We start from the raw sequence: 57,064 nt of genomic DNA on the forward strand, positions 1-57,064 counted from the left end.
CCACGGCCACGCCCGGTGTCGCCGCACCGCCGGACCGCGGCTGCACCGGACCGATCAAGACCGCGGCGATCATGACCGTCCAGCCGTGCGACGGCATGGACCGCGTCCTGGCCAAGGCCGCCGCCGTCGTGCCACGGCCCGGCCAGCTCGCCTGGCAGCAGCGGCCCGTCACCGCGTTCACGCACTTCGGCATGAACACCTTCACCGACCGCGAATGGGGTTCGGGCGCCGAGAAGGAGTCGACGTTCGCGCCACCGGCCGTGGACACCGACCAGTGGATGCGCTCGCTCAAGGCCGCCGGCGTCACGCAGGTGATGCTCACCGCCAAGCACCACGACGGTTTCGTGCTCTACCCGACCCGCTACACCGACCACTCCGTCGTCGCCAGCCCGTGGTGGCTCGGCGCGGCTTGCACCGACCCGAAGGCCGACGCCGCACGCCAAACTGCGCAGGCCACGCGCTCGCAGGACCCGTCCGCCTTCTGGCAGGCGCGCGACGCGGGCTGCACCAACCCGCGCGGCGACATCCTGCGCGACTACGTGGATTCCGCGCGCAAGGCCGGCCTCAAGGTCGGCGTCTACCTCTCGCCCGCCGACGGCGCCGAGCTGCCCGCGACCTTCTTCGCCGACGAGGTCAAGCGGATCGAGGCGAAGGTCGCCGCCGGCCAGTCGCTGTCCATCGAGGAACAGGCCACCTACGACGACCGCGCGAGCGCCCCGCAGGGCCAGGGCCGCTACGGCACCGGCAGCGCCGTGACCGAACGGACCATCCCCACGCTGGTGGCGCACGACGACCGAGCCGCCGCGCTGGCCGCCGGGAAGCTGCCGCGCTTCACCGTGGACGAGGACGACTACAACACCTACTACCTCAACCAGCTCTACGAACTGTTCACCCAGTACGGCCCGATCGACGAGCTGTGGCTCGACGGCGCCAACCCGTGGCGCGACCGCGGCGTCAGCGAGAACTACGACTTCACCACCTGGTTCTCGATGATCCACGCGCTCTCGCCGAACACCGTCACGTTCGCCGGTCCGGCCGGCGTGCGCTGGGTCGGCAACGAGGCCGGCCAGGCGCGGACCACGGAGTGGAGCCCGCTGCCGACGACCGGCGACCCGAACACCGCGCACAACGAGGAGCTGTTCCTCGGCGGCGCGACGGCCACCGACCTCGGCTCGCGCCAGGTGCTGGCCGACCCGTCCGTGCGCTTCCTGCAGTGGGCGCCGGCCGAATCCGACGTCTCGATCCGCCCCGGCTGGTTCTTCCACACGGGAGAGCAGCCGAAAACCGCCGCGCAACTCGTCGACATCTACCGGCGCACGGTCGGGCGCAACTCCTCGCTGCTGCTGAACGTGCCGCCCGGCCCGGACGGCGAGTTCGCCCCCGCGGACGTCGCGGCTTTGGCCGCCTTCGGGCAATCCGTCGCCGCCACGCAGGTGAACCAGGCCCACGCTTGGCCCGGCGACAAGGCAGGCGCCGCGGTCACCGACGGTTCGCTGACCACGTCGTGGACCCCACCGCACGGTGCGCTCGCGGGAACACTCGACGTGCCGCTCGCCCGGCCCGCGACGTTCGACCAGATCCGTCTGGGCGAGGACATCAGCCGCGGCCAGCACGTGGAGGGCGCGACCGTGCAGGCCGAGGTCAACGGCGCGTGGCAGACGCTCGGCACCGTCACCACCATCGGCTACACCCGCCTGGTCACGCTCTCCGCACCCGTGACGACCAGCCACCTGCGCGTGGTGATCACCCAGGCGCGGGACACGCCGTACCTCTCGACCTTCGCCCTGTACCGCACCGTGGCGCCGGCCGCCTGACCCGAGGGATCCCCTTCATGACTTCACGAAAGCGCCACCTGGCCGCCGTGCTCGCGGCCGGGGTTTCGCTCGCCGCACTCGTCACGCAGCCGGCCACGGCCGCGCCCGCCCAGCACCAGCCACTGCCTGTCGTCACGCCCACGCCGCAGTCGTTCGCCCGCGACTCGGCCGACCTCGCCGTGCCCGACGAGGTCGTGCTCGTCACCGACGGCACCACCGACGCCGCCGCGAAAGACCTCGTCACCACGCTGTTCCGGCAGCACGGTGCGCGCAAGGTCACCACGGTAACCCGGGAACCCCGTCAGGGCCACGCGCTGGTTGTCCGCCTCGGCGCCGGCACCACCGCACCGGCCCAGGCCGAGGGCTACTCGCTCACCACCACGCGCGGCGAGATCGTGATCGCCGGGCGCGACGGCTCGGGCCAGTACTACGGCGCGCAGACGTTGCGGCAGCTGTTCGTCCGGTCCGGTCACGGCTGGGCCATCAGCGGCGTGGCCGTGCGCGACTGGCCGAACATGGCGTTGCGCGGGTCGATCGAGGGCTTCTACGGCCCGCCGTGGAGCACCGCCGACCGGCTGCGGCAGATCGCGTTCCTCGGCGAGGTCAAGGCCAACACCTACGTCTACAGCGCCAAGGACGACGCCTACCTGCGCGCGCAGTGGCGCGATCCGTACCCCGCCGACGAGCTGGCCACGCTCGGGCAGCTGGTGCGGTCGGCGACCGCGCACCACGTCGACTTCACCTACGCGCTCTCGCCCGGCGTGTCGATCTGCTTCTCCTCGCCCGACGATCTCGCCGCGGTGAAGGCGAAGCTGCAGTCGGTGTACGACCTCGGCGTGCGGTCGTTCTCGATCCCGTTCGACGACATCTCCTACACCAAGTGGAACTGCGCCGCCGACCAGACGGCGTTCGGCGCGCCCGGCCAGGCCGCGGCGGGCACGGCCCAGGTGTCGCTGCTCAACGCGATCACGAGTGGCTTCGTCGAGACCCACGACGGTGCCCGTCCACTGCAGACGGTGCCCACCGAGTACAGCGACCTCAAGGACTCGCCGTACAAGACCGAGCTGCGCGAGAACCTCGACCCGTCGGTGGTCGTGCAGTGGACCGGCACGGACGTGGTGCCGCCGAGCGTCACCACCGACGAGGCGCAGCAGGTGTCCACTGTGTACGGCCGCAAGGTGTTCCTCTGGGACAACTACCCCGTGAACGACTACGAGCAGTCCGCCGGCCGGCTGCTGCTCGCGCCCTACGCCCAGCGCGAGGCCGGGCTTTCGCAGTACCTCAACGGGATCGTCGCCAACCCGATGAACCAGGAGGCGGCCAGCGAGGTCGCCGAGTTCGGCGCCACGGACTTCGCGTGGAACGACGCGGGGTACTCGCCGGAGCGCTCGTGGCCGCAAGCGCTTGCGCGGCTCGCGGGCGGCGACGCCCGGGCGACGGCCGCGTTGCAGGTGTTCGCCGACCTCGAGCACCTGGCCCCGACGTTCGGCCCGACGCCGTGGCAGCCGCAGGCCCCGGTGCTGGCGGCGAAGACGAAGGCGTTCTGGCAGCGGTGGAACGCGGGTGATCACCGGGTGGCCGACCTGCGGGCGTACGCGGTGCAGATCCGCGATGCCGCGAAGGTCATCCGCGGCGGCCGGGTGGAGAGCGCGTTCGTCGACGAGGCTTCACCGTGGCTCGATGCGACGGCTCTGTGGGGTGGCGCGATGGTCGACCAGCTCGACGCCCTCGCGGCGGCCGGGCGTGGTGACACCAAGGCGGCGCAGCGGCTCACCGCGTCCGCCGACGATCTCGTCGCCCGGGCCCAGGCCGTGAAGACGGGCGACACCAACCGGTGGGGGGTGCGGCAGGCACTCGTCGGCGACGGGGTCCTCGACGCGTTCATCACCCAGGCCCGAGCCGCGACGCTCGGCTGACCCCGAAGGACGGAGAGCTTCGTGAATGCAGTGAGCAGGAGGAGTTTCCTCGGCGGGGTCGCCGGGCTGGCCGCGGCGAGCACGGTGTTCGCCGGGCCCGCCGACGCGGCGGGTCGTGGGGGACTGACCGTGTCCGGTGAGCAGTTCCTGTTGGACGGCAAGCCGTTCCAGATCATCTCGGGTGCCGTGCACTATTTCCGCATCCACCCCGACCAGTGGCGCGACCGACTGGAGCGGTTGCGGGCGCTCGGCCTGAACACGGTCGAGACGTACGTGGCGTGGAACTTCCACCAGCCGAAGCCGGGCCCGCCGGACTTCAGCGGCCGCCATGACCTGCCGAAGTTCATCCGCACCGCCGGCGAGGTGGGGCTGCGGGTGATCGTGCGGCCGAGCCCGTACATCTGCGCGGAGTGGGAGTTCGGCGGCCTGCCCGCGTGGCTGCTCGCCGACCGCGACCTCGAACTGCGGTGCGCCGATCCGAAGTACCTCAAGGCCGTGGACGCCTGGTACGACCACCTCGTGCCGCGCCTGGCCGCGCTGGAGGCGCACCGCGGCGGGCCGGTGATCGCCGTGCAGATCGAGAACGAATACGGCAGTTACGGCAACGACACCTCGTACCTGGCGCACCTGCGCGACAGCCTGCGTTCGCGGGGGTGCACGAGCCTGCTGTTCGCGGCCGACGGCGCGTCCGACTTCTTCATGCGCTTCGGCTCGCTGCCGGGCACGCTCGAAGTCGGCACGGGCGACGGCAATCCGGTGCCGAGTCTCGAAGCACTGAAGAAGTTCCAGCCCGGCAAGCCGGTGATGATGGCGGAGTTCTGGGACGGCTGGTTCGACCACTGGGGCGAGCAGCACAACACGCGCGACCCCCAGCAGATGGCGGGCTACATCGACACGGTGCTCGCCTCCGGCGCGTCGGTGAACCTGTACATGGCTTGCGGCGGCACGAACTTCGGCTTCACGAGCGGGGCCAACACCTCCGGCACGACCTACCAGCCCACCGTCACGAGCTACGACTACGACTCGCCGGTGGGGGAGGCGGGCGACCTCGGCGCGAAGTTCACGGCGCTGCGGGAGGTGATCGGCAAGTACACGAAGCTGCCCGACGGGCCGATCCCCGGCCGTTCACCGCGGCTGGCGCCGCAGACGGTGAAGCCGGACGCGACGGCGTCGCTGCTGGAGTCGCTGCCCGCGTTGTCGAAGGTGGTTCGCTCGCCGCAGCCGTTGCCGATGGAGAAGCTCGGCCAGGCCACGGGGCTCATCCACTACCGGACGAAGGTGCAGGGCCCGCACAACGGCACCCTGAGCATCCACGGCCTCGCCGACCGCGCGCTGGTCTTCGCCGGTGGAAAGCAGGTCGGCGTCCTCGACCGCAACACCCCCGACGCCACGGTGGACCTCGTGTTCGAGGAGGCGGAGAACCAGCTCGACATCCTCGTGGACACGATGGGCCGGATCAACTACGGCCCCTACCTCGCCGACCGCAAGGGCATCGACGGGTGGGTCGCCATGAACACCCAGCAGAAGCTCTTCGGCTGGGAGATCCGGCCGTTGCCGCTCGACGATCTGTCCACAGTGCACTTCACACCGGGTGCCCCGGGCGTCGGTCCGGCCTTTCACCGGGCCGCGGTGACGATCGGGGCGCCCGCCGACGGGTTCGTCGCGCTGCCGGGCTGGGAGAAGGGCATCGTCTGGCTCAACGGCTTCAACCTGGGCCGCTACTGGAGCCGCGGTCCACAACGGACTCTCTACGCCCCGGCGCCGCTCTGGCGGCGGGGGCGCAACGAGCTCGTCGTGCTGGAGCTGCACCAGCCGGGGGAGACGCTCGAGATCCGCGCGGAGGCCGACTTGGGGTGAGACGCAGGTCACATTTGCCGGTGTCACAACTTCGCGAGCCCACCCGTCAAGAGTGCGTAACCAGTGGAAAAGGGCGAAGGAGCAGACCAGTGGACGCACGACTCAACCTCTTCGAGAACGCGGTCGCCGGCAAGTTCATGAAGTACCTCAACGCGGCGAACAAGCCGATCTCGGACTCGGGCCTTCCCGCTGCGACGCAGGAGCTCGTGAAGCTGCGCGCCAGCCAGATCAACGGCTGCGGCTTCTGCACCGACATGCACTACAAGGAAGCCGTGGCCGCGGGCGAAGAGCCCACTCGCCTCAACCTCGTCGCGGCCTGGCGCGAAGCCACGGTCTTCACCGACGCCGAGCGCGCGGCCCTCGAGCTGGCCGAAGAGGGCACCCGCATCGCCGACGCCGCGGGAGGTGTCAGCGACGAGGTCTGGCAGCAGGCCGCGAAGCACTACGACGAGGACCAGCTCACCGGCCTCACCATGCTCATCGCGCTCATCAACACCTACAACCGCATGAACGTGATCACCCAGCAGCCGGCGGGCCACTACGAGGTGGGCATGTTCGGCTGATCCCGGGTCACCGCCGCTCCCATCGCTACGACGCCCCAGGCACCGGACCTCCGGAGCCTGGGGCGTTGTGCTGTCCGCGGCCGGATTTCTCGCGGTTGTCCCTCATGCCCGGTTCAGGCGAACCCTCCCGCCCTGCCGCCGTCCCATCATTCGGGCCAGTGAGTCTCCGGCCACCCTCACTTGTCAGGACGGCCACCCGTCCCGCACCCTCCCACCTGCACGGATTCCACGGGAAACGGCTCGCGCTGTGCTCACGAGGCGCTGCTCACCATGATCCCCAACGAAATCGTCCCCACAATCTTGTACGAGATTGTTAACAATCGTGTATGGTCCCCGTCTGCGGGAGCGCGCGGGCTCCGAGCCGGGTCGCCGAGGATCCGGTGCTGCGCCGAACCCCCGGTTCACAGGAGGTCACATGGACACCATCGACTCGCACACCCACGTCATCTCCCCGGACGCGGGCCAGTACCCAGTCGACCCCATCGGCGGGAAGCAGAGCGAGTGGTCGAAGGCGCACCCGGTGGACATCGACGGCCTCGTACGGGCCCTCGACACGGCGGGCATCGCGCAGGCCGTGGTCGTGCAGGCGTCCACGGTGTACGGCCACGACAACCGCTACGTCGCCGAAGCGCTGCGCCGCCACCCCGACCGCTTCGCGGGCGTCTACTCGATCGACGCGATGGCTCCCGACGCCGTCGAGAAGATCGACCACTGGCAGGGCCTCGGCCTCTCGGGCTTCCGCCTGTTCACCACCGGCACGACCATGCCCGGCCAGGCCGACTGGCTCGGCCACGAGGACTCGTTCCCCGCCTGGGCCCACGCCGAGAAGCACGACATCCCGGTGTGCCTGCAGATGACGATCCAGGGTCTGCCGAAGCTGCGCGAGATCCTCGACCGTTTCCCGCGCGTGCGCGTGCTGCTCGACCACTGCGCGCGCCCCGACCTGTCGGACGGGCGCCCGTACCGCCTGGCCAAGGACCTGTTCGACCTGGCCGCCTACCCCGGTGTGCACCTCAAGCTCACCCACCGCGCGCTGGCCGCGTCGGCGAAGGGCGCGTCCACGACCGAGGACTTCCTCACCGACCTGGTCGCGGCCTACGGCGCCGCCCGCATCGCGTGGGGCTCCAACTTCCCCGCGGCCGACGGCGTGCTGCCCGACCTGCTGGCCGAGGCCCGCGAGACGGTCTCCGTGCTGCCCGAAGCCGACCTCGACCAGATCTTCGGCGGGACCGCCGCCGCCTTCTACCCGTCGCTGAAGGGTGCGAGCCGTGCCTGAACCCACGATCCTGCGGACCGTCCTCGCGGACTACCCGCACACCAAGCCGCTCAAGAACGGCGAGGTCACCAGCCCGTCGGTCGAGCTCGACTTCACCGCGGTGTCGCCGGTGCACAAGGCGTTCGCCCCGATGGTGCGCGACGAGGCCTATGACCTGAGCGAGCTGGCCATCGTCACGGCACTGCAGGCGATCGCGTACGGCCGCCCTGTGGTGCTGCTGCCGGCCGTGGTCGCGTCGCGGTTCCAGCGCGGCTGCCTCATCGCCCACGCGGCGCGCCCGGTGGACCCGGCCGAGCTCAAGGGCAAGCGCATCGGCGTGCGCGCCTTCACCCAGACCACCGGCATGTGGGTGCGGGCGCACCTCACCGAGGACTTCGGCCTCGCCTCGCGCGACATCCACTGGCTCACCCGCGACGGCGCCCACGTCGCCGAGTACGAGGACCCGGACTTCGTCGAGCACGGCGTCGGCGAAGCGAGCCTGCCCGACCTCCTGCGCGAAGGCCGCATCGACGCCACCATCCTCGGCAACGACCTGCCCGAGGGCGACGAGTTCGTGCGGGTGATCCCCGACGCCGCCGCGCGCGACGAGCAGTGGTGGCGCGAGCACGGCTTCATGCCGATCAACCACATGGTCGTCGCGGGGGAGTCCGTGAGCCGCCGCGACCCCGGTGCGGTCCGCGAGGCGTACGAGCTGCTGCGCCGCGCCGACGCGACCGTCGAGCGGCCCGACGGCGCGCCGGTCCCCACGGTGTTCGGCTTCGAGCGGCTGAGCGGGCCGATCGAGCTGATCGTCGAGGCGTGCCTCGAACAAGGCCTGCTCCCACGCCGCCTCGACGCCGACGAGGTGTTCGCGCCGGCGCGCCGGATCCTCGGCTAGCCGCCAGCTTTCCCCACCGGAGATTCAACGGAGAAACCGGAAGACGATGAGCGAAACCACGTCCACGGGCGCCCCCGGGCAGACCCGCAAGCGCAAGCCGTTCTACCAGGACCTGACCTTCCAGGTCCTCGCCGGCGTCGTCGTCGGCGTGCTCGTGGGCGCGCTCGCGCCCTCGGTCGGCCACCACGTCGACTTCCTCGGCGACATCTTCATCCACCTCATCCAGATGGTCGTCGGCCTGATCATCTTCTGCACGGTCACGCACGGCATCGCCAGCGTGCGAGACCTCGGCAAGGTCGGCCGCATCGCGGTGAAGTCCATTGTGTACTTCGAGGTGATCACCACGATCGCACTGGTGATCGGCCTCGTGGTGGTCAACGTGCTGAAGCCCGGCGTCGGCATGAACATCGACCCGTCGTCGCTGCACGCGCCGGCTTCGGCGGCGCCGGCCAAGTCGGAGGGTTTCGACGACTTCCTCGTGAGCCTCGTGCCCACGTCGGCCGTCGACGCGTTCGCCAAGGGCGAGATCCTGCAGGTCCTGGTGTTCTCGGTCCTGTTCGCCTGCGGTCTCGCCGCGCTGGGCGAAAAGGCGCAGCCGGTGCTGAACATCGTCGGCACCGTGCAGCAGTCGCTGTTCTGGATCATCAAGAAGGTCATGCGGCTCGCGCCGTTCGCCGCGTTCGGGGCCATCGCGTTCACGGTGTCGAAGTACGGGCTGAGCACGCTGTTGCCGTTGGGCAAGCTGGTCGGGGTGTTCTACCTGATCGTGGTGCTGTTCTTCGTGCTCGTGCTGTGGCCGGTCTCGCACTACGCCGGGGTCAGCCTGTGGAAGGTGCTGCGGTACTTCCGCGCGGAGCTGGTGCTGGTGCTCGGCACAAGCTCGTCGGAAAGCGTGTTTCCGCAGCTCACGGCGAAGCTCGAAAAGCTGGGCGTGGACGAGCCGGTGGTGGGGCTCGTGCTGCCCACCGCGTACAGCTTCAACCACGACGGCACGTGCCTCTACTTCGCCGCGGTGAGCGTGTTCCTGGCGCAGGCCACCGGCACGGACCTGAGCTGGCAGGCGCAGCTGGGCCTGCTGTTCGTGCTGCTGCTGACGTCCAAGGGCGGCGCGGGTGTGTCGGGTTCGGCCATCGCAGTGCTGGCGCTGACGTTGGCGGCCACGCACACGATCCCGGTCAGCAGCATCGCGCTGGTGCTGGGTGTCCACAGTGTCCTGTCGGCCGCGTTCGTGTTCACGAACATCGCGGGCAACTGCGTGGCCACACTCGTCGTGGGCAAGTGGGAGAAGGCGATCGACCGCGTGACACTCCATCGGGAGCTCGACGCCGGTTACGTCGCGGCGTGACGAATCCGGGGCGGGGCCTGCGCGCAGTGCCCCGCCCCGGATTCAGGCGTCGAACGAACCGTGGCGGCCGGCGCCGCGGGCGAAGCGGGTGGCGCCGGCGACGGTGTCGCTCGACAGGGAGACCAGACCGTGGCTGAACTCGTTGGCCATGGCGGATTCTTCGGTGGCGCCGTGTTGTTCGAGCACCGACGCGCGGTCTTCGCGCAGGCAGGTCTGCGGGAACGCGGCGAGGCTGTTCGCGAGCTCGACCGCCGCGTCGAGTGCCTGCCCGGCGGGGACGACGCGGTTGGCCAGGCCGATCCGCAACGCTTCGTCGGCCTCGACCGGGCGCCCGGTGAGGATGAGGTCCAGCGCGTGGCTCTGGCCGATCAGGCGCGGCAGCCGCACGGTGCCGCCGTCGATGAGCGGCACGCCCCAGCGCCGGCAGAACACGCCGAACACAGCGGTTTCGTCGGCCACGCGCAGGTCGCACCAGATCGCCACTTCCAGCCCGCCCGCCACGGCGTGGCCGCTGACCGCGGCGATGACCGGTTTGGTCAGGCGCAGCCGCGTCGGTCCCATCGGCCCGTCGCCCGAGGGTTCGGTGCGGTTGCCCCGGCCCTCGCTGACGGCTTTGAGGTCGGCGCCCGCGCAGAACGTGCCGCCGGCGCCCTGCAACACGGCGACGGAGGCGTCCTCGTCGGCGTCGAACGCGCGGAACGCGCCGGCGAGCGCTTCGGCCGTGGCGCGGTCGACGGCGTTGCGCCGTTCGGGCCGGTCGATCGTCACGATCGTGACGGGGCCGCGCTTCTCGACCAGGACGTTCATCGGTCCTCCCACAGGGGATCACGCAGGGCGCGGCGCAGGATCTTGCCCACCGCCGACTTCGGGATCGCATCGACCACGTGCACGCTCTTGGGCACCTTGTACCCGGCGAGCCGGCCGCGCACGTGCGTGCGCAAGTCCTCTTCGGACACTGTGGCGCCGGGGCGCAGGGAGACGAACGCCGTCACAGCCTCGACCCACGTCGGATCGGGCGCACCGACCACGGCGGACTCGGCCACGGCCGGGTGCGCGGCCAGCGCGTCCTCGACCTCGCGGGGGTAGACGTTGTAGCCGCCGGTCACGATCATGTCGCTCGCGCGGTCGACCAGGTAGAGGTAGCCGCGCTCGTCGGCGCGGGCCAGGTCGCGCGTGCGGATCCAGCCGTCCACGAGCGTTTCCGCGGTGAGCTCGGGCGCGTCGAGGTATCCGCTCATCGTGAACGGCGCGCGCACGCGGATCTCGCCGATCTCCCCGCGTGGCACGGGATACCCGTCGGGATCGGTCAGCAGGAGCTCCGCGTCGACGGCCGGGTGACCGCACGAGCCGAGCAGGTCACTCTGCAGGTGGTCGGCCTTGCCGAGCACCGTCTGGCACAACGGAGCCTCGGTTTGGCCGTAGTACTGCACGAACTTCGGCCCGAAGCGGTCCAGCGCTTCGTGGATCAGCGGCTTCGGCATGGGGCTGGCGCCGTAGACGATGGTGTCGAGCGTGGCCGCCGAGTCCATAGTCGACCCGGCGAGCAGCAGGCCGAGCATCGTCGGCACGAGGTTGATGTCGGTGACGCGGTGCCGGGTGATCGAGTCCGGATAGGACTCGGGGTCGAAGCCGGGCAGCACGACCGCGCGGCCGCCGCGGATCCAGTACGGCAGCACGAAAGTCCCGCTGGCGTGGATGAGCGACGCGGCGTGCAGCATCGCCGAGTCGCGGCCGGGGGAGAGGAGGTTGGCGAGGATGTTGGCGGTGATCGCGGCGTAGCCGGCCTGGGTGTGCTGCGCGGCCTTGAGCGTGCCTGTGGTGCCGGACGTGTAGAGGGCGAGCATGACGTCGTCCGGGGCGACGGGGACGCGCGGGTCGGCGGCCGGAACGCGGTCCAGTTCGGCGACGAGGTCGAGGTCCTGGGCGCGTTGCCGGTCACCGAGTCCCGCCAGCCTCAGGCCGTCGAGGGCTTCGGCGAGTGTCGCGGCCCGTTCGGCCAGGGGCATGCTGTACACGAGCAGGGCCACGCCGGATTCGGCGAGCATCCGGGTCTGCTCGGCCACGGCGAGGCGGGCGTTGAGCGGCACCCTGGTCACGCCGGCCTTGAGACACGCGAAGTCGAGCGGGATGGACCACTCGCCGTTGTCGACCAGCAGCCCCACTCTCGTGCCGCGGCCCGCGCCCGCGGCGAGCAGGGCGTTGGCGAGGCGGCTGGCGCGCTCGTCGACTTCGGCGAAGGAGAACTCCCGGTCGCCGACGACCACGGCCGTGCGATCCGCGAAGCGCCGGGCACCCCGGCGCACCAACTCCACAGCGAGCATGCCCGGAGGTTTTCACAGTCCGTCTGGACTGTCAACGAGAACGGTAGGCTGCCCGGGTGACCCGCAGCGAACAACGAGCGCGTACCCACCAGACCCTGCTGGACGCCACCGTCGGGTGCCTGGTGGAGTTCGGTTACGCCGGCACGACGACGCAGCGCGTGCAGGAGCGGGCGGGGGTGTCGCGGGGTGCGCTGCTGCACCACTTCGGGTCGAAGGCAGACCTGTTCGTCGCGGCGATCCACTACATCGCCGAGCAGCAGCTGGCGCAGGTGCGGCTCGCCGGCGCGGATTCGCGGCGGCACTTGGTGACGGCGTTGCGGGAGGCGATGTCGGGGCCGTTGTTCCTGGCGGGGCTGGAACTCTGGCTGGGCGCGCGGACCGACCCGGCGTTGCGGGCGGCGTTGCTGCCCGCGGAACGCGAGCTGGGGCGGGAGCTGCGGAAGGCGTTCGAGTCCACAGGAGACGATCGGGTCGGCTACGAATCGCTGCTGATGATGTTGCGAGGCCTCGCGCTCACCAGCATCCTGCGCGACGACACCACGGTCGCCGACGCCGTCGTGGACCGGTGGTTCGACCGCCTGGGCTGAGTTTCAGCGTGACCGCAGGTGGTCCCGCATCGTGCGGGCGACCCTGGCCATCAGGATCTCCGCCTCGGGCTGGATCGCCGCCGGCACCCGCGACTCGGTGAGCGCGGCCACCGCGAACACCTGCCCGTCGGCGTGCTCGGCCACGCCGACCTCGTGCCGCAGGTTCAGCAGCGTGCCGGTCTTGGCGGACCATTTCGTCGAGTCGGACGCGAAATCCGGCGTGAGCCGCTGGCGCAGCAGGTTGTGGGCCATGAGGTCCCGCGTGCGTGCCGCCACCTCGGTGTCTACTTTGGACGGCCGCCACAACGCCTCCAGCAGCGCGACATACGCCCGCGCCGAACCGGCACTGGCCCGGCTGACGTCCAGCTGCGACACCGGGTGCCCCCGCCCGGCCGTGCCCGCGCGAATGGCCAGCGCGTGCGCGAGGTGCACCTCGCCCGGCTCGAACCGTTCCGCGGGGGTGTCGGCCAGCTCCGCCGTCGCGTGCCGCACGGAGACGCCGTCGATGCCCCACTCGCGCAGCATCCGCGTGACCTCGGCCGGCGGCGTGAGCTCGAACAACGCGTCGGCCGCGGTGCCGTCGCTGACCGCCACGCTCAGGTAGAGCAGATCGTCGATCGCCACGCGCGCCGGGTGGCGGAAGCGCGCCAGCCCGGCCGGCCCGGCCGTGGTGACCCGCCCGGGCTCGACCTCCAGCTGTGTCGCGCCGTCGAGCTCACCTCGCCGGATGCGCTCCAACGTCGCCGCGGCGAGCGGCACCTTGACCAGCGAGGCGCTGGGGAACTCCAGGTCCGCGTCGAGGCCGATCTCCTGGCCGGTGTTGAGGTCGCGGACGAGGAACGAACCGCGCAGGCCGCCGTCGTCGAGGTCCTCGCGGAGGTCGCGGAGCAGGGATTCGGTGTTCACACGTTCTCCTGATCGGGGGCGCCGAGGCAGCGGGCGATGCCGGGGCGCAGGCGGGTGCGCAAGTGGTGGGCGTCTTCGCCGAGGGCGGCGGCGACGTCGAAGCCGCGGGCGAGGGGGCCGTCGCCCAGGGGGCGCCAGCCCAGGCCGAGCTCGGTGGCCTGCGTGGGGGAGCACAGGAGCAGGTCGGCGGAACCGTAGACGGCGGCCGCGGCGGCCGTCAGGGAATCGGCGACGGAGACCTGTGCGGGTCGCAGTCCCACGGCGTCGCGGACGCGGAACACGCGGTCGCGGATGTGGGGGACGTCGTCTTCGGGCTGGATCCACACGCGGCGGCGCTCGGCGTTCGTGGCGCGCCCGGCGCGCAGCGTTTCGAGGTGGACCACGGGTGGCAGCTGCTGGCGTTCCGTGGCGGCGACGCCGAGCGGCACCGTCCACACGGCATCGGTCTCGGGCACGGCGACGAGGGCGGCGCGCACCTCCTGCGTGCGCACGAGCTCGGCGCGCTCGCCGGGCGGCGCCGGGCGGAACTCGAGGAAGATGCCGAGCGCGCGGGCCTCGGCGTCGAGCTCGGCGAGGTCGCGGGTCGGGCAGGTGTCGGGCACGGCGAGACGCAGGGGACGCAGTTTGGCGCGCTTGGCGTCGTGCTCCATGGCGTCGGCCAGGTGGACGAGGCGCCGCGCGGACGGCAGCATGTCGCGGCCGAAGGGCGTGAGCTGGGCCCGCCGCGTCGCGCGGTCGAAGAGTCGCTCGCCGAGGTGGCGTTCGAGCGCGGCGATCCGGCGGCTCGCCACGGGCTGGGGGATGCCGGCCACCGCCGCTCCCGCCGTGAAGCTCCCGGTTTCGCTCACGCCGACGAACGCGCGGCAGCTTCCGATCAGGTCCACGACCACACTGTATGCCCATTGCGCATGGAAGTGGCCACTTCTGTCTTGGACAGCATGAGCAGCCTTGGTGAGACTGCGGATGTCGATCACTTCCGAAGGGGGAACCCGGTGTTCAGCAAGTCTGCGGTGGCGGTGGCGGCAGTGGCTGTGGTGGCGTTGGCGGGATGTGGCGCGCCGCCGGCTCCGCAGGCTCTGCCGCCCGCCGCACCGCCCGCCACCTCCGCTTCGCCGACGGTCTCGAACCACGACTTCGAAGACCTCGAGCGTTCTTTCGGCGCCCGGCTCGGCGTGTACGTCGTGGACACCGGCTCGGGCCACGAAGTCGCCTACCGCGCCGACGAGCGCTTCGCCTACGCGTCGACGCACAAGGTGTTCAGTGCCGCGGCCGTGCTGCAGAAGGTGGGGATGGCGGGGCTCGACCGCGTGATCAAGTACGGCCCGGCCGACGTCGTCGCGGATTCGCCGATCACCCAGAAACACGCGGGCGCCGGCATGACGCTGAGCGCGATCATGGACGCCGCCCTGCGCTACAGCGACAACACCGGCGGCAACATGCTCTTCCGCGAGCTCGGCGGGCCGGCCGCGCTGAGCACGTGGCTGCGCTCGATCGGCGACACCACCACCCACGTCGACCGCATCGAACCCACCCTCAACGAAACCGCCCCCGGCGACCTGCGCGACACGACCACCCCGCGTGCCTGGGCCCGGTCGCTGCGCACGGTGGTCCTCGGCGACACCCTGCCCGCGCCCCTGCGCACCGTCCTGACGAACACCATGCGCGCCAGCACCACCGGCACCCACCTCGTCCGTGCGGGCGTCCCCGCCGGCTGGCAGGTCGCCGACAAATCCGGCACCGCCGACCACGGCACCCGCAACGACATCGCGATCGCCTGGCCTCTGGGCCGCGCGCCGATCGTGTTCGTGGTGTTCTCCGACCGTCCCGCCGCCGACGCCCCCACGGACGACGCCCTCGTCGCCCGCGCCGCGGCGGCCGCGGTGAAGGCGCTGGGATGAGACGTTCTCCTGGGGGAGTCATGCGGCTTTGCCTGTCCACTTCGGACCGCGCGGGCCGGCGGCGCGACGTCGGCTACCGGGTGATCACCCGTCTGCTCGCCTTCGTGTTGTGGCCACTGGCCTCCCTGGTGGCTCCGGGCCTCGGGCGATCCGTCGCCTGCTCCTGGGCGCTCAGGGTCCGGTTCCCGTCCGAGGACCTCACCGGCCTGTCGCCTGGCACCCACGCGGCTTTCGTCGCGGCCCGCACCACCGCCCTCTGGCGTCACGGCACCCTCCTCGGCCTCACCTCCGGCCACCGCGACGCCGGCACCCAGGACCGCCTCTTCACCGCGGAGGTCCGCCGCACCGGCTCGGTGGCCCGGGCCCGCAGACGCGCCCTGCCCCCGGCGAACTCCCGCCACGTCACCGGCACCGCCCTCGACATCCGCCCCCGCGACGGCGCCCACTGGCTCGAACTCCACGGCGCGGCCCACCACCTGTACCGCGTCTACGACAACGAATGGTGGCACTTCGAATACCACCCCGAAGGCCGCCCACGCCGAGTCCCGCATCCGGGATTTTCTTTGGCGGATGCGGAAACATGAGCACGACAGCCCCGACAACGCCGGGTCGCTTACTGCCCCTCCGCCCCGCCAGACAGACCCCCGCCCTCCCAAAGCAGGGTTGCGGCAAAGTCGTTGTGGTGTTTAGGGCTGGATAGCGAGCGAGGTGAGGGCTCGGGTGGGGTAGGTGACGTGCCTCTACCCTGCGCTGACTCAGCTCCAGCGTGAGCGGAAGTCGTCGAGCACCCGGCGTTCCCGTTTCGTCGGACGGCCCGCGCCGCGCTCGCGGTGCGCCACCGGGATCGCGGCCTCCGGGGGCGGCTTCGGAGTGCGGTCGATGATGCATTTCGCGGCTTCGGGTGCGCCGACGCGTTTCTGGATGACCTGGACGACCTCGACGACGCGGGTGGTCTGGCCGATGCGGGCGCGGACCTCGTCGCCGGGGACCACGGTGGTGGCGGGTTTGGCCGGGCGGTCGTTCACGCGCACGTGCCCGCCCCGGCACGCGGCGGCCGCGTCCGAGCGCGTTTTCGCCAGCCGTACGGCCCACAGCCAGCGGTCCACCCTGGTCGACTCCACGGGTCCATCATGCCCCAGCCGCCGGTCAGCCGCGGCGCATAGGCCGCGCCGCCGACGTGCCCAGCACGCGCCCGACCACCCAGGCCAGCGCGTCGGCCGTGCGGGCGGGCGTGTCGGACGGCTGCATCACGTGGCTGAGCACGGTGCGCACCACGAGGTCGATCACCACGGCGATCTGCTCGTCGTCCAGCGGCGGCCCGTACGTGCGCACGCGCTCGACCAGCATCGTCTTCGCCTCGGTGAGCAGCGAGCCCGCACGCGTGGTGAGCAGGGGCAGCAGTTCCGTGTCCGTGCCGTGGGTCGCCGACGCGATGGCGCGCAGCAGCGTGTTGTCGTCGGCGAGGTCGAGCACCGCGCGGATGGCCTCGTAGATCGCCTCGACCAGGTCGTCGGGGTGCCGGTCGAACGCGGTGCGCACCACGGCGAGGAAGCGGGCCAGCTCGTGGGAGATCATCACCTCGGCCAGCGCGGCCTTGGAGCCGATCTCGTTGTACACGGTCTGGCGACTCACGCCAGCGGCCTCGGCCAGCCGCGCCATGGTGACCGCCGACCAGCCCTCGGTCGCGGTCAGCTCGATGGCCGCGGTGACGATCGGCTGCCGGTGCTGGCCGCCCTCGGGCGGTGCGGCCCGGAGTGCCTCGCTCATGATCGTCATCCTAGGCCGCCTCCCGTGTGGTCCCGGCGAGCTGGAGAACGCATCTTCAGTCCCGCACCTTCAGCGCGAGCACCGGGCACGCGTCGGCCGCGGCCGTCACGTCCAGGCGGTGCTGCTCGGCGGGACTCTCCTCCAGGAGCACCACCGTGCCGTCGTCACCGACCTCGAAGAAGTCCGGCGCCATCGCCTCGCACATGCCGAACCCCGCGCACAGCTCGCGGTTCGCCTCGATCCGCATCACGCACCCACCCTTCCTGGAGCCACGAAATCGACCTTCTCGCGCACGCCGCAGTCGGGGCAGCACCACGAGTCCGGGATCGCCGACCACGGCGTGCCGGCCGGGAAACCCTCGCGCGGATCGCCGCGCTGTTCGTCGTAGACATAGCCGCACCCGGGGCACATCCCGCCTTCGGCCGCGTCGCCGCGGGTGTCGGCGGTGGTCGGCTGTTCGGCCGTCACGCGGGTGCCGTACCGGGCCAGGACCTTGCCGCGTTTGCGCGGCTGGATGTTGGCGCGGGAGATGTCGCCGTCGAAGTGGGCCAGCACGCGCGGGTCCATCACGCGCCGCCACAGCGGCGGCACCAGCGCCAGCACGATCATCCCGGCGTACCCGGTGGGCAGCGCCGGCGATTCGGCGAAGTCCCGCAGCGTCTGGTAACGGCGCGTGGGGTTGGCGTGGTGGTCGCTGTGGCGCTGCAAGTGGTAGAGCAGGACGTTGGTGGCGATGTTGTTGGAGTTCCAGCTGTGGCTCGGGTCCACGCGCTCGTGGCGGCGGCGATCCGGCGGGCCCACGCGCCGGCGCAGCATCCCGTAGTGCTCCATGTAGTTCACGACTTCCAGCAGCGAGAAGCCCACCACGGCCTGGATCAGCAGGTACGGCAGGATCCCGACCCCGAGCCACACCAGCATCGCCGCCCACAGCACGGCCGACATCAGCCACGCGTTGAGCACGTCGTTGCCGATGCGGAACGGGTGCTTCGCACGCCGGGCGTAGCGCTTGCGCTCCAGCCGCCACGCCGACTTCAGCGAGCCGCCGACCGTGCGCGGCCAGAAGCGGTAGAAGCTCTCGCCGACGCGGCTCGAAGCGGGGTCCTCGGGCGTGGCCACGCGGACGTGGTGGCCGCGGTTGTGCTCGATGTAGAAGTGGCCGTAGAAGCTCTGCGCCAGCGCGATCTTCGACAGCCAGCGCTCGTGGCTCTCCTTCTTGTGCCCCAGCTCGTGGGCGGTGTTGATGCCGATCCCGCCGATGCACCCGATGGACGCGGCCAGCCCGATCTTGTCCACCACGCTGAGGTCGCCGCGCCCGATCAGCCAGAACGCCGCCACGAACCCGACGTACTGGATCGGCAGGAAGAGGTAGGTGATCCAGCGGTAGTAGCGGTCGTTTTCCAGCCGTTCGAGCACGTCGTCGGGCGGGTTGCTGCGGTCGAGCCCCGCGACGAGGTCGATCACGGGCACGATCACGAGGATCACGATCGGCCCGATCCAGAACCACACGCCCCAGCCGGTGGCCGCGTGCAGCCCGATCGCCAGGAACGCGAGTGAGGGCACCACGAGCCCGATCAGCCACAGGTATCGCTTGTGGTCCGTCCACGACTCGGTCGAACCGGCGGGCACCGTCCCCGCGACTTCGCTCATCTCGTCCTCCTCCGTCAACGACGCTGTCCGACGTGGTTGACAAGACGGTAGGTGATGTACACCCAGATTGACAAGTCGAAGCAAAATGTAAAGACGCGAGCGTGGCCCGCTGCCGGGTTGTGACCGCCCTGTCCGCCCCGGGTGTACCGCGTCCACTGCGACCCGTCATCCGTTCGAGGTGAAATTCTCCGCGGCCCGTTCCGGTGCACCTGGGCTGAGTGCTCATTCGCGAGTATTTCGCCGTGTGGTTCCGGTGAATTGCCTCCGAACGCGTCAGTCCGGTTCTCGAATGTCGTAATTCGGCTTCGGTGGTGGCTCGGCCTCTTCGCGAGTGACCCGCATGGTCTATCGCCTGATTTGATTTTTCGCCGTCTAATCATTCAGCCACATCCTTGAGGGAATGAGGTTTCATGTTTCGAAGAATTGTTGTCGCGGTTGCAGTTCTGGTCCTCACCGGGCTTGCTGTGACTCCTGCGTCGGCGCGGCCTGTGGCTCAACCGCCGGTGGCTGCCGGCACGAGCAGTTGTGCCGCGATCCGCGCCCTGCTGCCGATCGCGGGCGACGGGAACTATGTGCTGAACACCGGATCCCACCTCGTTCCCGTCTATTGTCACGACATGGCCGGGACGCCGCGGGAATACATCACGCTCACCGCCCCCAACTTCTCGCAATACACAGTCGGTGGCGTGGCACAGGGCACGAATGTCCGCACCACGTTCACCCGGGTGCGGATCGACCCGGCGACCCTGCTGGTCGACATCAACGACGTCACGTTCGCCACCAGCACCGGATCGGCCGTGCAGCCGGGGCCCTTCGTCATCGAGTCCATGCCTTACGCGGTGGCCGGGTCGTGTGACCACGCGGCCAGTGGTGTCGGCCGGGTCGACCTCGCCGGCACGGCCTTCGTGCTGGCCGCCACGTGGGTCGTCGGCGGGTTCGTCCCGCAGGGCGGCGCCACACTCAGCGCCGACGGCCGCAGCGCCGACCTCGCGGGTGGCGGCTACTGCGGCTCGATCACGCCGGCGCCCGCCATCTACAACCCCGTCAACCCCACCGTTCCCGACTTCCACCTCCAGCTCGCGTGCGGCCCCCACACGCTGGTCGACGTGCTGCTCGGCCGGGCGTGCGTGAACCTCACCTGAGCCCGGCCGACCCGGGCGGGCCGTGCCACGCGGTTCGCCCGGGCGCGGGTGCCCGGCCGGCGGCGTAGGTTCGGACGATGAGCGACTGGTCGTCGGGCGAGGCCTACGAGCGGTACGTCGGCCGATGGAGCCGCCGCGTCGCCGCGGCCTTCCTCGACGGCACGGTCGTGCCGCCCGGGGCGCGCTGGCTCGACGTCGGCTGCGGCACCGGCGCGCTGACGTCGGCGGTGCTGGCCACGGCCGATCCCGCCGGTGTCCTCGGCGTCGACCAGGCCGCTCCGTTCGTGGCCCACGCCCGCCGCCTGGCCGCCGACCGGCGGGCGAGCTTCGTGGTCGGCGACGCGCAGGCGCTGCCCGTGGCCGGCGACGCGTTCGACGCCGCCGTGAGCGGGCTGGCGCTCAACTTCGTGCCCGACCCGCACCGGGCGGTCGCCGAGTGGGTCCGGGCCGTGAAGCCCGGGGGAGTGGTGGCCGCGTACGTGTGGGACTACGCCGAGGGCATGGAGCTGATGCGCTGGTTCTGGGACGCCGCGGCCGAGCTCGACCCGGTGGTCGCGGACCTCGACGAAGGCCGCCGCTTTCCGTTGTGCCGCCCGGATCCGCTGAGTCGACTGTGGACGGACGCGGGCCTGGCCGGCGTGGTGGTGCGCGCGGTCGGCGTGCGCACCGCGTTCGCCGGTTTCGACGACTACTGGCTGCCGTTCCTCGGCGGGCAGGGCCCGGCGCCCGCCTACGCCGTGCGGCTGCCCGAACACCACCGCCGGGCCTTGCGCGACCTGCTGCGCGCCCGGCTGCCGATCGCCGCCGACGGCACGATCACCCTCACCGCGCGGGCGTGGGCCGTGCGGGGCAGCGTGCCGCACCGCTGACTCGCGGGAAATGCCGTGTTCTCAAGCTATTCTCGGTTTCGTGGGCGGACGGCGGGTCGACTGGGCGGCGTTGCGGACACCGCGGGACGAGGCTCCCGCGGAGGGCCTGCGCGAGCGCAAGAAGCGCGAGACGCGCCGCCTGCTCGTCAACACCGCCACGGAACTCTTCCTGGCGCGCGGCTTCGACACCGTGCGCGTCGCCGACGTCGCGCAGGCCTGTGGCGTGTCGGAGAAGACCGTCTTCAACTACTTCCCGGCCAAGGAATCCCTCATCCTCGACCGGCCCGACGCGACCCTCGCCGCACTGCGCGCCGAGCTCGGCGACCCGGCCCGCACGCCCGTCGAGGCCGTGCTGCGCATCCTCGCCGGCGAGCTGGCCGCGGTCACCGGCTGGCTCGCCGACCAGCACGACCGCCGCGCCGCGGGAGCGGGGTTCCGCCGCTACGGCGAGCTGGTCCGCTCCACGCCGGCGCTGGCCGCCTATCAGCGCGACCTGCTCGACGAGCTCGCCGACGGCGCCGCGCAGCTGCTGGCCGTGCGCGCGGGCCTGGCCACCGCCGACCCGGAGCCGCAGCTCGCCGCGACGGCGCTCGTCGGGCTGTGGCGGGTGCAGTTCGGCAGCCTCGCCGAGCACGTCGACGCGGGTCGCACGCCGGCACGGATCCGCGGCGCCGTGACCACCGACGTGCTCCGCGCCGCCCGGCTGCTGGAGTCGGGCCTCGGCAGCTTCGCGCGCCCGCGGCGTCCGGCGGTGAAGGACACCTCGAAGGACGTCTGAACCGCCCGGCGAGTACGAAACCGGCACGGACTTCGCGCCGCACGAGTTCCGGCGCCCCAACGTCCAGAGTGGCCACCAAGGGCGGAAACTCGCACGCTCACCCGGGGTTCGCGAGAAGTTTCTGTGACTGTAAGTTTACGGCGACCCCGCAGCGTGTGACGGTGAGAGCGGGTCATCCGGCAGGTTCACGACGGCGAGTCATTCTTGATTGATTCCAGAAGCTGCGGCACACTGCCAGGCGTGCCAACGACTTCGGACTTCGAGCGCATGCTTCGCGGAGCGGCTCTGCGGGTGACGCGTCCTCGGATGGCGGTGTTGTCCGCGGTGCACGATCATCCCCACGCCGACACCGCGTCGCTCATCGGTGCCGTGCGCGCGGATCTCGGCGAGGTGTCCCACCAGGCCGTCTACGACGTCCTGGGTGCCCTGACCTCCGCAGGTCTCGTGCGGCGGATCGAGCCCGAGGGCTCGGTCGCGCGGTACGAGGCACGGGTGGGGGACAACCACCACCACGTCGTGTGCCGGTCGTGCGGTGCGATCGCCGATGTCGACTGCGCGGTCGGCGCCGCGCCCTGCCTGACCGCGTCCGACGACCACGGTTTCGTCATCGACGAGGCCGAGGTCATCTACTGGGGCCTGTGCCCCGACTGCAACACCGTTACCCACACTGATTCCCGGAAGGATTCCCGTGTCTGACACCCCCAACGCCGAAGTCGGCGAGATGAACGTGGAGAGCGCGGGCGGGTGCCCCGTCCACACGGGGCGCTTCGCGCACCCCACCGAGGGCGGCAGCAACCGTGACTGGTGGCCGAACCAGCTGAACCTCTCGATCCTCCGGAAGCACTCGGCCGTGGCGAACCCCATGGACGAGGACTTCGACTACGGCAAGGAGTTCCAGACCGTCGACCTCGACGAGCTGGCGCGCGACGTCGACGCGGTCCTGACCACCTCGCAGGACTGGTGGCCCGCGGACTTCGGCCACTACGGCGGCTTCATGATCCGCATGGCATGGCACAGCGCCGGCACCTACCGCATCGAAGACGGCCGCGGCGGCGCGGGCGCCGGCATGCAGCGGTTCGCGCCGCTGAACAGCTGGCCGGACAACGGCAACCTGGACAAGGCCCGCCGTCTGCTGTGGCCGGTGAAGAAGAAGTACGGCAAGAAGATCTCGTGGGCCGACCTCATGATCTTCACGGGCAACCGCGCCCTGGAGACCATGGGCTTCAAGACCTTCGGCTTCGCCGGTGGCCGCGCCGACGTGTACGAGCCCGACCAGGACGTGTACTGGGGCCCGGAGCGCACCTGGCTGGGCGACGAGCGCTACACCGGTGACCGCGAGCTCGAGGCGCCGCTGGCCGCCGTGCAGATGGGCCTGATCTACGTCAACCCCGAAGGCCCGAACGGGAACCCGGACCCGGTGGCCTCGGGCCGCGACATCCGCGAGACCTTCCGCCGCATGGCGATGAACGACGAAGAGACCGTCGCCCTGATCGCCGGTGGTCACACCTTCGGCAAGACCCACGGTGCCTCCGACGCCGACGAGTTCGTCAGCGCCGAGCCCGAGGGCGCGCCGCTCGAGGAGCAGGGCCTGGGCTGGAAGAACAGCTTCGGCTCGGGCAAGGGCCGCGACGCGATCACCAGCGGCATCGAGATCACCTGGACCCCGACGCCGACCAAGTGGAGCAACTGGTTCTTCCACAACCTGTTCACCTACGAATGGGAGCTCGAAACCGGCCCCGGTGGTGCGAACCAGTGGAAGCCGGCGAACAACGCGGCCGCGAACACCGTGCCGGACCCCGAGACCGGTGAGCTCAACCGCGCGCCCGGCATGCTGACCGCGGACCTCGCGCTGCGCTTCGACCCGATCTACGAGCCGATCTCGCGCCGCTTCTACGAGAACCCGCAGGAGTTCGCGGACACCTTCGCCCGCGCCTGGTACAAGCTGACCCACCGCGACATGGGTCCGGTCCAGCGCTACCTCGGCGCGCTGGTCCCGGACGAGGCCCTCATCTGGCAGGACCGCGTGCCGGCCGTGGACCACGAGCTGGTCAGCGCCGCCGACGTCGCGGACCTCAAGGCCAAGCTGCTCGACTCGGGCCTCACCGTGGCGCAGCTCGTCTCCACCGCGTGGGCGTCGGCCTCGACGTTCCGCATCGGTGACAAGCGCGGCGGCGCCAACGGTGCCCGCCTGCGCCTCGAGCCGCAGCGCGGCTGGGAGGTCAACAACCCGGACGAGCTGGCGCAGGTGCTGACCACGCTCGAGGGTGTCCAGGAGGCCTTCAACGGCGCCCAGTCGGGTGGCAAGAAGATCTCACTGGCCGACCTGATCGTGCTGGGCGGGGCGGCTGCTGTCGAGAAGGCCGCGAAGGACGCGGGCGTCGAGATCACCGTGCCGTTCACCCCGGGCCGCACCGACGCGACGGCGGAGCAGACCGACGTCGAGTCGTTCGTGCCGCTCGAGCCGAAGGCCGACGGCTTCCGCAACTACCGCGGCAAGGGCAACCGCCTGCCGAGCGAGTACCTGCTCCTCGACCGCGCGAACCTGCTCGACCTGAGCGCGCCCGAGATGACCGTGCTCGTGGGTGGCCTGCGCGTGCTGGGCGCCAACTACCAGGCGTCGAAGCAGGGTGTGCTCACCGAGACGCCGGGCGCGCTGACCAACGACTTCTTCGCCAACCTGCTCGACATGGGCGTGGAGTGGAAGACGGCCTCGGAGGACGGCGAGGCCTTCGAGGGCCGCGACCGCGCCACCGGCGAGGTCAAGTGGACCGGCAGCCGCGTCGACCTGCTCTTCGGGTCGAACTCGGAGCTGCGCGCCGTCGCGGAGGTCTACGCCGCGGACGACGCCAAGGCGAAGTTCGTGAAGGACTTCGTGGCCGCGTGGGACAAGGTCATGATGCTGGACCGGTACGACCTGGTCTGAGTGTGACGCGGGGCCCTCGGGCTCCCGGTGACGTTGGAGAAGGGGGCGGGGACCGCGGTCTCCGCCCCCTTTTTTCGTGCCCGGAAAACCGCCGAGCCGCAGGTCGCGGCTGTCGTGTGGGCTCGGAGGTCGCGGTGTGGTGTACCGCTGGTTGACACGGCGGCTCTGCGGGGTGCACTATCGTGATTAATCCCGTTGGAAACGTTTCCAACTCTCGGATCGCGAACTTGGAAACGTTTCCAAATCGTGAGCCGACACAGACCACTACCGAGGTTTGAGCGACGATGACGTCAACACGGGCCACGCTGATCCAGGTGGCCGAGCGCGCCGGGGTGTCCCTGGCCTCGACCTCCCGTGCGCTGCACGGGGTGGGCGCGAGCAGGGCGATGGTCGAGCGCGTCCGGGCCGCCGCCGAGGAGCTCGGGTACAGCGCCGACGCGATCGGCCGGTCGCTGCGGATGAAGAAGACGTTCCAGGTCGCGTTCGCGGTGGCGGACATCGGCAACCCGGTCTACGTCGAGATGATGCGGGCGATCCACGAGGTGCTCGCGCCCCACGGCTACCGGGTGGTCGTCATGTCGACAGGGGACACCTCCGACTCGACGATCGAGCTGGTGCGCAGCCTGGGCAGCGGCTTCGTGGACGGCATGATCGTGAGCCCGCTGCGCACCGACGACGGCCTGATCACCGAGATCCAGCAGGCTCCCGTGCCGGTCGTGGTGATCGGGCGCGCGATGGACGACCGCGGCATCAGCTCCGTGTCCACCGACTCCGCGGGCGGGATCGGCGAAGCGGTGCGCCACCTGCGCGCCATCGGGCGCCGCCGCATCGGCTTCCTCAACGGTCCGGCCGACACCACGCCGGGTGCCTCGCGCCAGCGCGGTTTCGACGCCGCGGTCAACGCCGGTGACCTCGCGGCCGAGCGCATCGAGCGCGAGACCGCCGAGGACTTCACCGTCGGCGCCGGCCTCGAGGCCGCCCGCCGGATCCTGGCGCGCGTGCCCGAGGGCGCACCGCAGCTCGACGCGCTCGTCGCGGCCAACGACCTGCTCGCCATCGGCGCCATCCGCGCCGTGCGGGAGCTGGGCCTGTCCGTGCCCGAGGACGTCGCCGTGACGGGCATGGACGACACCGAGATCGGCCGCGTCTTCCAGCCCAGCCTCACCAGCGTGTCCCTCGGCGCGAGCGAACGCGGGCGCGCCGCGGCCCGCCTGATGCTGCAGCTCGCCGACGACCCCGACCAGCCGGCCCAGCAGGTGTCGGTCGGCGCGGAGCTCGTGGTGCGCGAATCCACCACAACGGCCACCGAACGGGGTGAGCGATGACAGTGCGGCTTGTACTCATGCGGCTTGTGCCCATGAAAAAAGGTCCGGCTGCGGGCCGGTCCTCCGCCGGCGAACGGCCGGCGCCCGGGACCACCGACCCGACTGTGACCACCGGGACGACCGGGACCGAGCGAGGTGACCGATGACGACCCCGTCGCTGACCGAGCCGAAGCGCGGCACCGCGCAGCCGCCGGCCCCGCGGTCCAAGAAGCGCGTGAAGCCGATGGCGCGCACGCGCAGGCGTGAGGCGATCGCGCTGGTGCTGCCGTCGTTGATCCCGATCCTGGTGCTGAGCGTGGCGCCGCTCGTGGTCGGCGTGTTCCTCGCGTTCACCAACGCCCGGCTCGTGCGCCACCCCGACTACAGCTTCGCCGGCCTCGACAACTTCGCGCGCCTCGGCGGCAACGCGTTGTTCTGGGACTCGCTGCGGATCGGCATGATCTGGACCGTCGGCGTGACGCTGCTGCAGCTCGCGGCGGCGATGGGCCTGGCGCTGCTGCTCAACTCCGGCCTGAAGCTGCAGGGGCTCACGCGGGTGCTCGCGCTCGTGCCGTGGGCGATGCCGCCCGTGGTCGTGGCGATCATGTGGCAGATGATCTACTCCGCCAACGGCGGGCCGCTCAACGCGTTCCTCGGCGCGGTCGGTCTGCCGAGCGACATCAACTGGCTCGGCGACTTCTCCACGGCGTTGCCGGCGGTGATCGTCGTCGGCGTGTGGGTCGGGATGCCGCAGACCACGGTGACGCTCCTGGCAGGGCTGCAGCAGATCCCCGGCGAGCTGCTGGAAGCCGCGGCGGTCGACGGCGCGAGCGCGTGGCGGAAGTTCACGGCCGTGACGTGGCCGGCGATGCGCCCGATCGTCACGTCGATCACCTCGCTCAACTTCATCTGGAACTTCAACTCGTTCTCGCTGGTCTACGTGCTCACCGCCGGTGGGCCGGGCGGCAAGACGATGGTCCCGGTGCTGTTCATCTACCTGGAAGCCTTCAAGAACCGCGAGATCGGCTACGCCGCGGCGATGGGACTCGTCGTCGTGATCGTGGTGGTGCTGATCCTCGCCGTGTACCTGCGGTCGCAGTTCCGCACCGAAGACCGCGCGGAAAAGGGGCGCTGAGCCATGCGCTTGCTCGTTCGTCCGGCCCAGTACGTGGCCCTGGCGCTGTACATCCTGTTCCTCGGGTTCCCCCTGCTGTGGCTGATGTCGGCCTCGGTGAAGTCCTCGGGTGAGCTCAACTCGCTCACGGTCAGCCTGCTGCCGCAGGAGTGGCACTGGGAGAACTACACCGAAGCCCTGACACGTCAAGGACTTCTGCACTCGGCGTGGAACAGCCTGCTCGTGGCGCTGGCCTCGACGGTGCTGTCGATCATCATCTCCGTGCCGGCCTCCTACGTGCTGGCCCGGCTCAAGGGCAAGGTCCGCATCGCCGGCGTCGGCTGGATCCTGGTGAGCCAGGTCTTCCCGGTGGTGCTGATCATCCTGCCGCTGTTCCTGATCCTGCGGACGCTCGGGCTGGCCGACAACCTCGTCGGGCTCACGCTCGTGCACACCACGTACATGCTGCCGTTCGCGTTGTGGATGCTGCAGGGGTACGTGGCCGCGATCCCCACGGAGCTCGAAGAAGCGGGCGCGATGGACGGCGCGAGCCGGTTCACCGTGCTGCGCACGATCGTCTTCCCGCTGCTGGCCCCCGGCGTGGTCGCGACGGCGATGTTCAGCTTCGTGTCTTCGTGGAACGAGTTCTTCTTCGCCTTGGTGTTGTTGCAGTCGCCCGAGAACTACACGCTGCCCATCACCTTGAACACGTTCGTGGGCGGCGAGGGCAGAACCGCCCTCGGACCGCTCGCCGCCGGGGCCGTGCTCGCCGCGATCCCCAGCATCGTCTTCTTCAGCATCCTGCGGAGGAAGCTCACCAGCGGGCTCATGGCCGGGGCTGTGAAGGGATGACCCCTGACCGCCCGAACCCCGCGAAACCCTTGATCCCCCAACAGAAATCCCCGAAAGGTCGGTCGATGAAGACACGACGCCTGCTGGCTGCGGCCAGCCTGATGGTCACCGCCCTGCTCGTCGCCGCGTGCGGCAGCGGCAGCGGTGACGCGAGTGGCCCCGTCACCCTCACGTTCCAGTCCCTGTCCGACCAGCCGGCCGCGATCGCCGAGACGCAGAAGATCGTCGGCGCCTGGAACACCGCGCACCCTGACGTGCAGGTCAAGATCGTGCAGGCCGGCTGGGACAGCGTCTACGACAAGCTGATCACGCAGTTCAACGCCGGCACCGCGCCGGACATCGTGCACTACGAGGCGGCGGGCATCGAGCCGTTCGCGGAGGACGACTACCTCGCCGACCTCACGCCGTACCTGTCGCAGGCCAAGCACGACGACTTCCAGAAGGGCGTGCTGGACTCGGTGACGTTCGGCGGCAAGGTCGTCGCGTTCCCGACCGAGGTGCAGTCCTATGTGGTCTTCGCGAACAAGAAGCTGCTGCAGCAGGCCGGGGTCGCCGTGCCGACCGGCAAGACCATGACGTGGGACCAGCTGCGCCAGATCTCCAAGGCCACGACCAAGGGCGGCACCTACGGCCTCGGCTGGGGCCTGTCGAGCCCGACGGCGGCGTTCGTCGCGCTGGCCCCCGGCTTCGGCGGCAAGTACTTCCAGGGCACCGGTGACCAGGCCAACCTGACGGTGGGCGAGGGCGAGACGGCGCTGCCGAAGCTCGTCGACGAGATGGCGTACCAGGACCACTCGGTCCTCCCGGTCACGCTGACGCAGTCGGGTTCGAAGGCGCTGGCGCCGTTCTACGCGGGCCAGACCGCGATGACCGTGCAGGGTTCCTACCAGGCGGCCAACATCGCGAAGGACGCGCCGAAGGGCTTCGACTGGGTCGTGCTGCCGCCGCTGGCCGGCCCCGCCGGTCCCGCGCAGGCCGCCAGCCCGCAGACGCTGTCGGTGAACAAGGACTCCGCGCACGTCAAGGAAGCAGCCGAGTTCATCGACTACTTCACCAACACCGACAACCTGGCCGCCATGAACGAGGCCGACGCGCTGATCCCGCCCACCAACTCCGCGCGCCAGGCGCTGGCCACGAAGCTCGCCAGCAAGACCGGCTGGGACCAGATCCTCGCCTCCGGCCAGTACATCACTTCGGCGCCGTATCTGTTCGCCAGCAAGTACCCGCAGTGGAAGGACACCATCGCCACCCCGGCGTACCAGCAGTTCCTGGCCCAGAAGATCGACGCCAACGGCTTGACGACCCAGCTGCAGAACGGCTGGAAGAGCGTCACCACCAACTGAACGAGAACAGGAGCGGATTCTCTTGACCTGGCTGGAAGACCGGGCCGTCGCGGTGATCACCGGCGCGGCCGTGGGTGACGCCCTCGGCGGGGCCGTCGAAGGGTGGACCCCCGAGCAGATCGAGGAACGCCACGGCGGCCGCGTGACCGGCATCGTGGGCCCGTGGTACCCGAACTGGCGCGACGCGCGTCCCATCGCGCCGTACCACAAGGGCGACGGGCACATCACCGACGACACCCTCATGACGCGGGCGCTCGTGGAGGTCTACGCGAAGCGCCGCGAACACCTCGACGCGTTCGCGGTCGCCGAAGACCTCGTGCCGCTGATGATCGGCGCACCGCAGTGGGTGCCGGAGCTGGAGTCCACGGCGCTGCTGCTGCAGCGCGTGTTCCTCGCGGAGAAGTGGATCGTCACTCGGCTCCACTACGGACACGTGGACCCGCGCGAAGCGGGCGTGGGCAACGTCGTCAACTGCGGTGCGGCGATGTACGTCGCGCCGGTGGGCGTGGTCAACGCGGGTGACCCCCGCGGTGCCTACGCCGAGGCGATCGACCTCACGGGCGCGCACCAGTCGAGCTACGGCCGGGAAGCGGCCGGCGTCCTCGCGGCGCTGGTCGCGGCCGCGGCCGCCCCGGGCGCGACGCTCGACGACGTGACGGCGGCGGCGCTGGAGCTCGCGCACGACGGGACCGCGGTGGCTCTGCGCGCGGTGATCGACGCCTTCGGCGGGACCACCGCGGCGCCGGTCACCGACGAGGAGGAACGCGCGCTGGCCCGCAAGGTGCGGGAAGTCGTGGCGCCGTTCGACTCCGTGGGGCCGGAGTACCGGCAGATGTCACTGGACGCGCGGCGTCCGTCGCGGACCAAGTCCATCGAGGAGCTGCCCGCGGCGCTCGCCTTCGTGCTCGCGCACCGCGGCGACTTCCGCGGTGCCGTGCTCGCGGCCGTGAACTACGGTCGCGACGCGGACTCGATCGCCGCCATGGCCGGGGCGATCTGCGCGGCCCTCGGCGGCGCGGAGGTCGTGCCGGCGGAGTGGCTCGACCCGATCGGCGAGGCCAGTCGCATGGACATCGTCGAGACCGGCCGCGTGCTGGCCTCGGCGGCGACCGACATCATGCGGGCCGACCGTGAGCGGGCGCAGGCTCGCGTCAAGGCGCTGGACGGCCTCGACGGGGCTCTCGCCGTGGAGGCGCGGGCGTGAGGCTGACCTGGGCCCAGCCCGAGGACCTGCTCGCGCACGAGCTCGTCCAGTCCTCTGTGGAGGGTCGCGACACCGCGGACGTGCGGATGCGCTGGGTGGCGGCGGGCGGCGACCCCGTCCCCGCCGTGAGCGGCGCCGGGCCGAACCCGGCGCCGCCCGCCCTGCGGGCTCTGGCGCGCACGCTGCTCGGCGAGCTCGCGGCGGTCCCGGCCGCGCCGGCGCCCGACGAGCCGGACGAGTGGGACGCGATCGTCGCCACGCTGCCGGCCGCGCCGGACCTGCCGCCGGGCCTGCGCGACGGGCGGGTGCTCGGCGCGTGGACCGGGCGCGCAGCCGGGTGCCTGCTGGGCAAGCCGGTGGAGAAGATCCCGCGCGAGGGCATCGAGGAGATCCTGCGCGCCACGGACCGGTGGCCGCTCGAGAAGTGGTTCACCGCCGTCGGGCTGCCCGCGGACGTCGCGGCGCGGTGGCCGTGGAACAAGCGCTCGGCGCCGACGTCGCTCGAGGAGAACATCCACGGCATGCCCGAGGACGACGACCTCAACTACCCGATGCTCGCGCTCACCCTGCTCGAGACGCGCGGGCGCGGGTTCACCACCGAGGACGTCGCGCAGCTGTGGCTCGACAACCTCCCGGCCGGCCGGGTGTTCACGGCCGAGCGGGCGGCCTACCGCAACATCCTCGACGCCCGCCCGGTGCCCGAGACCGCGACACACCTCAACCCGTTCCGCGAGTGGATCGGCGCGCTGATCCGCACGGACTTGTTCGGCTGGGTCTCCCCGGGCGACCTGCGCGCGGCCGCCGGTCTCGCGTGGACCGACGCCCGCCTGAGCCACACCCGCAACGGCGTCTACGGCGCCATGTGGGCCGCGGCGCTGGCCTCGGCGGCGATGGTGTGCGACACGGTGGACGAGGTGCTCGATGCCGCGGCCACGGTGATCCCGCCGGGCAGCCGCCTCGCGGAGGCGGTGCGCCTCGGCCGCGCGGCTGCTTCGTCCGGTGACCTCCGCACCGGCCTCGACCGCCTCCACGCCGCTTACGGTGACCTGCACTGGGTCCACGTGCTCGGCAACGCGGCCGTGATCGCCTACGCGCTGGCCAAGGGCGCCGGCGAGTTCGGCCCGAGCGTCTCCATCGCCGTCACGGCGGGCTGGGACACCGACTCGGCCGCCGCCACGGTCGGCGGCGTGGTCGGCGCTCTGCGTGGTGTGCAGGGAATCGGCGAGCAGTGGGTGACGCCGCTGGACGGCCGCATCGCGACGTCCCTACCCGGTGGCGAGCAGAAGATCACCGACCTGGCGGCTCGGACCGTCGCGCTCGCGGAGCGTGTGTCGTGAGGGCGCGCCGGTTCGCGGTCTCGGCAGGGATCGTCGGTTGCCGGGAGCGTGTGTCGTGACGGGAAGTGTCGTGGTGGTCGGGTCGGCGAACGTCGACCTGGTCGTCGACGCGCCGCGGCCGCCGCGGGCCGGGGAGACGATCCTCGGCGGGCGGCTGCGGCGCAGCCCCGGCGGCAAGGGTGCGAACCAGGCGGTGGGTGCCGCGCTGGCCGGGGGAGCGCACACGACGTTCGTGGGCGCGCTCGGCGAGGACGAGGCCGGGGATCTGATCCTGCTGTCGCTGGGCGGCGCGGGCGTGCGGACCGACCTCGTGGCGCGGACGAAAGCGGCCACGGGCACGGCGTTCATCACGGTGTCACCGGACGGCGAGAACGCGATCGTCGTCGCGCCGGGTGCGAACGAGCGCGTGCGGATCGGCGAGGTGGAAGCCGCGCGGATCGCGACGGCCGACGTGGTCTTGGCACAGCTGGAGATCCCGCTCGCGGTGGTGCGCGCCGCCGCGGCCGCGCGCAAGCCGGGCGCGCTGTTCGTACTCAACGCCGCGCCGTCGCGGGAACTGCCGGCCGACGTCTGGGCCGCGCTCGACGTGCTCGTGGTCAACGAGCACGAAGCCGCCGACCTCGGCGGCCTCGAAACCCTGCTCGACCGCGTGCCCGCCGTCGTGGTCACGCTCGGCGGCGACGGCTGCCTCGTCGCCGAACGCGCCGGGGAACCCGTGCGGGTGCCCGGGATCCGGGTGACCACAGTGGACACCACCGGGGCCGGCGACACATTCTGCGGAGTGCTCGCCGCCGGCCTCGCCGAGGGTCGGCCTCTCGCCGACGCCGCGCGGCTCGCGTGCGTGGCCGGTGCGCTGGCCGTCACGCGGCCTGGCGCGCAGGCCGCCGTTCCCACCGCTGAAGAGGTCGCGGCTCTCGCGGCCGGAGAAAAGGTGCGATGACCACCCCGTTCGACCCGCTCGTGCCGCGCCCGATCGACCGGCCGGCCGAGGTTCCCCTGACCGCGCTCACCGGCGAGCAGCTCGCGGCGCTCGACGAAGCCAAGATCTTCGCCGCACCGAGTGACCCCGCCGACCGGCCCGCGTGGCGCGCCCGCCTGCGTGAGTGGCGCGAGGATTCCCGCCGGCGCCACGACTACACCGGCGAGGCCTACGAGCGCCCCGGCGCCGTGTGGGCGGCTCGGTGCCACACCGTCGCGCAGGTCTGGCTGTGGGACGAGCTGCTGTACTCCTTTGCCGAGCACAAGTTCACGCCCGAGGTGTTCCTCGCCGACGCCCGTGAGCGCTTCGGTGGCCTCGACGCCGTGGTGCTCTGGCACGCCTACCCCGTGATCGGCCTCGACGACCGCAACCAGTGGGACTACTACCGCGACGTCCCCGGCCTGGCCGAGCTCGTCAAGGCGCTGCACGACGCCGGCCTGCACGTGTTCGTGGACTACAACCCGTGGGACGTCGGCACCCGCCGCGGCGCGGACGACCTCACCGAGCTGGCGGCCCTCGTCGCGGACTTCGAAGCCGACGGCGTTTTCCTCGACACGCTCAAGAAAGCCGAGCCGGGCTTCGTCGAACGGCTCGAAGCCGCGCGCCCCGGGATCGTGCTGGAGGGCGAGTCGAAGCTGCCGGTCGAGCGCATCGCCGACCACACGGCGTCGTGGGCCCAGTTCTTCGCCGACTCGCCCGTGCCCGGCGTGCTGCGCGCGCACTGGTACGAGCGGCGCCACATGCAGCACCACGTGCGCCGCTGGCACCGCGACCACTCCGAGGAACTGCAGTCGGCGTGGCTCAACGGCGTCGGCGTGATGGTGTGGGAAGTCGTTTTCGGCGTGTGGGTCGGCTGGTCCGCCCGCGACGCCGCGACCGTGCGGCGCATGGTGACCGTGCAGCGCGCGGCCGGCGACCTGCTGCTGGGCGGCGAGTGGACCCCGCTCGCCGAGCTGACGCCCGAGGCTGAGGCCGCCGGCGTCTATGCGTCCGGCTGGGGGCTCGACGGCGTGACACTGTGGACACTCGTCAACCGCGGCGAGACGGACTACACCGGTGAGCTGCTGCCCGCCGGGCCCGGCAAGGTCCTCGACCTGCTCGGCGGCGTGCCGGCCCGTGGCATCGGCGCGGTGCTGCACCTGGCCGACGGCACTCCCGAACCCGCGTGGCTGCCGGAACTGCTCGACGCGCTGAAGTCCACGCCCCACGATGCGCACTTCCGTTTCCCGCACCGGATCGCGGAACGGGTCAGTACACAAAGGACCACTGGCGAACCCGAAGCGGACGCCGTCACGGTGCCGGCCGGGCCGTACGTGCTGACCGTCCGCTACCAGGCCCGCGAAACCGGCATGTACCAGGGCGCGCCCTACGTCGACGAGTGGAAGCCCCTCCCGCCGCGGTTGCACGACGCCCGCACCCTCCAGCGTGACGGCTCGCTTGCGACCTCGGTCGCGGTGGCGGCCACCGAGGTCACCAACGCGCAGTTCGCCGAGTTCCTCACCGCCACCGGCTACCGGCCCGCGTACGGGCACCGGTTCCTCGCGCACTGGATCGACGGCGTGCCAGACAATCCCGAGGAGCCCGTGACCTTTGTGGACATCGAAGACGCCCGCGCGTACTGCGCGTGGCGCGGCGGCCGGCTGCCCACTGAGGACGAGTGGCAGCTGGCGGGGGAGAGCCGCGGCGAGCCTGCCGTGTGGAATTCAAGCCTGTGGAACTGGACCGAGAGCGAGCACTCCGACGGGCGGACCCGCTTCGTGATGCTCAAGGGCGGCAGTGACTATCGGGCCGAGGGCTCCGAGTGGTACGTCGAGGGCGGCCGCCACGCCCCCGACGTCAGCGTGAAGCTCCTGCTGCCCGGTTTGGGTCTCGCGCGCGCCGCGACGGTCGGGTTCCGCTGCGCTTGGGAGGTGACGGCATGACGACGTCGCGGGATTCCGCCGGTGGCGCCCTGGCCGGGCTGCGGGTGGTGGACGCGTCCACGCTCTTCGCCGGCCCGATGGCCGCGATGCACCTGGGTGACATGGGTGCCGAGGTGATCAAGGTCGAGCACCCGAGCCGCCCCGATCCGTCGCGCACGCACGGCGTCGCCAAAGACGGGGTGAACCTGTGGTGGAAAACGCTCGGGCGCAACAAGCGGACCGTCACCGCGGATCTCAGCAGCGAAGGCGGGCGTGAGGTGTTCCTGGCGTTGGCCGCCGAGGCCGACGTGGTGATCGAGAACTTCCGACCGGGCACCCTGGAACGCTGGAACCTCGGCTACGACGAGCTTTCCGCCCGCAACTCGCGGCTCGTGCTAGCGCGCGTGACCGGGTTCGGCCAGTTCGGCCCGTACCGCTCGCGCCCCGGCTTCGGCACCCTCGCCGAGGCGATGAGCGGGTTCGCCGCCACCACGGGCGAGCCGGACGGCCCGCCGACGCTCCCGCCGTTCGGCCTCGCCGACGGCGTCGCCTCCCTGGCCACGGCTTACGCGATCATGGTCGCGCTTTCTGCCCGTGCCACCAGCGGGCGCGGGCAGGTCGTGGACACCGCGATCATCGAGCCGATCCTCGCGATGCTCGGCCCGCAGATCACGCGGTGGGACCAGCTTCAGACGGTGCAGCCGCGCACGGGCAACCGGTCCATCAACAACGCGCCGCGCAACACCTACCGCACCGCCGACGGGCAGTGGGTCGCCGTGTCCACCTCCGCGCAGTCGGTGGCCGAACGCGTGGTGCGGCTCGTCGGCCGGCCCGACCTGGCCGACCAGCCGTGGTTCGCGCGCGGCGCCGACCGCGCGCAGCACGCCGACGAGCTCGACGACGCCGTGGGCGGCTGGATCGCCCAGCGCAGCCGCGCCGAGGTCGTCGCCGCGTTCGAAGAGGCGCAGGCCGCGGTCGCCCCCATCTACGACGCCGCCGACATCGTCGCCGACCCCCAGTTCCGCGCCCTCGGCACCATCCACGAGATCGACGACCCCGAGCTCGGCCCGATGCTCATGCAGGGCCCGCTCTTCCGTCTCTCCGACAACGACGGCGTCATCGGCTTCACCGGCCGCCCCCACGGCGCCGACACCGACACCGTGCTGAAGGAACTGGGCTTCTCGGCGGAGCGCATCGCCGAACTTCGGGACGGGGGAGCGGTATGAGCGCGACCCCGCCGTTGACCTTCCTCTACGCCCCGGCCGACCGGCCCGATCGGGTGGAGAAGGCGCTCGCGTCGGAGGCCGACGTGGTGCTGGTGGATCTCGAGGACGCTGTGGCGCCGGCGCACAAAGACGAGGCGCGCGAGAACGTCGTGCGGCTGCTGGCCGGCCTGCCCGAGGGGCGCCGGGTGCAGGTGCGCGTGAATCACCCCAGCACGCCGTGGCACGAGGCGGACGTGGCGGCGCTCGCGGGGCTGCCGGTGGCGGTCGGGGTGCGGATGCCGAAGGTGGAGGCGGCCGAGGAGGTGCTGGCGCTCGCGGCGGCGTTGCCGGGGCGGGAGCTGCACCCGTTGATCGAGTCGGCGCTGGGGGTGGAGCGGGCGTTGCAGATCGCGACCGCTTCGCCGCAGGTGGCGTCGATCGGGCTCGGGGAGGCGGATCTGCGGTCGGACCTGGGGGTGGACGACGAGGCCGGGCTCACGTGGGCGCGCAGCCGCGTGATCGTGGCGGCGCGGGCCGCGCGGCTGGCGCCGCCGGCGATGTCGGCTTACACCAACGTGCGCGACCTTGAAGGGCTGGCGGCGTCGTGCCGGGCCGGGCGCGCGCTCGGGTTCCGTGGGCGCACGGCGATCCACCCGGGCCAGCTCGCCACGATCCGCGCCGCGTTCCTGCCGAGCGCGGAGGAGGTGGCGCGGGCCAGTGAGGTCGTCGCGCGCGTCGCCGACGCCACGGCGGCCGGGGTCGGGGCGATCGCGCTGGCCGACGGGACGTTCCTCGATGTCGCGATGGTCGAGCGTGCGCGCACGGTGCTGGCGCTGGCCCAGCCGGATCCCGCGTAAGCGATCTCGAACACAGGAAAGCCCGTCCCGTCTTCGACTACTCTGGGCATCGACGAGTCCGGAGGGAGGGGCCATGACCGACGAGGAGCTCGTGGTCGAGTTCGCGCTGCGGCGCCTGGACAATCCCGACCTCGAACTGGAGGAGATCGCGGCGCTGGTCGTCCGGCGGCTGGGGCCCGAGCGCATGCTGGAGTTCGCGTCGCAGAACCTCGCCACGCGCGGTGAGCTGCGCGCGGCGATCTTCCCCTCGGCCGTCGAGCACGTGCTCCGCGTGGTGCTGACCCTGCGTGGCCGCAGCGACTAGCCGCCCACCGCGGCAGCGGCCGGAGTCTTCCGGCGCAGCCACGCCCAGGGACTGCGCCCGCCCGTGAAGGCCCACAGCGCGATCACCGGGTCCGTCAGCGCGCACCCGAACGACGAGTCCGCCGCGAACGGCAGGATCGGCGCGCCCTTGAGGTGGTGGACGACGTCCCACGCCGTGTGCAGCAGCCACCCGATCCCGATGAACGTCCACGAGTCCAGCCCGCGGAAGGCGACCAGCGTCAGCACGGCGCAGAACACCACTTCCCACACTCCCAGCTCGCCGCCGGACAGGTAGGCCGCGCCCGCTCCGGCGACCATGAGGGCGTTGAACTTCCGCCGGTGCGGCTCGGGGATCAGGGACGAGAGCAGCACGTACACCAGGCCGATCGCGATCGGCAGCAGCACTTCGGTCATGGTCGTCACGCTAGGAAGCCCGGGGCGCGCCCACTACCGGCCTCCGCGCCAGACAGCAGCGGATTCCCGCCAACCGACGGGAATCCGCTGCTGCGTACCGGGTTCAGCGCGGCTTCGGCGCGGCGTGCCGACGGTGTGGCCAGAAGGGCAGCCGAGCGCCCTGACGGGTGACGTAGATGCCAGGGATGAGGCCGAGTGCCGGGCTCAGCGCGCCCGTGGTGCCGATCTCGGCCGGGGCGGTGGTCTTGGTGCTGGTGTGAGCGGACATGACTTCCTCCGGGTGTCCCGAGTGGACAGGTCTCTTGTGGACGGTGCTCAGGCCGCGGCGGCCTCGATCGCCGCCGCGGGGGCGAACGCGGCCACGCGGCTGCGGGCGCTGGTGATCACGGTGGTCAGCGTCGCGAGGTCCTGCCGGCCGTCGTGGCGCTGGTCGTTGACGAAGAACGTCGGGGTCCCGGCCACGCCGCTGAGGTCGGCCGACTCGACGTCCCGCTCGACGTGGCCGGCGAAGCGGCGGCGCAGCAGGTCGTCGCGGAACCGGTCGACGTCGAGGCCCAGCTGCTCGGCGTAGCCGACGAGGGCGTCGAAGTGCAGGTCGGTCTGGTTGCCCAGCAGCAGGTCGTGCATCGGCCAGAACGCGCCCTGCGCGCCCGCCGCCTCGGCGGCCTCGGCGGCCAGCTGTGCGTGGGGGTGGATGTCGTGCAGGGGCAGGTGGCGCCACACGTAGCGGATGTCGCTGTTCTCGGCCAGCAGCTCGCGCGCGGTCGGCGCCGCCATGCCGGTCCACGGGCACTCGAAGTCGCCGTACTCGACCACGGTCACCGTGGCGTCCTCCGGCCCTCGCACGTGGTCGCGGCTCAGGTCGACCGGAGCGACGAGGTCGGTCAGCAGGGGAGCGTCGCCGAGCAGTGCGCGGGTCCGTACCTCTTCCGGCAGCGCGGCGGTGAGCTTCTGCACCAGGAAGGTCAGCAGCGCCGCGCCCGCCGCCGCGGCGAGGACACCGAGCTTCGCCTCCTCCAGCTCCCGCCCGGTGAAGGCGAGGTCGGCGATCAGCAGCGACACGGTGAACCCGACGCCCGCCATCGCGCCGCCGCTCAGCACGCCGGCCCAGCCGACCGGCGGCCGCAGCGCGCCGCCGCTGAGGCGGGTCAGCAGCCACGAGGTGCCGAACACCGCGACGGGCTTGCCCAGCACGTAGGCGAGGAAGATCCCGACGGTGATCGGTGCCGTGACCGCGCTCGCCAGCACCTCGGTGTTCACGGTGATGCCGGCGTTGGCCAGCGCGAACAGCGGGACGACGACGTAGCTCGTCACGCGGTGGAAGGCGTGGCGCAGGCGGGCGTTGGCCGACAGCGTGGCGCTCAGCCGCTTGCTCGCCGAGCTGGCCGTCTCCGCGGTGGGCTGCTCACGGAACAGGCGCACCAGGGTGGTCGCCTCCTCCAGCGAATCGCGCTTCGGCACGTACGCCGATGTCGCCAGCCCCACCGCCAGACCGGCCACGACCGGGTCGATCCCGCTGGTCAGCAGCGCGCCCCACACCGTCAGCGCCAGCGCGGTGAACACGGGCTTGCGGTAGCGGTAGTCGAGCCTGCGGCTCGCCAGCACCCCGGCGTACGCGGCGGCGGCGATCCCGACGGCCATGAGGTCCACATGCCCGCTGTAGGCCAGCGCGATGACCACCAGGGCCACGATGTCGTCCACCACGAACACGGTGAGCACGAATGTGCGGATCCGCTCTGGCGCGCCGCGCCCGACCACGGTGAACACGCCCAGCGCCAGCGCGGTGTCGGTCGACATCGCCGCGCCCCAGCCGTGCGCGCCGGGCCCGCCGCCGTTGAGCGCCAGGTAGATCAGCACGGGCACCGCCATGCCGGCCAGCCCGGCGACGGCGGGCAGGATCAGGCGGCGCCGTTCGCGCAGGTCGCCGAGGTCGAACTCGCGCCGCGCCTCCAGCCCCACCACCAGGAAGAACAGCGTCATCAGGCCGCTGTTGACCCAGTCGCGCACCGGCAACGCGGCGCTCAGCGGCCCGATCCGCACGCTCAGCACCCAGTTCCACACGGCGTCGTACGCGCCGGGCGCCAGGTTCGCCCAGGCCAGGGCCATCACGATCGCCGCGACGAGGATCCCGGCGCTGCCGGACTCGGTCCGCAGGAACGTCCGCAGCGAGCTCGACGACGGCCCGGACATCGACATCCGGCCCATCGACATCTCGGGCTGGCTCATCTCCGACATCGACATGGCTTCGCTGGTCCACGGGTGCATCGGCGTCACGTTCATGTCTAACCCTTAAAGTAGCTGGTGGTAGTTAGAACTCAAACATGGTAGAACTAACCTGTCAAGAGGGAATTTGAGGGTTAGATCAATCGGAGGGTGGAGCGGTGGAGAGAACGGTGGAGAACGACGAGACGCTGGTCCTCGACCTGCTGAACACCACGGCGCTCGTCGACGGCACGCCGCACGACGACCTGGCGGACGCGGCCGAAGCCCTGCGCTGGCTGTCCGCCTACGGGCAGCCGGCGACGGAGGGGGAGTGGCGCACCCTGCTCGACCTGCGCGCGACGCTGCAGGAGGTGGTGCGCGGCGATGCGGAACCGTCGTCCGTAGGGCGCTTCGTCGAGGGCGTCGGCTACCTCGCGACCCTCGGCGCCGACGGCATCGGCTGGACCCTCGATGCCCCCGCGGGCCACGCCGCCGCGGCGCGCGCGGTCCTCACCTGGGACGGCCTCCGCGAGTCCGGCCGCCTGCGCCCCTGCGCCAACCCGGAGTGCCGCGTGTTCCTCATCGACCACAGCAAGGCCAACACCGCCCGCTGGTGCTCGATGGCCACGTGCGGTAACCGCCTCAAGGCGCGCCGGCACTACCGCCGCGCCCGGCAGTCCGAAGTGGACTGAAGTGGGCCCTGCCCCCCCCCGGCGACAGGGCCCGCTCCAGGGCTTCATTCGTTGTGCAGCACCTTCGCGATCGGCAGCCGAGCCGCGCGTGCGGCGGGGATGAGCGCGCCCAGCACGGCGATGACGACCCCGGCCAGCCCCAGCACCACGAGCATCGGCGCGCGATAGACGTCGATCACGAACCCGAACACGTCCGACTGGGCGGCGCGCAGCATGGCCGGCCCGACCAGCCGGTGGACGAAGAAGCCGAGTGGCAGCCCGAGCAGCCCGCCGACCACGCCCAGTGCCCCCATCGAGGTGATCATCATGACCGTCACCTGGCGCGGCGTCATCCCGATCGCCTTGAGCATCCCCAAGTCGCGCCGGCGTTCGTGGGCGTTGAGCACCACGGTGTTGAACACTCCCAGCGCCGCGACGATCGCGAGCACCAGCGTCAGGACCGACGCGCTGCTGACCAGGAGCACGGCCTGCGAAGACGTGCCGTCACGCGGGGGAACGACCTCCAGCCCGGGGTCGCGGGCGTGCACCGCGCTCGCGAGCGCCGCGCGGTCGGCGCCGGGAGCCAGCTGCACGTCGTAGGTCTCCGCGCGGGTGCCCGGCGCGAGGACGTCGAGGGTCGACCAGTCGGCGTAGATCGCCTGGTCGTTGTTGGTCAGCGTGACTCCGACGAGCGTGAGCTGCGTGCGATTTCCGCCCAGCTCCACCGTGATCGTGTCGCCGAGGGCGAGCCCGCGCTGGTTGAGGAACCGGGACGGCGCGGCGGCTTCCCCCGCGCGTGCCGCCCACCGGCCGTCGAGGATCTCCGGCCCCAGCGCCGCCGAATCCCCGCGGGAGAAGGTGACCGAGGGGTTCTCCTGGCTGCCGAGCAGGTGCACGGTGCGCTCGGCCGAGGCGGCGACCCGGGCGGAACCGGGCAGCGAACGCAGCATCGCCTCGTCGGCGGAGTCGCCGAGCGCCGGAGCCGGACGCGGACCGGCCAGCCCGGCCGGACTGGTGAGCCCGTCGGGCAGGCCGGCCAGGAACTCGACGCGGTCGGGGTGAGCGGGCCGCATCGCGTTGTTGTACGCGTTCACCGACAGCGTGACGCCGATCGACAGCGTCACCGTCATGACCCCGAGCACGATCGCCGCCAGCGTCAGCGCGCTGCGCGCCGGGCGGGCGAACGGGACGCCGAGGCCGAGGCTGATCGACCGCGGCAGCCGGGTGCCTGCGAGCCGCCTCTGGACGGCGAGCGCGCGCCCGAACCGAGGTCCGCTGCCCGCGCTGATCGCCGCGGTCGCCGGCAGCCGGCGGGCCCGCAGTGCGGAAACCAGCGCGGCCAGCACGACGACCAGCGGCAAGCCCACCAGCGCGACGACGTCGACCCAGGCGTCGATCCCGACGTCGCCCGCGCCGAACGCGCTGAACGCGTCCGCCAGTACTGGCTTGGCGACGAGATTGCCGCCGATCGTCCCGACGACGCAGCCGAGGGCGGCGGGGACGAACACCATCAGCAGGTACACGGCCATCACCTGGTTCGGCGTGAACCCGAGCGACTTGAGCACCCCGATGTCGCGGAACCCGGACACCACCGCGCCGCTCACCACGTTGGCGACGATCAGCACGGCCACCGCGAGCCCGAGGATCCCGAACGGGACCAGGAACGGCACGTACGGGCCGACGTCGGAGTTGAGCCGTTCCTCGACGGTCAGGTAGGACTGCTCGCCGAGCACGGACCTCGCCGGCAACCCTGCCGTCACCTCGGCCTGACCCGTGTCGACCTCCGCAGCCGTGGCGGCGTGGGTGAAGCGGTAGAGCACCTGCGCCGTGGTCGGCCGCAGCGCCGACAGCTGCGCCGGCGTCACCCACGCGTCGGCGGACGCGCTCACCGAATACGCGAACCCGACGACGGTGAGCACGGGCTTACCCGGGATCTCGATCCGCGAACCCACGGGAACCAGGTCGCCGGAACCGCGCGGGAAGTTCAGCACGATCTCCCCGGGCGCGGTGGCCCATCGGCCCGCCCACACGTCGAGCCGGTCGACGGCGCCTTCGGGGTCCGCGCGCCCGACCGTGGTCAGGCTGCCCGCCCGCGCCGCGACGCTCTTCGCCGTGTCCAGCGTGACCTGCCCGAACGGCCCGGCCGACGCCTCGACCCCGGGCCGGGTGGAGGCGTCGGCGAGCTGCTCGCCCGACACCCGCGTGGTGTCGTAGGCGACGACGAGGTGCGCGCCGTTCTGCTCCGCGTGCGCCCGCTGGAACGGCCCCGACGCCGACACCAGCAGCCCGAGCGCGAGCACGATCGTGCCGGTCGACACCGCGACCACGACGCCGATCACGGCCGTCTGCACTCGCCGGCGCCGGACCGCGGCGCGCGCGACCCGCCACACGGCGCTCACGAGCTGCGCTCCAGACCCGAGGTCGCGGCGATCCGGCCGTCGACGACCTGGACCACGCGCGTGGCGCACTGCTTCGCGAGCCGCTCGTCGTGCGTGACGAGCAGCAGCGTCTGCCCGATCTGGTTGAGGTCGAGCAGCAGGTCCATCACCTGCTCGCCGGAGCGGCTGTCCAGCGCGCCGGTGGGTTCGTCGGCCAGCAGCAGCGCGGGCCGGTTCATCAGTGCCCGGGCCACGGCCACGCGCTGGCGTTCGCCGCCGCTGAGCTGCGCGGGGTGGATGTTGCGCCGGCCGGCGATGCCGAGCTCGTCGAGCAGCTCCAGCGCCCGGGCTCGGGCCTGCGCGGCCGAAGTGCCGGTCAGCTGCGCGGCGAGGGCGACGTTGTCGAGCGCCGGGAGGTCGTCGAGCAGGTTGAAGAACTGGAAGATCATGCCGATGCGCCGGCGGCGGAACAGCGCGAGCCCCGTCTCGCTGAGCTTGCCGAGATCTTCGCCATTGACCACGACGGACCCGGACGTCGGCCGGTCCAGCCCGGCCACCATGTTCAGCAGCGTCGACTTCCCGCTGCCCGACGGCCCCATCACCGCGACCGCCTCGCCGGCGCGGATCCCCAGCGAGACCCCGTCGAGGGCCACCGAATCGCTGTACTCCTTGCGCACGGCGGACAGCTGCACCACCGGGTTCGCTCTGCTCTCGTCACTGGTCACAGCACGCAATCCTGAAGCAGCTTCGCCGCCGGGGCATCAGTCCGGGGAGGTAACCGCCGAACGTGGTCATCCTGGGGATGTAGCCGCCGGGTTGATGCGGCGGACGCGGCGGCCTGGGAGAGTCAAGGTGTGTGGGAACTCGGGGTCGCGGCCGTGGCGTGCCTGGTCGCGGTGGTGCTGGCCGTGCGGCTGATTCTCGCGCGGCGCGCGGCCGCCCGTGCGCTGGAGCAGCGCGGGTGGCTGCTGGAGCGGGAGCGGGAAAGCGCCGCACAGCAGGCCGTCGACGCCGAACGCGCGCGGATCGCCCGCGAGCTGCACGACATCGTGAGCCACAACGTGAGCGTGATGCTCGTGCAGGCCGGCGCCGCGCGCCTGGTGGTCGAGACCGAGCCCGCGCAGGCGGCCGAGGCGTTGCGGGAGGTCGAGACCGCCGGCCGCGACACGATGACGGAGCTGCGGAACCTGCTCGGCCTGCTCGCACCGCCGGCCGACGGCGAGGAGCCGCCCGACCTCGCGCCGCAGCCCAGCCTCGCGCGGCTGAGCCCGCTCGTCGACCGGATCGCGTTCGCCGGGCTGCCGGTGGAGGTGCGCGTGTCGGGCGAGCCGCGGTCGCTGCCGTCCGGAGTGGACTTGACGGCGTACCGGATCATCCAGGAGGCGCTGACCAACGCGCTCAAGCACGGTGACGGGGGGAAGGCCGAGGTGACGGTGCGCTACACCGACCACTACCTGCGGGTCGAGGTGGTGAACAGCGGGCCGAGCGTGCTCACGGGCGGTTCGGCCGCCGCGTCCTCCTCGCAGGGGGAGGGGCGTGGCTTGCTCGGGCTGCGGGAACGCGTCGCGGCCTTCGGCGGTGACCTCGACGCGCGGCGCCGCCTCGGGGGCGGGTTCCGCGTGCGCGCCCGGATCCCGCTGGAGCGCCCGTGACCGCCCCGCGCGTCGTCATCGCCGACGACCAAGGCCTGGTCCGCACGGGCTTTCGCATGATCCTCACGGCCGGCGGCATCGACGTGGTCGGTGAAGCGGCCGACGGGGTGGCCGCGGTGGAGCTGGTGCGGGAGCTGCACCCGGACGTCGTGCTCATGGACATCCGCATGCCCGCCATGGACGGTCTCGAAGCCGCGCGCCGCGTCCTGGCCGACGACCCGCGCTGCAAGGTGCTGATGCTGACGACGTTCGACCTCGACAGCTACGTCTACCAAGCCCTCGCCGCCGGAGCGAGCGGCTTCCTGCTGAAGGACGTGACGCCGGAACACCTCGTGGCCGCCGTCCGGCTCGTCGACACCGGCGACGCGCTGCTGGCGCCCTCGATCACGCGGCGGCTCGTGGAACGGTTCGCCGCGGCCGCCGCTCCCGCTCCGGCCGCGGCAGCTCCGCCGACGCACCGAAACCTGTCCGCGCTGACCCCGCGCGAGCTCGAAGTCCTGACGCTGCTGGGCCGGGGCCGGTCCAACACCGAGCTGGCCACCGACCTCACCCTGAGCGAGGCGACGATCAAAACCCACGTCGCGCGCATCTTCGCGAAGCTGTCCCTGCGCGACCGCGCCCAAGCGGTGGTGCTGGCCTACGAAACCGGCCTGGTGTCGCCCGGGGACCCGCCGGCTTAGCCCTCGACCGCCTGCCGGACCGCCGGCACGACGTCTCGCGCGAAGCGCAGCACCTGGTCGATCGTCTGGTTCTCCGGCCAGAAGACGAACGTCGTGAAGGGCAGGCCGGTGGCCGAGCGCGTCAAGAACTCGGCCCACTGGGCCGCGTCGCCGCGCACGGGTTCGGCGCCGGCGGCGACCTGGAGGGTGCCGGGCGCGTTGGTGATCGTGCCGACGACCTGGCAGATCCGCCGCACGTCCGACGGCTGCCGGCCGGCGGCCGCCGCGGCCTCGTCCAGGATCGCGTGCGCCGGACCCCACTGCTCGTAGGGCAGGTAGGACGGGATCGGCGCGGCCCAGCCGTCGGCGACGCGGCCGGTCAGGGCCAGCGCCTTCGGTCCCTGCGCGCCGGTCCAGAGCTCGATCGGGTGCGCGGGCCGGGGCCCGGGCACGAGACCGTCCACTGTGTAGTGAACGCCGCGGTGGTGGAGGGGCCGGCGGTCGGCCCGCCAGATCGCCCGCATGAGCTCGAAGGCCTCCTCGAGAGCGGCGTTGGCCTCGGCCCGCGAGCGCCGTTCGACGCCGAGGCGCTCGATCGCGTCCCAGTAGCCGCCCGCGCCGACGGCGAGCTCGAAGCGCCCGCCGGACGTGAGGTCGAGCGAGGCGGCGGCCTTGGCGAGCATCGCGGGCGGGCGCAGCGGCAGGTTCGTCACGTCGGGGAACACGTGGATGCGGCGGGTGGCGGCCAGCAGAGCGCCCGCGAGCACGAAGGTGTCTAGGTACTCCGGCACGTACGGGTGGTCCTGGATGCCCAGGAACTCCAGCCCGTGCTCCTCCGCGGCCACCGCCAGCTCGCGATGCGCGCCGACGTCGAGCGTCGGCACGAGCGAGAACCCGAAAGCCAGGCGAGTCATGGCGGTACCTTCCGGTCGAGGTGGTCACGCATTCTGACTATCAGCGATAATGACCACTGTCGTGACGGAGCATACCGTGGGGAGGGGCTTTACTCCGGCGAGCCGAACGGCGCGTGCACCATCCAGACGCCGACGGCGGGCTCGTCACCCGCGTTGAACAGGCGGTGCGGAGTGGCCGAGTCGAAGTAGACGGAGTCGCCCGGGCCGATCTCGGTGGTGTCGAACCCGACGGTGACCCCGAGGCGGCCGCTGAGGACGTAACCGAACTCGTGGCCGGGGTGCGTCTGGCGCCGGCCTTCGGGGCACGACGCGCCGCCGACGTCGTAGGTGATCTTGAGGAAGTCGGCGCCGGGCACGTCACGCGGCGTGAGCCGCTCCCACGTGATGCCGCCTTCGAGCTTGAGCGTGCCGCGGGTCTCGCCCAGCTGCACCAGCGGCGCGCTGATCAGCTTCTGCGGCACCGGGAACTCGCCGGCCGCCACAGATCCGCCGTTGCTCGACGACAGGGCCGGCCGTCCGCGCTTCGGCTCCGGAGACTCGGCCCGCTCGCCGGCGGGGTCGAACAGCCTAACCGTTAACCTCGCTTCAGGACGGGACGGGAACCGCGAACACCTCCGGGTGCCTCACCAGCTCCACCCGCGTCCGGCGGATGTGCAGCTCCAGGATGCGCTCGGCCGACGCGTGATCGCGCTGGCGCAGCGCCTCGATGAGCAGCCGGTGCTCCGCGCGGATGATCCAGCTGCGGCGTTCCCCGGCCAGCCGCGTGAAGGCCCGGCGGTAGTGCTGCGTGGTGTCCCACAGGCGGTTGAGGATCGCGGCGAGGTCGTGGGCGTCGTGGTGGCGGTAGACCGTCCAGTGCAGCTGCCGGTCGAGCACGAGGAACTCTTCGACGTCGTCGGTCCGCTCGATGCGGTCCTCGAGCGCCTCCAGCTCGTCGATGTCCTCATCGGACAGCCGGGGCGCGGATTCGGCCAGTAGCAAGGGTTCCAGCCGCTCGCGCATCTTGTACGACAGCTCGCACTCGCGCACGTCCATGGACGTGACCCACGCGCCGGAGTTGGCGCGCAAGGTCACCAGACCTCGGGACTCCAGGATGCGCAGGGCTTCGCGGACCGGCAGGCGGCTGGTGCGCAGCTCCTCGGCCAGCTCGTCCTGGATGATGCGCGTGCCCGGGGCGAGGCGGCCGTCGAGAATCCGCTCTCGCAGCTCGTCGGCGACGCGCTGGCTCGCCACGCCCGCGGGTACGGCCACGCCGGTTCCTCTCAATCGAACGCCTCCGGACGGTGGTCGAAGGCCTTTCCGTTCGGATAGGACACTAGCTCACACTGCAGGCCCCACGGTGACAGGAAGTACACCCACCGCTGCCCTTCGCTCGCGCCGCTGCTGGTGGTCGGCTCCCCGAGCACGCGCAGGCCGCGGCGGTGCAGATCGGCGACGGCGGAGTCGAGATCCTCCACGTACAGCGCGATGTGGTGCCCGCCGACGTCGGAGTTGCGCGGCGGCACGGGGTTCTGCTCCGGCGCCTCGTACTGGAACACCTCGAAGATCGCCTTGCCGCCGAGCCGGTAGAAGTGCAGGCGCCGCATCACCGCTTCGTCGTCGACGCCGAGGTGCTCGCTCATCCAGCTGTCGTCGTGCTCGTAGGGCCCGAGCCGGTACAGGTATTCGCAGCCCAGCACCTCGGTGAAGAACTCGTGGGCTTGGTCGAGGTCCGGCACCGTAAGGCCGAAGTGGTCGACGCCCGTCACCCCGGGGATCGGCATGAGCACACCTCCAATGGATCCATTCGCTTGCTTTTCATGGCTACTTGACGGCATAGTCTCCGTCAAGCCTTTCGCAATGGATCCATTCGAAGATGAGGAGCCCTGATGGCCACTCACGAGTCACTGGTCGCCGGCGCGCCCTGGATCCGCCTGCGCGCCACGCCGGAGGACTGGGACGAAGCCGCACCGGACCTGCTGTTGAGCCTGCTCGGGCGGGCGCAGTGGATCCGGTCGTTCGAGGAGTACGTGCTGGAGCTCGCGGGCCGGGGCCTCGTGCACGGCCCGGCGCACTCGAGCATCGGCCAGGAGGGCGGCGCGGTCGGCTCGATCTCCCCGCTGCGCAGCGACGACTTCGTGAACGGCTCGCACCGCGGCCACCACCAGTTCCTCGCCAAGGCCTTCGGCCACGTCGCCCCGGAGCCCACCGGGCTGCCGGCGATCGACGACGAGGTGCGCACGGTGCTGCGCCGCACGCTGGCCGAGATCTGCGGCCTGGCCGAGGGCTACGGCAGCGGGCGCGGCGGGTCGATGCACCTGCAGTGGCGCGAGGCCGGCGCGATGGGCACCAACGCGATCGTCGGCGGGGGAGTGCCGCAGGCCGCGGGCTTCGCGTGGAACCAGCGTCACACCGGCACCGACGCGGTCACCGTCACCTACTTCGGCGACGGTGCCGTGAACATCGGCTCGGTGCTCGAGACGTTCAACCTCGCCGCCGCGTGGAAGCTGCCCGTCTGCTTCTTCATCGAGAACAACCAGTACGCGGTGTCCACGCCGGTCGACACGGCCACGGCCGAGTCCCGGCTCTCCGCGCGCGGCCTCGGGTTCCACATCCCGAGCTGGCAGGTGGACGGAATGGATCCACTCGCCGTGCACCTGGCGATGAGCGAGGCCGTGGCCCACATGCGCGCGGGCAACGGCCCGACCATCGTCGAGGCCGAGGTCTACCGCTACTTCCACCAGAACGGCCCGTACCCGGGCAGCGCCTTCGGCTACCGCACGAAGGAAGAAGAGAAGTCCTGGCGCGACCGCGACCCGATCGACCTGTTGCGAGGCCACGTCGTGCGCCGCGGCCTCGCCGACGACGACCAGCTCAAGGCGTTCGACGAAGAGATCACCCGGACGCTGCACGAGATCGGCGACAGCTTCCTCGAAGACGGCCCGGACGGCAAGCGCCGCATCAAGGACTCCGCGTGGCCGGACCCGGCCTTCGTCGACGTCGGCGTGCGCGGAGACCTGTCCGAACTGGACGGAAGCCGTTACGAGGAACCCGAGTCCTTCAGCGGGGCGTTGAAGGAGCGCCGGTTCATCGACGCCGTCAGCGATGTCCTCGCCCGGCGGCTGGAGACCGACGAGCGCGTGGTCGTGCTCGGCGAGGACGTCGACCGGCTCAAGGGCGGCACCAACGGCGCCACCAAAAGGGCCATCGAAACGGCACCCGAGCGCGTGCTGGGCACCCCGATCAGCGAGAACGCGTTCACCGGACTCGCCGGCGGCATGGCCATCGACGGCCGCTCGCGCCCGATCGTCGAGTTCATGTACGCCGACTTCATGTGGGTCGCCGCCGACCAGCTCTTCAACCAGGTCGCCAAGGCACGCCACATGTTCGGCGGGACCGGCAGCGTGCCGTTCGTGCTGCGCAGCAAGCTCGCCGCGGGCACCGGCTACGGCTCGCAGCACTCGATGGACCCGGCCGGGATCCTCACCACCGCACCTGGGCTGCGGGTCGTGGCGCCGTCGAACCCGTTCGATTACGTCGGCCTGATGAACACCGCCCTGGCCTGCGACGACCCGGTCGTGGTGCTGGAACACGTGGACCTCTACGCCACCACGGGCACCGCGCCGGTCGACGACTTCGACTACCGCATCCCCGTCGGCAAGGCCGCGCTGCGCCGCACCGGTGACGACCTCACCGTGATCAGCTACCTGTCCATGGTCGGGCACTGCCTCGAGGCCCTGGACGAGACCGGCGTGAGCGCCGACCTGATCGACCTGCGCTGGCTCGACCGCGCGAGCCTCGACTGGGACACGATCGAACGCAGCGTCCGCAAGACCAACCGGGTGCTGATCGTGGAGCAAGGCGCCATCGGCACTTCGTACGGCGGGAAGCTCGCCGACGAGATCCAGCGCCGCCTGTTCGACTGGCTCGACGCGCCGATCGAGCGCGTCACCGGCGGCGAGGCGTCGCCCAGCATCAGCAAGGTCCTCGAACGCGCGGCGATCGCGCGGACCGAGGAAGTGACCGCGGCGCTGCGGCGCCTGTCCGACTGACCGCAACTGCGACCGGCAGCGAGGAGTTCCAACGATGGCAACGCTGTTGCGGGTGCCCGAAGTCGCCACGGGGTCGACCGAGGCCGTGCTGAGCGAGTGGCTGGTGCCCGAGAACGAGGCGTTCGACGCCGGCACGGCACTGGCCGTGCTGGAGACGGACAAGGCAGCCGTGGAAGTCGAGGCCGAAGCCGGCTCGACCGTGCTGCGGCAGCTGGTGGACCGCGGCACGACGGTGGAGGTCGGCACGCCGATCGCCGTGCTGGGTGCCGTGGGAGAGGACGTGAGCGGGCTGCTGGCGGAGCTGGGAGGTTCGGTTGCGCAGAACGGTTCGGCCCAGTCCGAGCCGGCTCAGTCCGAGCCGGCACCGGCTGCGTCGAACGCTTCACGTGAGCGGATTTTCGCGAGTCCCCTGGCGCGCAAGATGTTGAAGGAAGCTGGGATCGGGCTCGAGGAGGTAGCCGGGACCGGGCCGAACGGGCGCATCGTGCGCAAGGACGTGGAGGCCGCGATCGCGCGAGCGGACCGGCCGGCACCGGTGACGCCTCAGCCCGAACCGACGCCGCAACCGGCACGCGAACAGCTCGTGGCCGAACCGGCACCCGCCCGCCGTGAACCCGCGGCAGGCGCGGCGTTCACCGAGATCCCGCACACCCGGATCCGCCGCGCGATCGCGAGCCGGCTCACGATGAGCAAGCAGACTGTGCCGCACTTCTCGGTGCGGCGCACCGCGCGGATCGACGCGCTGCTGGCTCTGCGCAAGCAGCTCAACGAGGTGTCGCCGGCGCGGATCTCGGTCAACGACCTGATCATCCGGGCCGTGGCCGTCGCGCACACCGAGGTGCCCGACGCCAACGTCATCTGGACCGAGGACGCGCTGCGCAAGTACGACTCGGTCGACGTCGGCGTCGCGATCGCGTCCGAACGGGGCCTGGTCACGCCGGTCGTGCGCGGGGTGGAGAAGCTGGCGCCGAGCGCGATTTCGCGCCAGGTCAAGGGTTTCGCGACCCAGGCCGACGAGGGCAAGCTCAAGCAGCAGGACCTCGAAGGCGGCTCGATCGCGGTGAGCAACCTCGGCATGTACGGCGTGGACGACTTCACGGCCATCATCAACCCGCCGCAGTCGTCGATCCTCGCGGTGGGGGCCGGGAAACCCGGTGCGGTCGTGGTGGACGGCGAGCTGACGGTGGCGACGCAGCTGGCGCTCACGCTGGCGGTCGACCACCGCGCGATCGACGGGGCGCTGGCGGCCTCGTGGCTGGGCGTGCTGGTCGACGCGCTCGAACAGCCGCTGCGGCTGGTCGCCTGACCCGGCCCGGTTCCGCCCGCCCGATGTTCCGGCGGGCGGAACCGGCTCCGGTCGATCACTTCGGCGGCAGCCGACTTCCGAGTGTCGACACTCGCGCTTCGCCCACTTGCGGTGTTCCGTTCAACGGGCGGCTTTAGCTTGCAGCGCATGCCTGCTTGCGATTTCACCCGCCGAGACCTGTTGCGCTGGACCGCGTACGCCGCCGCTGCGGCGGGTTCGACCACGTTGCTCGACCCCGCCCGCGCGCTGGCCGCGACCGACTCCCAAGGTGCGGGCCCGGTGACGCCCGTCAATCTCGAACTCGTGACGCTCGCGGAGGACCGCGCCGTGATCACGTGGTACACCGGCCGCGCCGGCACCGACGACGGGCTCGGCCGCATGGTCCCGGCCGACTCCGACGGCGAAGTCCGCTACGGCACCAACCCCAACCGCCTCAACCGGGTGGCGCACGACATCACCGGTCACACCCCGTACCACTACGTCGAACTGCACGCCCTCGAGCCGGGCGAGACGTACTACTACCAGGCTCGTTCCAACGGCAAGCTCGCCGCGCCCACCGCGTTCACGCTCATCGCCGGCAACGCCGTGGGCACCACGGACCGCGGCCTCGGCACGACGGGACCGTTCGAGTTCACGACGCCGCAGCCACCCGAGGGCAGCCACGTGTTCTCGGTGGTGCTGTGCAACGACACCCACATGGGCGAGACGCAGGCCGGGCTCGTCGGCGGGCAGCCGCAGTACATCGGGATCTCGCAGGTGCCCGGCCTGCCGCCGTACCCGGAGGTGATGCTGGAATCGCTGGTGCAGGACGTGAAGCGCTTCGACCCGCGCTACCTGCTCGCCGCCGGTGACATCTCCGCCGAGGCCGTGCCGACCGACCTCAGCCGTGCCGGGCACCTGCTCTCGCGCTTCGGCCGCTACCAGGAGGACTACTTCGTCACGCGCGGCAACCACGACCGCGCGCACATCGGCGACGCGTACTCGACCTGCCGCGTCGGGCAGTGGCAGGGCAACGACTGCTTCCACGACGCGTACTTCCCGCACACCGAGCGCACGTACTTCTCCCGCGACCTGTCCGGCCTGCACGTGATCGGCCTCGACACCTACGACAAGCCCGGCAACGGCGGCGACGCCGGCGGCCTGTCGCCCGAGCAGCTCGACTGGTTCCGCACCGACCTCAAGAAGCACCGCGACCAGCCGACGCTCGTCTTCGGCCACCACCCGCTCGTGATGCAGGACTCGGCGTTCCCGATCACCGCGGGCAGCTCCGTCGACGCCACCCAGGCCGCGCAGATCCTCGACTGGTACTCGCAGACGCCGGGCGTGTTCCTGCACCACGCGGGCCACACCCACCGCAACCACCGCACGATCAGCCCGACGGCGCCGCGCGTGACGCTGCAGGAAGTGGCCGCGGCCAAGGAATACCCGGGCGGGTTCTCCATCCTGCGCCTGCACACCCACGGCTACGCGCTGAACTTCTACAAGTCCCGCAGCGCGCTCGCCCGCCAGTGGAGCGAGCGCAGCCGCCAGGAGATCATGGGCTACTGGCCGCAGTTCGCCTTCGGCAACACCGTGGGCGACCGCAACACGGTGGTCAAGCGCGACCTGACCGGCCTGAAGCGGCCGCACCACTGACGGGGTCGGTGCCACTGCCGGGTTTCCGGCGGTGGCACCGTCGTTTGTGGATTGTCCTTTAGCGTCGGCCGGGACCACCGTGGCCGCTGTCGTCACCCCGGCCGCCGTGGTCGTCCCCGGGCTCATTGTGGCGCCCGCGGTCGTCACCCGGCTCGAGGTGACGGCCGTGGTCGTCTCCGGGCTCGACGTGGTTGCGGTGCGTTTCCGGATGAGTCGTGGAGATCGGCGCTGCGGAGGTGGTCGCCGCCGTGGTCCGGTCCTCGGGATGCGGATTGTCCTCAGTGGACACGAAAGCGGCCGGCTTGGCCGCGGGCTCCGGTGACCCCGCGGCCGCTCCGCCGCCCACGACCGCCGTCACGATCCCGGCTGCCGCCACCGTCGCCGCGGCTACCCCGACGACCCGGCGCCGGGTCCGCTGCGTGCTGTTCTGCGGTGAGTTCGTCATGCCGTCAATCGTCACGCCGCCCCGGGGCCGGTCACCATCGTCCGGTGGTCCTAGTACCGCGGGTCAGTCAGCTTTCGATCCGGACGCCGCGGTGCTCCCCGTCGGACAGGAACAGCGCCACCGCCTCACCTTCGTCGCAGACGGCCGCGCGCTCCGCGCGAGTCAGCCGGCGCAACGGTGTCACCACCACCGTGCCCTCCTCGACGGTCCACGTCGCCGTGACGTGGCCGTCCACGAGGAGGACGCGGGAGCCCGCGACGGAAAGGTTGCGGTGGGCGTCGTCGACGATGCGGGTGCGGTCGGAGTAGCCGAGCAGCGCGTTGTCGAACGCGGGGAGGAAGCGGACGGGCGCCGGGGTGTCCGGAGCGGGGCGCGGGGCGCCGGAGAGGTCCAGCAGTTCGCGGCCGCGGTCGTCGCGGAAGGACACCAGTTCGTCGCGCACCGAGGCGACGGCGGCGGGCAGCCCGGCGAGGCCGGACCACGCGCGCAGGTCGGCGGTGGCGGCGGGGCCGTAGGCGGCGAGGTAGCGGCGGACCAGGTCGGCGCCGACGACGTCGTCCGGGGGAGCCGGGACGTCGCGGCCCAGCCAGGCGGACAGGGGCAGGTACCGCACGCCGGCCTTCTGCCGCCAGACCCCGCGCGGCGGCAGCTGCACCACGGGCACGAGCGCGGCGACCAGCATCTCGCCCAGCGCGCGTGGTCCCGGCGCCGGCCAGCGGTCCGCCACGGCCCGCGCGAGCTCGGGCATGGACCGCGGTTCGCCGTCGGCGAGGACGGCGCGGCCCGCCGCGGCGAGCTCCGTGAGGTCGACGCCGCCGAGCTCACGCCGGTAGACGCCGAGCACGCGCTGGCGCAGCATCGCGTCGTGGCGGGTGCGCCAGGCGAGGGCGTCGTCGGCGGTGACGAGGTGGACGGTGCGGCGCATGAGATGGGTCCGGACCACCTGCCGCCCGACGAGGAGGTCCGACAGTTCGGCCGGCTCGAACGCCCGCAACCGCGACCACAGGCCCGTGAACGGTTCCTGCGGCTCCTGCGCCTGCAGCCCGCACAGGTGCGCGACGGCGTCGAGCGCGGGCAGATCGGCGCGCTCCAGCAGCAGCTGGCGGGCGAGCGTCGCGCGGTTGAGCGCGCGACTGTCCAGCACCGTCACGACGCCTCAAGCGTTTCGCGCAGCAGGTCCGCGTGGCCCGCGTGCTGCGCGGTCTCGACGATCACGTGCAGCAGGACCCCGCGCACACTGCGCTCGGCTCCGGCCTCGTGCCACGGCGCCTCCGGCAGCGGGTGCGCGGCCGCCAGATCGGGCACGGCGGCGACGATCTCCTCGGTCCGCGCCGCGACCTCGTCGTAGCGCTTCAAGATGCCGGCGAGCGTGTCGCCGGGCTGCATGCTGAATTCCGCTTGGTGCTCGATCGCCCACTTCGGATACTCGCGCGCGGTCCCGGCCGCGAAATCGGCCCACGTCACGCCGTCGGGCAGCTCGTAGCTCATCGCTGAAGCGCCTTCGACCGCGAAGCGCAGCCACTGCTCCTCCATCGACGCGACGTGCTTGACGAGCCCGCCGAGGCACAGCTCGCTGACGGTGGGGCGCTTGCCCAGCTGCTCGTCGGTGAGGTCGCGGACGCTCGCCTTCAGCGTCTCCCGAGCGTGGGCGAGCTGGACGAGGAGTTCGGTCTTTTCGGTCATGACGTCATCGTCGCAGGGGTAGCGGACAGGAAGTGGCCGCTTCTTCCGTCAAGATGAAACCGTGCCGAAGACTTCCGCCCGCCTCCTGGCGTTGCTCTCGCTGCTGCAGGCGCGCCGCGACTGGCCGGGCGCGGCGTTGGCCGAGCGGCTCGCCATCAGCCCGCGCACCGTCCGCCGTGACGTCGATCGCCTGCGGGAGCTGGGATATCCGATCGTCGCGACCAAAGGACCCGACGGCGGCTACCGCCTCGATGCCGGCGCGCAGCTGCCACCGCTGCTGTTCGACGACGAGCAGGCCGTCGCGCTCGCCGTCGCCCTGCAGCTGGCGACCACCGGCGGCGCGGGCATCGAGGAAGCGGCCGCGCGGGCGTTGACGACGGTGCGCCAGGTGATGCCAGCCCGGCTGCGGCACCGGATCGACAGCGTCCGCGTGACCGCGCTGGCCCGGCCGGTTCCGCAGGTCGGCGGCGACGTCCTCGCCGCGCTGGGCGCCGCCGTCCACGCGAGCGAGGTGCTGCGCTTCGACTACCCGCCCGGCCCCGCGCCACGGCGCGTCGAACCGCACCACCTCGTCGCCCGCGGCGGCCTCTGGTACCTCGTGGCCTGGGACCTCGACCGCGGCGACTGGCGCGTCTTCCGCGCCGACCGCCTCACGCCCCGCACTCCGACCGGCCCGCGGTTCACCCCGCGCGAGCTGCCCGGCGGCAGCGTCGCCGCCTTCGTCACCAGCCGGTTCCAGGGCTCCGCCAGCGGCTGGCCCTGCCGCGGCTCGGTGCTCCTCGACCTGCCCGCGGCCGCGGTGTCGCGCTACGCCGCGGACGCCGTCGTCGAGGAGGCCGGCCCGGACCGGTGCCGCCTGGAGCTGGGCTCGTGGTCGTGGGCCGCCCTGGCCGCCGCCTTCGGGCGGTTCGACGCGGACCTGGAGGTCGTCGGACCGCCCGAGCTGGCGGAGGCGTTCGAGGTGCTCGCGCGCCGCTTTCGCGCCGGGGTCAGGCCGCGGCGGACGGCCCGCTCGCCAGCGCCTGCACCCGGTTGAACGGGCCGTTGTAGTAGTTCTGGTCGCCCGGCAGGCCGCCGGTGCGGGAGAACTGCCAGATGCTCTGCTTGTCCCAGCCCGCCGGCAGCTCGCCGATCTGCGGTGCGTATCGCGCGAGCCACAGCGGATCCGTGTCGCCGAAGCGGTTCGTGTTGCCGGTACAGAGTTTCCACCACGTGGTGGACGTGTAGATCAGTGCGCTGCGGCCTTCCTTCGCGAGGTAGGTGCGCGTGAAGTCGGCGATCCAGTTGGTCATGTCGGCCGGGCTCTTGCCGTAACAGGCGTCGCCGTACGGGTTGTACTCGATGTCGAGCGCGCCGGGCAGCGTTTTGCCGTCCCCACGCCAGGCCCCGCCGTGCGCGATGAAGTACTCGGCCTGCTCCGCGCCGCCGGATACGTCGGGCCGCGCGAAGTGGTAGGCGCCGCGGACGATCCCGGCGGCGTGCGCGCCGTCGTACTGCCCGCCGAACTGCGGGTTGACGAACCCCGTGCCCTCCGTCGCCTTGACGTAGGTGAACCGCGCGCCCGACCCGCTCGCCGCCTTCCAGTCGACAGCGCCCGTGTGCCCGCTCACGTCGTGTCCGAGCGTCTGGTCGACGTCGGCCCGGGCCAGGTCAGGACCCCCGTGCACCCCTTCGTGCGCCGCGATCTGCGCGCCCGCGTAGGTGTCCCCGGCGAGTGAGTAGTCGGCTGCCGGAGCAGCCGAGGCGGGCGCCGTCAGCAGCCCTCCCGGCACCAGCACCCCGGCGACGATCAGCAAAGACCGCCGCCACCGGCCGCCACGGTCGTTTCCCGGCACTGTTCGCATTCCGGCTCCGATCCTGTCACTGGCAGGTCCGTGATCATCGTGCCTCCGGTGTGGACACTTCGCGAGCCTTCTGTCACTCGATCGTGGAATGCTCCACTGTGGACGGACAGCCGGTCCGGCAAAGTAGCACCACGTCACAGCGGTCATCGCGGTGGATGATCACCGGCCGGTTCCGGGCTCGGCGTAAGCTGGCTTCGTCAGTCGCACACGTCGTCGGAAGGGCTGCCGGGGGTATGGAAGAGAGCGGAAGCGCCACTCTCGACGATGCGGCCGAGGTCTTCGCGCAGGTGCGCCCGCGGCTGTTCGGCATCGCGTACCGCATGCTCGGCAGCGCGGCCGACGCGG

Annotated in this window: 55 protein-coding genes (2 of these 55 running past the window's edge); 34 read left to right on the top strand and 21 right to left on the bottom strand. The window is 71.6% G+C overall.

Annotated elements, in window-relative coordinates; translation table 11 throughout:
• From K1T34_RS37020 to K1T34_RS37050, 7 genes are all read left to right on the top strand, one after another.
• Positions 1–1,814, top strand: partial view of an alpha-L-fucosidase gene (locus K1T34_RS37020; protein ID WP_220239370.1) — the 3' portion only. 64 nt of this gene lie to the left of the window's left edge; the window shows 1,814 of its 1,878 coding nt (coding positions 65–1,878); its start codon lies off the left edge, out of view; the stop codon is at positions 1,812–1,814.
• Between the two features lie 17 nt (positions 1,815–1,831).
• Entirely contained in the window at positions 1,832–3,730 is a 1,899-nt protein-coding gene (locus K1T34_RS37025; RefSeq protein WP_220239371.1) for a beta-N-acetylglucosaminidase domain-containing protein, read from the top strand.
• A gap of 21 nt (positions 3,731–3,751) precedes the next feature.
• Positions 3,752–5,587 (top strand): beta-galactosidase family protein, encoded by a 1,836-nt coding sequence (locus K1T34_RS37030; protein ID WP_220239372.1) that lies wholly within the window; start codon positions 3,752–3,754, stop codon positions 5,585–5,587.
• Positions 5,588–5,676: 89 nt separating this feature from the next.
• A complete protein-coding gene (locus K1T34_RS37035) occupies positions 5,677–6,150 on the top strand; it encodes a carboxymuconolactone decarboxylase family protein (protein WP_220239373.1) in 474 nt (157 codons plus the stop codon).
• A gap of 415 nt (positions 6,151–6,565) precedes the next feature.
• Positions 6,566–7,426, top strand: a complete 861-nt coding sequence (locus tag K1T34_RS37040) for an amidohydrolase (RefSeq protein ID WP_220239374.1) — start codon at positions 6,566–6,568, stop codon at positions 7,424–7,426.
• On the top strand, positions 7,419–8,303 hold the full coding sequence (locus tag K1T34_RS37045; RefSeq protein WP_220239375.1) for a hypothetical protein: 885 nt from the start codon (positions 7,419–7,421) through the stop codon (positions 8,301–8,303). The genes K1T34_RS37040 and K1T34_RS37045 overlap by 8 nt, the downstream gene beginning before the upstream one ends.
• 46 nt (positions 8,304–8,349) lie before the next feature.
• Positions 8,350–9,648, top strand: coding sequence for a cation:dicarboxylate symporter family transporter (locus K1T34_RS37050; protein ID WP_220239376.1), 1,299 nt, complete (start codon positions 8,350–8,352; stop codon positions 9,646–9,648).
• 42 nt (positions 9,649–9,690) lie between these two features.
• Here K1T34_RS37050 and K1T34_RS37055 read toward each other — a convergent pair whose 3' ends face one another.
• Positions 9,691–10,455: a crotonase/enoyl-CoA hydratase family protein gene (locus K1T34_RS37055; RefSeq protein WP_220239377.1), complete on the bottom strand. Its 765-nt coding sequence runs from the start codon at positions 10,453–10,455 to the stop codon at positions 9,691–9,693.
• Positions 10,452–11,969 (bottom strand): AMP-binding protein, encoded by a 1,518-nt coding sequence (locus K1T34_RS37060; RefSeq protein WP_220239378.1) that lies wholly within the window; start codon positions 11,967–11,969, stop codon positions 10,452–10,454. The genes K1T34_RS37055 and K1T34_RS37060 overlap by 4 nt, the downstream gene beginning before the upstream one ends.
• Positions 11,970–12,025: 56 nt before the next feature.
• On the opposite strand from K1T34_RS37060, the gene K1T34_RS37065 reads away from it, so the two are divergent.
• On the top strand, positions 12,026–12,556 hold the full coding sequence (locus K1T34_RS37065) for a TetR/AcrR family transcriptional regulator (protein ID WP_220239379.1): 531 nt from the start codon (positions 12,026–12,028) through the stop codon (positions 12,554–12,556).
• 3 nt (positions 12,557–12,559) lie between these two features.
• On the opposite strand, the gene K1T34_RS37070 is transcribed toward K1T34_RS37065, so the two are convergent.
• Together K1T34_RS37070 and K1T34_RS37075 are read right to left on the bottom strand one after the other, a co-directional pair.
• Positions 12,560–13,462: a serine hydrolase gene (locus tag K1T34_RS37070; RefSeq protein ID WP_220239380.1), complete on the bottom strand. Its 903-nt coding sequence runs from the start codon at positions 13,460–13,462 to the stop codon at positions 12,560–12,562.
• The gene (locus K1T34_RS37075) at positions 13,459–14,352 is read right to left on the bottom strand and encodes a LysR family transcriptional regulator (protein ID WP_220239381.1); all 894 of its coding nucleotides are present in this window, start codon (positions 14,350–14,352) and stop codon (positions 13,459–13,461) included. The genes K1T34_RS37070 and K1T34_RS37075 overlap by 4 nt, the downstream gene beginning before the upstream one ends.
• A gap of 102 nt (positions 14,353–14,454) precedes the next feature.
• Between K1T34_RS37075 and bla the strand changes: the two genes are divergently transcribed.
• A complete protein-coding gene (gene bla, locus K1T34_RS37080; protein WP_255637818.1) occupies positions 14,455–15,360 on the top strand; it encodes a class A beta-lactamase in 906 nt (301 codons plus the stop codon).
• Positions 15,357–15,944: a D-alanyl-D-alanine carboxypeptidase family protein gene (locus K1T34_RS37085; RefSeq protein WP_255637819.1), complete on the top strand. Its 588-nt coding sequence runs from the start codon at positions 15,357–15,359 to the stop codon at positions 15,942–15,944. Before bla ends, K1T34_RS37085 begins: the two co-directional genes overlap by 4 nt.
• 171 nt (positions 15,945–16,115) lie before the next feature.
• Here the strand turns inward: K1T34_RS37085 and K1T34_RS37090 are convergent, their stop codons facing one another.
• From K1T34_RS37090 to K1T34_RS37105, 4 genes are read right to left on the bottom strand one after another with little or no spacing between them, the layout of a single operon-like run.
• Positions 16,116–16,481, bottom strand: a complete 366-nt coding sequence (locus K1T34_RS37090; protein ID WP_220239383.1) for an RNA-binding S4 domain-containing protein — start codon at positions 16,479–16,481, stop codon at positions 16,116–16,118.
• Positions 16,482–16,506: 25 nt separating this feature from the next.
• Positions 16,507–17,136 carry a TetR family transcriptional regulator gene (locus K1T34_RS37095; RefSeq protein WP_220239384.1) on the bottom strand — a complete coding sequence of 210 codons (630 nt, stop codon included), beginning with the start codon at positions 17,134–17,136 and terminating at the stop codon, positions 16,507–16,509.
• A gap of 46 nt (positions 17,137–17,182) precedes the next feature.
• Entirely contained in the window at positions 17,183–17,374 is a 192-nt protein-coding gene (locus K1T34_RS37100; protein ID WP_220239385.1) for a ferredoxin, read from the bottom strand.
• Positions 17,374–18,774, bottom strand: coding sequence for a fatty acid desaturase (locus tag K1T34_RS37105; RefSeq protein ID WP_220239386.1), 1,401 nt, complete (start codon positions 18,772–18,774; stop codon positions 17,374–17,376). Before K1T34_RS37105 ends, K1T34_RS37100 begins: the two co-directional genes overlap by 1 nt.
• Positions 18,775–19,184: 410 nt before the next feature.
• Here K1T34_RS37105 and K1T34_RS37110 point away from each other — a divergent pair, with 410 nt between their 5' ends.
• From K1T34_RS37110 to K1T34_RS37185, 16 genes are all read left to right on the top strand, one after another.
• Positions 19,185–19,916 carry a GON domain-containing protein gene (locus tag K1T34_RS37110; protein WP_220239387.1) on the top strand — a complete coding sequence of 244 codons (732 nt, stop codon included), beginning with the start codon at positions 19,185–19,187 and terminating at the stop codon, positions 19,914–19,916.
• Between the two features lie 77 nt (positions 19,917–19,993).
• Positions 19,994–20,785, top strand: coding sequence for a class I SAM-dependent methyltransferase (locus tag K1T34_RS37115; protein ID WP_220239388.1), 792 nt, complete (start codon positions 19,994–19,996; stop codon positions 20,783–20,785).
• A gap of 40 nt (positions 20,786–20,825) precedes the next feature.
• The gene (locus tag K1T34_RS37120; RefSeq protein ID WP_255637820.1) at positions 20,826–21,563 is read left to right on the top strand and encodes a TetR family transcriptional regulator; all 738 of its coding nucleotides are present in this window, start codon (positions 20,826–20,828) and stop codon (positions 21,561–21,563) included.
• A 240-nt stretch (positions 21,564–21,803) separates the two neighbouring features.
• Positions 21,804–22,259: a Fur family transcriptional regulator gene (locus K1T34_RS37125; RefSeq protein ID WP_220239390.1), complete on the top strand. Its 456-nt coding sequence runs from the start codon at positions 21,804–21,806 to the stop codon at positions 22,257–22,259.
• Entirely contained in the window at positions 22,252–24,486 is a 2,235-nt protein-coding gene (katG, locus tag K1T34_RS37130) for a catalase/peroxidase HPI (RefSeq protein WP_220239391.1), read from the top strand. Before K1T34_RS37125 ends, katG begins: the two co-directional genes overlap by 8 nt.
• 284 nt (positions 24,487–24,770) lie before the next feature.
• Positions 24,771–25,811 (top strand): LacI family DNA-binding transcriptional regulator, encoded by a 1,041-nt coding sequence (locus K1T34_RS37135; RefSeq protein ID WP_220239392.1) that lies wholly within the window; start codon positions 24,771–24,773, stop codon positions 25,809–25,811.
• 142 nt (positions 25,812–25,953) lie between these two features.
• Positions 25,954–26,925, top strand: coding sequence for a carbohydrate ABC transporter permease (locus K1T34_RS37140; RefSeq protein ID WP_220239393.1), 972 nt, complete (start codon positions 25,954–25,956; stop codon positions 26,923–26,925).
• A 3-nt stretch (positions 26,926–26,928) separates the two neighbouring features.
• Positions 26,929–27,756 (top strand): carbohydrate ABC transporter permease, encoded by an 828-nt coding sequence (locus K1T34_RS37145; protein ID WP_220239394.1) that lies wholly within the window; start codon positions 26,929–26,931, stop codon positions 27,754–27,756.
• A gap of 65 nt (positions 27,757–27,821) precedes the next feature.
• Positions 27,822–29,099 carry an ABC transporter substrate-binding protein gene (locus tag K1T34_RS37150; protein ID WP_220239395.1) on the top strand — a complete coding sequence of 426 codons (1,278 nt, stop codon included), beginning with the start codon at positions 27,822–27,824 and terminating at the stop codon, positions 29,097–29,099.
• Between the two features lie 22 nt (positions 29,100–29,121).
• Positions 29,122–30,303, top strand: coding sequence for an ADP-ribosylglycohydrolase family protein (locus tag K1T34_RS37155; protein WP_220239396.1), 1,182 nt, complete (start codon positions 29,122–29,124; stop codon positions 30,301–30,303).
• Positions 30,300–31,640 carry an ADP-ribosylglycohydrolase family protein gene (locus K1T34_RS37160; RefSeq protein ID WP_220239397.1) on the top strand — a complete coding sequence of 447 codons (1,341 nt, stop codon included), beginning with the start codon at positions 30,300–30,302 and terminating at the stop codon, positions 31,638–31,640. Before K1T34_RS37155 ends, K1T34_RS37160 begins: the two co-directional genes overlap by 4 nt.
• A 55-nt stretch (positions 31,641–31,695) precedes the next feature.
• Positions 31,696–32,580 carry a ribokinase gene (locus K1T34_RS37165; RefSeq protein ID WP_220239398.1) on the top strand — a complete coding sequence of 295 codons (885 nt, stop codon included), beginning with the start codon at positions 31,696–31,698 and terminating at the stop codon, positions 32,578–32,580.
• Positions 32,577–34,541 carry an SUMF1/EgtB/PvdO family nonheme iron enzyme gene (locus tag K1T34_RS37170; protein ID WP_220239399.1) on the top strand — a complete coding sequence of 655 codons (1,965 nt, stop codon included), beginning with the start codon at positions 32,577–32,579 and terminating at the stop codon, positions 34,539–34,541. Before K1T34_RS37165 ends, K1T34_RS37170 begins: the two co-directional genes overlap by 4 nt.
• On the top strand, positions 34,538–35,746 hold the full coding sequence (locus tag K1T34_RS37175) for a CaiB/BaiF CoA-transferase family protein (protein ID WP_220239400.1): 1,209 nt from the start codon (positions 34,538–34,540) through the stop codon (positions 35,744–35,746). Before K1T34_RS37170 ends, K1T34_RS37175 begins: the two co-directional genes overlap by 4 nt.
• Complete coding sequence (locus K1T34_RS37180) at positions 35,743–36,582, top strand: CoA ester lyase (protein ID WP_220239401.1); 840 nt, start codon at positions 35,743–35,745, stop codon at positions 36,580–36,582. Before K1T34_RS37175 ends, K1T34_RS37180 begins: the two co-directional genes overlap by 4 nt.
• A 73-nt stretch (positions 36,583–36,655) precedes the next feature.
• Positions 36,656–36,886, top strand: a complete 231-nt coding sequence (locus tag K1T34_RS37185) for a hypothetical protein (protein ID WP_220239402.1) — start codon at positions 36,656–36,658, stop codon at positions 36,884–36,886.
• Here K1T34_RS37185 and K1T34_RS37190 read toward each other — a convergent pair.
• From K1T34_RS37190 to K1T34_RS37200, 3 genes are all read right to left on the bottom strand, one after another.
• Positions 36,883–37,299 (bottom strand): DUF6010 family protein, encoded by a 417-nt coding sequence (locus tag K1T34_RS37190; protein ID WP_220239403.1) that lies wholly within the window; start codon positions 37,297–37,299, stop codon positions 36,883–36,885. The two genes, K1T34_RS37185 and K1T34_RS37190, sit on opposite strands and share 4 nt — an antisense overlap.
• 103 nt (positions 37,300–37,402) lie before the next feature.
• The gene (locus K1T34_RS37195; RefSeq protein WP_220239404.1) at positions 37,403–37,567 is read right to left on the bottom strand and encodes a hypothetical protein; all 165 of its coding nucleotides are present in this window, start codon (positions 37,565–37,567) and stop codon (positions 37,403–37,405) included.
• Positions 37,568–37,614: 47 nt separating this feature from the next.
• A complete protein-coding gene (locus tag K1T34_RS37200) occupies positions 37,615–39,579 on the bottom strand; it encodes a Na+/H+ antiporter NhaA (protein WP_220239405.1) in 1,965 nt (654 codons plus the stop codon).
• 101 nt (positions 39,580–39,680) lie between these two features.
• Between K1T34_RS37200 and K1T34_RS37205 the strand changes: the two genes are divergently transcribed.
• Entirely contained in the window at positions 39,681–40,193 is a 513-nt protein-coding gene (locus K1T34_RS37205) for a CGNR zinc finger domain-containing protein (protein ID WP_220239406.1), read from the top strand.
• A 44-nt stretch (positions 40,194–40,237) separates the two neighbouring features.
• Here the strand turns inward: K1T34_RS37205 and K1T34_RS37210 are convergent, their stop codons facing one another.
• Together K1T34_RS37210 and K1T34_RS37215 are read right to left on the bottom strand one after the other, a co-directional pair.
• Complete coding sequence (locus K1T34_RS37210; RefSeq protein WP_220239407.1) at positions 40,238–42,571, bottom strand: ABC transporter permease; 2,334 nt, start codon at positions 42,569–42,571, stop codon at positions 40,238–40,240.
• Positions 42,568–43,275, bottom strand: a complete 708-nt coding sequence (locus K1T34_RS37215; protein WP_255637822.1) for an ABC transporter ATP-binding protein — start codon at positions 43,273–43,275, stop codon at positions 42,568–42,570. The genes K1T34_RS37210 and K1T34_RS37215 overlap by 4 nt, the downstream gene beginning before the upstream one ends.
• A gap of 129 nt (positions 43,276–43,404) precedes the next feature.
• On the opposite strand from K1T34_RS37215, the gene K1T34_RS37220 reads away from it, so the two are divergent.
• Complete coding sequence (locus K1T34_RS37220) at positions 43,405–44,202, top strand: sensor histidine kinase (RefSeq protein ID WP_220239408.1); 798 nt, start codon at positions 43,405–43,407, stop codon at positions 44,200–44,202.
• Positions 44,199–44,882: a response regulator transcription factor gene (locus K1T34_RS37225; protein ID WP_220239409.1), complete on the top strand. Its 684-nt coding sequence runs from the start codon at positions 44,199–44,201 to the stop codon at positions 44,880–44,882. Before K1T34_RS37220 ends, K1T34_RS37225 begins: the two co-directional genes overlap by 4 nt.
• Here K1T34_RS37225 and K1T34_RS37230 read toward each other — a convergent pair.
• From K1T34_RS37230 to K1T34_RS37245, 4 genes are all read right to left on the bottom strand, one after another.
• Positions 44,879–45,775: an LLM class flavin-dependent oxidoreductase gene (locus tag K1T34_RS37230; protein ID WP_220239410.1), complete on the bottom strand. Its 897-nt coding sequence runs from the start codon at positions 45,773–45,775 to the stop codon at positions 44,879–44,881. The genes K1T34_RS37225 and K1T34_RS37230 overlap by 4 nt on opposite strands.
• Before the next feature lie 89 nt (positions 45,776–45,864).
• Positions 45,865–46,236 (bottom strand): cupin domain-containing protein, encoded by a 372-nt coding sequence (locus tag K1T34_RS37235; protein WP_220239411.1) that lies wholly within the window; start codon positions 46,234–46,236, stop codon positions 45,865–45,867.
• Between the two features lie 124 nt (positions 46,237–46,360).
• Entirely contained in the window at positions 46,361–47,026 is a 666-nt protein-coding gene (locus tag K1T34_RS37240; protein WP_255637825.1) for a GntR family transcriptional regulator, read from the bottom strand.
• A gap of 11 nt (positions 47,027–47,037) precedes the next feature.
• Positions 47,038–47,538: a VOC family protein gene (locus tag K1T34_RS37245; protein WP_220239413.1), complete on the bottom strand. Its 501-nt coding sequence runs from the start codon at positions 47,536–47,538 to the stop codon at positions 47,038–47,040.
• Positions 47,539–47,643: 105 nt separating this feature from the next.
• Between K1T34_RS37245 and K1T34_RS37250 the strand changes: the two genes are divergently transcribed.
• The 3 genes from K1T34_RS37250 (at position 47,644) to K1T34_RS37260 (ending at position 52,747) form a co-directional block, all read left to right on the top strand.
• A complete protein-coding gene (locus K1T34_RS37250) occupies positions 47,644–49,806 on the top strand; it encodes a thiamine pyrophosphate-dependent enzyme (RefSeq protein ID WP_220239414.1) in 2,163 nt (720 codons plus the stop codon).
• A 34-nt stretch (positions 49,807–49,840) separates the two neighbouring features.
• Positions 49,841–51,112, top strand: a complete 1,272-nt coding sequence (locus tag K1T34_RS37255) for a dihydrolipoamide acetyltransferase family protein (protein ID WP_220239415.1) — start codon at positions 49,841–49,843, stop codon at positions 51,110–51,112.
• 147 nt (positions 51,113–51,259) lie between these two features.
• Positions 51,260–52,747 (top strand): metallophosphoesterase family protein, encoded by a 1,488-nt coding sequence (locus tag K1T34_RS37260; protein ID WP_220239416.1) that lies wholly within the window; start codon positions 51,260–51,262, stop codon positions 52,745–52,747.
• 58 nt (positions 52,748–52,805) lie between these two features.
• On the opposite strand, the gene K1T34_RS37265 is transcribed toward K1T34_RS37260, so the two are convergent.
• The 3 genes from K1T34_RS37265 to K1T34_RS37275 form a co-directional block, all read right to left on the bottom strand.
• Entirely contained in the window at positions 52,806–53,192 is a 387-nt protein-coding gene (locus K1T34_RS37265) for a hypothetical protein (RefSeq protein WP_220239417.1), read from the bottom strand.
• 67 nt (positions 53,193–53,259) lie between these two features.
• Positions 53,260–54,342 carry a winged helix DNA-binding domain-containing protein gene (locus K1T34_RS37270; RefSeq protein ID WP_220239418.1) on the bottom strand — a complete coding sequence of 361 codons (1,083 nt, stop codon included), beginning with the start codon at positions 54,340–54,342 and terminating at the stop codon, positions 53,260–53,262.
• Positions 54,339–54,875, bottom strand: coding sequence for a DinB family protein (locus tag K1T34_RS37275; protein WP_220239419.1), 537 nt, complete (start codon positions 54,873–54,875; stop codon positions 54,339–54,341). Before K1T34_RS37275 ends, K1T34_RS37270 begins: the two co-directional genes overlap by 4 nt.
• A gap of 61 nt (positions 54,876–54,936) precedes the next feature.
• Between K1T34_RS37275 and K1T34_RS37280 the strand changes: the two genes are divergently transcribed.
• Positions 54,937–55,911 carry a YafY family protein gene (locus K1T34_RS37280; protein WP_220239420.1) on the top strand — a complete coding sequence of 325 codons (975 nt, stop codon included), beginning with the start codon at positions 54,937–54,939 and terminating at the stop codon, positions 55,909–55,911.
• Here K1T34_RS37280 and K1T34_RS37285 read toward each other — a convergent pair.
• Entirely contained in the window at positions 55,865–56,719 is an 855-nt protein-coding gene (locus K1T34_RS37285; protein ID WP_220239421.1) for a lysozyme, read from the bottom strand. The two genes, K1T34_RS37280 and K1T34_RS37285, sit on opposite strands and share 47 nt — an antisense overlap.
• A 233-nt stretch (positions 56,720–56,952) precedes the next feature.
• On the opposite strand from K1T34_RS37285, the gene K1T34_RS37290 reads away from it, so the two are divergent.
• Positions 56,953–57,064, top strand: partial view of an RNA polymerase sigma-70 factor gene (locus K1T34_RS37290; RefSeq protein ID WP_220239422.1) — the beginning only. The gene runs 776 nt beyond the window's last position; the window shows 112 of its 888 coding nt (coding positions 1–112); the start codon lies at positions 56,953–56,955; its stop codon lies beyond the right edge, outside the window.

The sequence above is a fragment of the Amycolatopsis sp. DSM 110486 genome (genome assembly GCF_019468465.1).
In the GTDB taxonomy this organism is placed as follows: domain Bacteria; phylum Actinomycetota; class Actinomycetes; order Mycobacteriales; family Pseudonocardiaceae; genus Amycolatopsis.

Excerpts from the sequence above, each read along its gene's own strand:
- K1T34_RS37195 (WP_220239404.1), bottom strand. The coding sequence starts at position 37,567 with ATGTCCGCTCACACCAGCACCAAGACCACCGCCCCGGCCGAGATCGGC.
- K1T34_RS37175 (WP_220239400.1), top strand. The coding sequence starts at position 34,538 with ATGACGACGTCGCGGGATTCCGCCGGTGGCGCCCTGGCCGGGCTGCGG.
- K1T34_RS37100 (WP_220239385.1), bottom strand. The coding sequence starts at position 17,374 with ATGCGGATCGAGGCGAACCGCGAGCTGTGCGCGGGGTTCGGCATGTGC.
- K1T34_RS37245 (WP_220239413.1), bottom strand. The coding sequence starts at position 47,538 with ATGCCGATCCCCGGGGTGACGGGCGTCGACCACTTCGGCCTTACGGTG.
- K1T34_RS37040 (WP_220239374.1), top strand. The coding sequence starts at position 6,566 with ATGGACACCATCGACTCGCACACCCACGTCATCTCCCCGGACGCGGGC.
- K1T34_RS37060 (WP_220239378.1), bottom strand. The coding sequence starts at position 11,969 with ATGCTCGCTGTGGAGTTGGTGCGCCGGGGTGCCCGGCGCTTCGCGGAT.
- K1T34_RS37150 (WP_220239395.1), top strand. The coding sequence starts at position 27,822 with ATGAAGACACGACGCCTGCTGGCTGCGGCCAGCCTGATGGTCACCGCC.
- K1T34_RS37110 (WP_220239387.1), top strand. The coding sequence starts at position 19,185 with ATGTTTCGAAGAATTGTTGTCGCGGTTGCAGTTCTGGTCCTCACCGGG.
- K1T34_RS37025 (WP_220239371.1), top strand. The coding sequence starts at position 1,832 with ATGACTTCACGAAAGCGCCACCTGGCCGCCGTGCTCGCGGCCGGGGTT.
- K1T34_RS37170 (WP_220239399.1), top strand. The coding sequence starts at position 32,577 with ATGACCACCCCGTTCGACCCGCTCGTGCCGCGCCCGATCGACCGGCCG.
- K1T34_RS37255 (WP_220239415.1), top strand. The coding sequence starts at position 49,841 with ATGGCAACGCTGTTGCGGGTGCCCGAAGTCGCCACGGGGTCGACCGAG.
- K1T34_RS37275 (WP_220239419.1), bottom strand. The coding sequence starts at position 54,875 with ATGACCGAAAAGACCGAACTCCTCGTCCAGCTCGCCCACGCTCGGGAG.
- K1T34_RS37055 (WP_220239377.1), bottom strand. The coding sequence starts at position 10,455 with ATGAACGTCCTGGTCGAGAAGCGCGGCCCCGTCACGATCGTGACGATC.
- K1T34_RS37230 (WP_220239410.1), bottom strand. The coding sequence starts at position 45,775 with ATGACTCGCCTGGCTTTCGGGTTCTCGCTCGTGCCGACGCTCGACGTC.
- K1T34_RS37185 (WP_220239402.1), top strand. The coding sequence starts at position 36,656 with ATGACCGACGAGGAGCTCGTGGTCGAGTTCGCGCTGCGGCGCCTGGAC.
- K1T34_RS37135 (WP_220239392.1), top strand. The coding sequence starts at position 24,771 with ATGACGTCAACACGGGCCACGCTGATCCAGGTGGCCGAGCGCGCCGGG.
- K1T34_RS37050 (WP_220239376.1), top strand. The coding sequence starts at position 8,350 with ATGAGCGAAACCACGTCCACGGGCGCCCCCGGGCAGACCCGCAAGCGC.
- K1T34_RS37250 (WP_220239414.1), top strand. The coding sequence starts at position 47,644 with ATGGCCACTCACGAGTCACTGGTCGCCGGCGCGCCCTGGATCCGCCTG.
- K1T34_RS37180 (WP_220239401.1), top strand. The coding sequence starts at position 35,743 with ATGAGCGCGACCCCGCCGTTGACCTTCCTCTACGCCCCGGCCGACCGG.
- K1T34_RS37140 (WP_220239393.1), top strand. The coding sequence starts at position 25,954 with ATGACGACCCCGTCGCTGACCGAGCCGAAGCGCGGCACCGCGCAGCCG.
- K1T34_RS37145 (WP_220239394.1), top strand. The coding sequence starts at position 26,929 with ATGCGCTTGCTCGTTCGTCCGGCCCAGTACGTGGCCCTGGCGCTGTAC.
- K1T34_RS37085 (WP_255637819.1), top strand. The coding sequence starts at position 15,357 with ATGAGACGTTCTCCTGGGGGAGTCATGCGGCTTTGCCTGTCCACTTCG.
- K1T34_RS37265 (WP_220239417.1), bottom strand. The coding sequence starts at position 53,192 with ATGACGAACTCACCGCAGAACAGCACGCAGCGGACCCGGCGCCGGGTC.
- K1T34_RS37190 (WP_220239403.1), bottom strand. The coding sequence starts at position 37,299 with ATGACCGAAGTGCTGCTGCCGATCGCGATCGGCCTGGTGTACGTGCTG.
- K1T34_RS37200 (WP_220239405.1), bottom strand. The coding sequence starts at position 39,579 with ATGAACGTGACGCCGATGCACCCGTGGACCAGCGAAGCCATGTCGATG.
- K1T34_RS37105 (WP_220239386.1), bottom strand. The coding sequence starts at position 18,774 with ATGAGCGAAGTCGCGGGGACGGTGCCCGCCGGTTCGACCGAGTCGTGG.
- K1T34_RS37095 (WP_220239384.1), bottom strand. The coding sequence starts at position 17,136 with ATGACGATCATGAGCGAGGCACTCCGGGCCGCACCGCCCGAGGGCGGC.
- K1T34_RS37285 (WP_220239421.1), bottom strand. The coding sequence starts at position 56,719 with ATGCGAACAGTGCCGGGAAACGACCGTGGCGGCCGGTGGCGGCGGTCT.
- K1T34_RS37115 (WP_220239388.1), top strand. The coding sequence starts at position 19,994 with ATGAGCGACTGGTCGTCGGGCGAGGCCTACGAGCGGTACGTCGGCCGA.
- K1T34_RS37260 (WP_220239416.1), top strand. The coding sequence starts at position 51,260 with ATGCCTGCTTGCGATTTCACCCGCCGAGACCTGTTGCGCTGGACCGCG.